Annotated in this window: 53 protein-coding genes and 1 riboswitch (1 of these 54 cut by a window edge); of the genes, 12 read left to right on the top strand and 41 right to left on the bottom strand. The window is 46.0% G+C overall.

What is annotated here, in order from left to right; all coding sequences use genetic code 11:
• The 9 genes from AC787_RS20615 to AC787_RS20575 all read right to left on the bottom strand — a co-directional run.
• Positions 1-191, bottom strand: partial view of a biotin-dependent carboxyltransferase family protein gene (locus AC787_RS20615; protein ID WP_054026502.1) — the start only. 823 nt of this gene lie to the left of the window's left edge; the window shows 191 of its 1,014 coding nt (coding positions 1-191); the start codon lies at positions 189-191; its stop codon lies beyond the left edge, outside the window.
• Positions 188-949, bottom strand: coding sequence for a 5-oxoprolinase subunit PxpB (gene pxpB, locus AC787_RS20610; RefSeq protein ID WP_054026501.1), 762 nt, complete (start codon positions 947-949; stop codon positions 188-190). Before pxpB ends, AC787_RS20615 begins: the two co-directional genes overlap by 4 nt.
• Positions 946-1,707, bottom strand: coding sequence for a 5-oxoprolinase subunit PxpA (locus AC787_RS20605; RefSeq protein ID WP_082360887.1), 762 nt, complete (start codon positions 1,705-1,707; stop codon positions 946-948). The genes pxpB and AC787_RS20605 overlap by 4 nt, the downstream gene beginning before the upstream one ends.
• Before the next feature lie 167 nt (positions 1,708-1,874).
• The gene (locus tag AC787_RS20600; protein ID WP_054026500.1) at positions 1,875-3,260 is read right to left on the bottom strand and encodes an NCS2 family permease; all 1,386 of its coding nucleotides are present in this window, start codon (positions 3,258-3,260) and stop codon (positions 1,875-1,877) included.
• 121 nt (positions 3,261-3,381) lie between these two features.
• A riboswitch (purine riboswitch) is annotated at positions 3,382-3,482 on the bottom strand.
• Between the two features lie 132 nt (positions 3,483-3,614).
• Positions 3,615-5,669 (bottom strand): iron ABC transporter permease, encoded by a 2,055-nt coding sequence (locus AC787_RS20595; protein WP_054026499.1) that lies wholly within the window; start codon positions 5,667-5,669, stop codon positions 3,615-3,617.
• A gap of 8 nt (positions 5,670-5,677) precedes the next feature.
• Positions 5,678-6,700 (bottom strand): ABC transporter substrate-binding protein, encoded by a 1,023-nt coding sequence (locus AC787_RS20590; RefSeq protein ID WP_054026498.1) that lies wholly within the window; start codon positions 6,698-6,700, stop codon positions 5,678-5,680.
• A gap of 246 nt (positions 6,701-6,946) precedes the next feature.
• Positions 6,947-8,257, bottom strand: a complete 1,311-nt coding sequence (locus tag AC787_RS20585; protein WP_054026497.1) for a 6-phospho-beta-glucosidase — start codon at positions 8,255-8,257, stop codon at positions 6,947-6,949.
• 36 nt (positions 8,258-8,293) lie between these two features.
• Entirely contained in the window at positions 8,294-9,265 is a 972-nt protein-coding gene (locus AC787_RS20580; RefSeq protein ID WP_235561026.1) for an N-acetylglucosamine kinase, read from the bottom strand.
• Positions 9,266-9,356: 91 nt separating this feature from the next.
• The gene (locus AC787_RS20575; RefSeq protein WP_054026496.1) at positions 9,357-10,208 is read right to left on the bottom strand and encodes an AraC family transcriptional regulator; all 852 of its coding nucleotides are present in this window, start codon (positions 10,206-10,208) and stop codon (positions 9,357-9,359) included.
• 398 nt (positions 10,209-10,606) lie between these two features.
• On the opposite strand from AC787_RS20575, the gene AC787_RS20570 reads away from it, so the two are divergent.
• The 3 genes from AC787_RS20570 to AC787_RS20560 all read left to right on the top strand — a co-directional run bounded on the left by AC787_RS20570 (position 10,607) and on the right by AC787_RS20560 (position 12,484).
• Positions 10,607-11,131 carry a PadR family transcriptional regulator gene (locus tag AC787_RS20570; RefSeq protein WP_054026495.1) on the top strand — a complete coding sequence of 175 codons (525 nt, stop codon included), beginning with the start codon at positions 10,607-10,609 and terminating at the stop codon, positions 11,129-11,131.
• Positions 11,132-11,884, top strand: coding sequence for a CPBP family intramembrane glutamic endopeptidase (locus AC787_RS33810; RefSeq protein ID WP_054026494.1), 753 nt, complete (start codon positions 11,132-11,134; stop codon positions 11,882-11,884).
• A 186-nt stretch (positions 11,885-12,070) separates the two neighbouring features.
• Positions 12,071-12,484 (top strand): hypothetical protein, encoded by a 414-nt coding sequence (locus AC787_RS20560; RefSeq protein ID WP_054026493.1) that lies wholly within the window; start codon positions 12,071-12,073, stop codon positions 12,482-12,484.
• A gap of 53 nt (positions 12,485-12,537) precedes the next feature.
• On the opposite strand, the gene AC787_RS34385 is transcribed toward AC787_RS20560, so the two are convergent.
• Positions 12,538-12,828: a hypothetical protein gene (locus AC787_RS34385; RefSeq protein ID WP_054026492.1), complete on the bottom strand. Its 291-nt coding sequence runs from the start codon at positions 12,826-12,828 to the stop codon at positions 12,538-12,540.
• A gap of 168 nt (positions 12,829-12,996) precedes the next feature.
• On the opposite strand from AC787_RS34385, the gene AC787_RS20550 reads away from it, so the two are divergent.
• Positions 12,997-13,326: a DUF1904 family protein gene (locus AC787_RS20550; protein WP_054026491.1), complete on the top strand. Its 330-nt coding sequence runs from the start codon at positions 12,997-12,999 to the stop codon at positions 13,324-13,326.
• Positions 13,327-13,400: 74 nt separating this feature from the next.
• On the opposite strand, the gene AC787_RS20545 is transcribed toward AC787_RS20550, so the two are convergent.
• The 13 genes from AC787_RS20545 to AC787_RS20485 form a co-directional block, all read right to left on the bottom strand.
• On the bottom strand, positions 13,401-14,660 hold the full coding sequence (locus AC787_RS20545) for an ATP-binding protein (RefSeq protein WP_054026490.1): 1,260 nt from the start codon (positions 14,658-14,660) through the stop codon (positions 13,401-13,403).
• 304 nt (positions 14,661-14,964) lie between these two features.
• On the bottom strand, positions 14,965-16,503 hold the full coding sequence (gene guaA / locus AC787_RS20540; RefSeq protein WP_054026489.1) for a glutamine-hydrolyzing GMP synthase: 1,539 nt from the start codon (positions 16,501-16,503) through the stop codon (positions 14,965-14,967).
• Between the two features lie 404 nt (positions 16,504-16,907).
• On the bottom strand, positions 16,908-19,658 hold the full coding sequence (locus AC787_RS20535; protein WP_054026488.1) for a transglutaminase domain-containing protein: 2,751 nt from the start codon (positions 19,656-19,658) through the stop codon (positions 16,908-16,910).
• Positions 19,645-21,138, bottom strand: coding sequence for a DUF58 domain-containing protein (locus AC787_RS20530; RefSeq protein ID WP_054026487.1), 1,494 nt, complete (start codon positions 21,136-21,138; stop codon positions 19,645-19,647). The genes AC787_RS20535 and AC787_RS20530 overlap by 14 nt, the downstream gene beginning before the upstream one ends.
• Positions 21,135-22,154, bottom strand: a complete 1,020-nt coding sequence (locus tag AC787_RS20525) for an AAA family ATPase (protein WP_054026486.1) — start codon at positions 22,152-22,154, stop codon at positions 21,135-21,137. Before AC787_RS20525 ends, AC787_RS20530 begins: the two co-directional genes overlap by 4 nt.
• An 88-nt stretch (positions 22,155-22,242) precedes the next feature.
• Positions 22,243-23,562, bottom strand: a complete 1,320-nt coding sequence (locus AC787_RS20520; RefSeq protein WP_054026485.1) for a polysaccharide deacetylase family protein — start codon at positions 23,560-23,562, stop codon at positions 22,243-22,245.
• A gap of 269 nt (positions 23,563-23,831) precedes the next feature.
• Positions 23,832-24,680: a MetQ/NlpA family ABC transporter substrate-binding protein gene (locus AC787_RS20515; protein ID WP_054026484.1), complete on the bottom strand. Its 849-nt coding sequence runs from the start codon at positions 24,678-24,680 to the stop codon at positions 23,832-23,834.
• A 54-nt stretch (positions 24,681-24,734) separates the two neighbouring features.
• Positions 24,735-25,397: a methionine ABC transporter permease gene (locus tag AC787_RS20510; RefSeq protein ID WP_054026483.1), complete on the bottom strand. Its 663-nt coding sequence runs from the start codon at positions 25,395-25,397 to the stop codon at positions 24,735-24,737.
• Complete coding sequence (locus tag AC787_RS20505; protein ID WP_054026482.1) at positions 25,394-26,395, bottom strand: methionine ABC transporter ATP-binding protein; 1,002 nt, start codon at positions 26,393-26,395, stop codon at positions 25,394-25,396. Before AC787_RS20505 ends, AC787_RS20510 begins: the two co-directional genes overlap by 4 nt.
• Positions 26,396-26,708: 313 nt before the next feature.
• Positions 26,709-27,197 carry a thioredoxin-dependent thiol peroxidase gene (gene bcp / locus AC787_RS20500; protein WP_054026481.1) on the bottom strand — a complete coding sequence of 163 codons (489 nt, stop codon included), beginning with the start codon at positions 27,195-27,197 and terminating at the stop codon, positions 26,709-26,711.
• 53 nt (positions 27,198-27,250) lie between these two features.
• Positions 27,251-28,042 carry an ABC transporter permease gene (locus AC787_RS20495; RefSeq protein ID WP_054026480.1) on the bottom strand — a complete coding sequence of 264 codons (792 nt, stop codon included), beginning with the start codon at positions 28,040-28,042 and terminating at the stop codon, positions 27,251-27,253.
• A 5-nt stretch (positions 28,043-28,047) separates the two neighbouring features.
• Positions 28,048-28,842, bottom strand: coding sequence for an ABC transporter permease (locus AC787_RS20490; RefSeq protein ID WP_054026479.1), 795 nt, complete (start codon positions 28,840-28,842; stop codon positions 28,048-28,050).
• Complete coding sequence (locus AC787_RS20485) at positions 28,839-29,864, bottom strand: ATP-binding cassette domain-containing protein (protein ID WP_054026478.1); 1,026 nt, start codon at positions 29,862-29,864, stop codon at positions 28,839-28,841. Before AC787_RS20485 ends, AC787_RS20490 begins: the two co-directional genes overlap by 4 nt.
• Before the next feature lie 372 nt (positions 29,865-30,236).
• Here AC787_RS20485 and AC787_RS20480 point away from each other — a divergent pair, with 372 nt between their 5' ends.
• Entirely contained in the window at positions 30,237-31,322 is a 1,086-nt protein-coding gene (locus AC787_RS20480) for an LCP family protein (protein WP_414730956.1), read from the top strand.
• Between the two features lie 138 nt (positions 31,323-31,460).
• On the top strand, positions 31,461-32,771 hold the full coding sequence (locus AC787_RS20475) for a glutamate-1-semialdehyde 2,1-aminomutase (RefSeq protein ID WP_054026477.1): 1,311 nt from the start codon (positions 31,461-31,463) through the stop codon (positions 32,769-32,771).
• A gap of 85 nt (positions 32,772-32,856) precedes the next feature.
• Here the strand turns inward: AC787_RS20475 and AC787_RS20470 are convergent, their stop codons facing one another.
• On the bottom strand, positions 32,857-34,014 hold the full coding sequence (locus tag AC787_RS20470) for a PQQ-dependent sugar dehydrogenase (protein ID WP_235561025.1): 1,158 nt from the start codon (positions 34,012-34,014) through the stop codon (positions 32,857-32,859).
• A gap of 193 nt (positions 34,015-34,207) precedes the next feature.
• On the opposite strand from AC787_RS20470, the gene AC787_RS20465 reads away from it, so the two are divergent.
• Both AC787_RS20465 and AC787_RS20460 read left to right on the top strand, forming a co-directional pair.
• Entirely contained in the window at positions 34,208-34,693 is a 486-nt protein-coding gene (locus tag AC787_RS20465) for an RrF2 family transcriptional regulator (RefSeq protein ID WP_054026476.1), read from the top strand.
• Between the two features lie 60 nt (positions 34,694-34,753).
• The gene (locus AC787_RS20460; RefSeq protein WP_054026475.1) at positions 34,754-35,668 is read left to right on the top strand and encodes an NAD(P)/FAD-dependent oxidoreductase; all 915 of its coding nucleotides are present in this window, start codon (positions 34,754-34,756) and stop codon (positions 35,666-35,668) included.
• A gap of 132 nt (positions 35,669-35,800) precedes the next feature.
• Here the strand turns inward: AC787_RS20460 and AC787_RS20455 are convergent, their stop codons facing one another.
• The 6 genes from AC787_RS20455 to AC787_RS20430 form a co-directional block, all read right to left on the bottom strand.
• Positions 35,801-36,655, bottom strand: coding sequence for an inositol monophosphatase family protein (locus AC787_RS20455; RefSeq protein ID WP_054026474.1), 855 nt, complete (start codon positions 36,653-36,655; stop codon positions 35,801-35,803).
• Positions 36,656-36,763: 108 nt separating this feature from the next.
• Positions 36,764-37,582, bottom strand: a complete 819-nt coding sequence (locus AC787_RS20450; RefSeq protein ID WP_054026473.1) for a sulfite exporter TauE/SafE family protein — start codon at positions 37,580-37,582, stop codon at positions 36,764-36,766.
• A 103-nt stretch (positions 37,583-37,685) separates the two neighbouring features.
• The gene (gene uvsE, locus AC787_RS20445) at positions 37,686-38,711 is read right to left on the bottom strand and encodes a UV DNA damage repair endonuclease UvsE (protein WP_054026472.1); all 1,026 of its coding nucleotides are present in this window, start codon (positions 38,709-38,711) and stop codon (positions 37,686-37,688) included.
• 3 nt (positions 38,712-38,714) lie between these two features.
• A complete protein-coding gene (locus AC787_RS20440) occupies positions 38,715-39,032 on the bottom strand; it encodes a hypothetical protein (RefSeq protein ID WP_054026471.1) in 318 nt (105 codons plus the stop codon).
• A 392-nt stretch (positions 39,033-39,424) separates the two neighbouring features.
• Positions 39,425-40,546: a D-alanine--D-alanine ligase gene (locus AC787_RS20435; RefSeq protein WP_054026470.1), complete on the bottom strand. Its 1,122-nt coding sequence runs from the start codon at positions 40,544-40,546 to the stop codon at positions 39,425-39,427.
• Between the two features lie 23 nt (positions 40,547-40,569).
• The gene (locus AC787_RS20430) at positions 40,570-41,889 is read right to left on the bottom strand and encodes an amidase domain-containing protein (protein WP_235561024.1); all 1,320 of its coding nucleotides are present in this window, start codon (positions 41,887-41,889) and stop codon (positions 40,570-40,572) included.
• Positions 41,890-42,212: 323 nt separating this feature from the next.
• On the opposite strand from AC787_RS20430, the gene acnA reads away from it, so the two are divergent.
• Entirely contained in the window at positions 42,213-44,927 is a 2,715-nt protein-coding gene (gene acnA, locus AC787_RS20425) for an aconitate hydratase AcnA (protein WP_054026469.1), read from the top strand.
• 1,082 nt (positions 44,928-46,009) lie between these two features.
• On the opposite strand, the gene AC787_RS20420 is transcribed toward acnA, so the two are convergent.
• Positions 46,010-46,753, bottom strand: a complete 744-nt coding sequence (locus AC787_RS20420) for an IclR family transcriptional regulator (RefSeq protein ID WP_054026468.1) — start codon at positions 46,751-46,753, stop codon at positions 46,010-46,012.
• A gap of 254 nt (positions 46,754-47,007) precedes the next feature.
• Here AC787_RS20420 and AC787_RS20415 point away from each other — a divergent pair, with 254 nt between their 5' ends.
• Both AC787_RS20415 and AC787_RS20410 read left to right on the top strand, forming a co-directional pair.
• A complete protein-coding gene (locus tag AC787_RS20415; protein WP_054026467.1) occupies positions 47,008-48,063 on the top strand; it encodes an alpha/beta hydrolase in 1,056 nt (351 codons plus the stop codon).
• Positions 48,064-48,145: 82 nt separating this feature from the next.
• The gene (locus tag AC787_RS20410) at positions 48,146-49,237 is read left to right on the top strand and encodes a Fe-Mn family superoxide dismutase (protein WP_054026466.1); all 1,092 of its coding nucleotides are present in this window, start codon (positions 48,146-48,148) and stop codon (positions 49,235-49,237) included.
• Positions 49,238-49,302: 65 nt separating this feature from the next.
• Here AC787_RS20410 and folE read toward each other — a convergent pair whose 3' ends face one another.
• The 8 genes from folE to AC787_RS20370 all read right to left on the bottom strand — a co-directional run bounded on the left by folE (position 49,303) and on the right by AC787_RS20370 (position 54,241).
• Positions 49,303-49,896: a GTP cyclohydrolase I FolE gene (gene folE, locus AC787_RS20405; protein WP_054026465.1), complete on the bottom strand. Its 594-nt coding sequence runs from the start codon at positions 49,894-49,896 to the stop codon at positions 49,303-49,305.
• 36 nt (positions 49,897-49,932) lie between these two features.
• On the bottom strand, positions 49,933-50,154 hold the full coding sequence (locus AC787_RS20400) for a YneF family protein (protein WP_053372732.1): 222 nt from the start codon (positions 50,152-50,154) through the stop codon (positions 49,933-49,935).
• A 127-nt stretch (positions 50,155-50,281) separates the two neighbouring features.
• Positions 50,282-50,815, bottom strand: coding sequence for a methylated-DNA--[protein]-cysteine S-methyltransferase (locus AC787_RS20395; RefSeq protein WP_235561022.1), 534 nt, complete (start codon positions 50,813-50,815; stop codon positions 50,282-50,284).
• Entirely contained in the window at positions 50,808-51,986 is a 1,179-nt protein-coding gene (queG, locus tag AC787_RS20390) for a tRNA epoxyqueuosine(34) reductase QueG (protein WP_054027170.1), read from the bottom strand. The genes AC787_RS20395 and queG overlap by 8 nt, the downstream gene beginning before the upstream one ends.
• Before the next feature lie 3 nt (positions 51,987-51,989).
• The gene (rnhA, locus tag AC787_RS20385; RefSeq protein ID WP_054026464.1) at positions 51,990-52,424 is read right to left on the bottom strand and encodes a ribonuclease HI; all 435 of its coding nucleotides are present in this window, start codon (positions 52,422-52,424) and stop codon (positions 51,990-51,992) included.
• 106 nt (positions 52,425-52,530) lie between these two features.
• On the bottom strand, positions 52,531-53,154 hold the full coding sequence (gene lepB / locus AC787_RS20380; protein ID WP_082360884.1) for a signal peptidase I: 624 nt from the start codon (positions 53,152-53,154) through the stop codon (positions 52,531-52,533).
• Complete coding sequence (locus tag AC787_RS20375) at positions 53,151-53,708, bottom strand: DUF402 domain-containing protein (RefSeq protein ID WP_054026463.1); 558 nt, start codon at positions 53,706-53,708, stop codon at positions 53,151-53,153. The genes lepB and AC787_RS20375 overlap by 4 nt, the downstream gene beginning before the upstream one ends.
• A gap of 110 nt (positions 53,709-53,818) precedes the next feature.
• Positions 53,819-54,241 carry a GNAT family N-acetyltransferase gene (locus tag AC787_RS20370; protein WP_054026462.1) on the bottom strand — a complete coding sequence of 141 codons (423 nt, stop codon included), beginning with the start codon at positions 54,239-54,241 and terminating at the stop codon, positions 53,819-53,821.
• A 355-nt stretch (positions 54,242-54,596) separates the two neighbouring features.
• On the opposite strand from AC787_RS20370, the gene AC787_RS20365 reads away from it, so the two are divergent.
• The gene (locus tag AC787_RS20365) at positions 54,597-55,208 is read left to right on the top strand and encodes a superoxide dismutase (RefSeq protein WP_054026461.1); all 612 of its coding nucleotides are present in this window, start codon (positions 54,597-54,599) and stop codon (positions 55,206-55,208) included.
• A 144-nt stretch (positions 55,209-55,352) separates the two neighbouring features.
• On the opposite strand, the gene AC787_RS20360 is transcribed toward AC787_RS20365, so the two are convergent.
• Both AC787_RS20360 and AC787_RS20355 read right to left on the bottom strand, forming a co-directional pair.
• Complete coding sequence (locus tag AC787_RS20360; protein WP_054026460.1) at positions 55,353-55,982, bottom strand: hypothetical protein; 630 nt, start codon at positions 55,980-55,982, stop codon at positions 55,353-55,355.
• Between the two features lie 432 nt (positions 55,983-56,414).
• On the bottom strand, positions 56,415-57,329 hold the full coding sequence (locus tag AC787_RS20355; protein ID WP_054026459.1) for an MORN repeat-containing protein: 915 nt from the start codon (positions 57,327-57,329) through the stop codon (positions 56,415-56,417).
• Positions 57,330-57,671: the final 342 nt, after the last annotated feature.

Genomic DNA, 57,671 nt, shown 5'->3' with positions numbered 1-57,671 from the left:
ACGAGCTCCGTTCCGGTAAGTGTAATTTCCAGCACCGCATCACTATCCTCGTTGCCGACTAACAGATTGGCCGCTCGGGCCGCTCCCGTATCCATAGCCCCGCCGGCGACTACGCCATATTTTTGATACCCATGCCTTCCGAGATCTTGTACAGTAACGAGCAAGCCGGGACGAACCACTTTTATAGTCATAATTCACCTTCTAAATAAAGCTTGTACTGCCGCTCCGTTATCGGCTTAAATCTAACCAAGTCCCCCGGTCTAAGCAAGCTTGGAATCTCGTCCTGCGGACGAAATAGAGCAAGCGGCGTTCTGCCGATCAACCGCCAGCCGCCCGGCGTTGCAACCGAATATATGCCCGTCTGCTTGCCAGCTATGCCAACGCTGCCCTGAGGAATGATCGTCCGAGGCGTCTGATCTCTTGGCGCGGCAATCCGCTCAGACATTCCTCCCAAATAAGGAAAGCCTGGCGCAAAGCCGAGCATATGGACCAAGTAGCTGCCACCAGCATGTATAGCGATCACTTCCTCCTCCGGAAGTCCGTTAAGCTCAGCAACTAGGCTAAGGTCAGGACCGTACTCTCCGCCATAGCAAACCGGAATTTCAATCGTTCTATCCGCCTGATCGGAAGCCTGCAGTTGCTCTTTAGACAGGTAAGTCTGCACTCTAGCGCATACAGTTTCAAAGATTGTAGCATGCTGAAGCTCGGCTGCAGTGCGGCTTCTCTTCACCAGCAGCGGGTCATAGTGGATCGCCACCGAGACAAAGGATGGGACGCATTCAATGAACCCAGCAAATGGTTTCCACTCCAAATGGCGGCTTAAGTTCATGACCGTTCGGTTCGTTTCTTCGTCAATGGAGCTGCCTAAACGAATAATAACGGCAGAGTCACCAAGCGGCAGCATTTCAATAGGAGCCTGAGGTTCCGTTGCAGCCTTCTCCAAGCTCATACACCCGCCTTCTGAACAGATATGCTCGCTGCCTCTAATGCCGCCCGCAGTCTTATGACATGCTCTACTGCGCCTGGCGTATCCCCATGCACGCATACCGTACCTGCCTTCAAAATAACGCTATGATGTTGCCTCGACTTGACCTCGCCATCTCTGATCATGCTTATCGCTTGCTCTGCGGCGCGTACAGGATCAACAATGACTGCGCCTTCCGTCCCTCGCGGCGTTAGTGAGCCGTCCGACTCGTAGGTTCGATCTGCGAATACTTCATGAATTGTACGCAAGCCTATAGCATCCCCTGCGTGAATAAGCTTACTGCCCGCTAAACCGAACAGCATCAGACTCGGATCAACCTTATATATTGCCTCTGCTATCGCGTCGGCTAACGGTCTGCTCTTCGCAGCCATATTATACAAAGCGCCATGCGGCTTCACATGGGCGACGCTTCCACCCTCTGATTTGGCAAAAGCATACACCGCGCCTAGCTGATAAACCGTCAGCTCATATGCCTCCTCCGGCGTTATGGCCATCACCCTTCGACCGAAGCCTGCCAAATCCGGCAGCCCCGGATGCGCTCCAATGGCTACATCATTCTCTAGCGCCAGCTTAACCGTGCGCCGTATTGTCGCTGCATCTCCAGCGTGAAAACCGCAAGCAATATTCGCTGAAGTAATATATTTCATTAACTCGTTATCGAGGCCAGCCGTGTAAACCCCAAAACCTTCTCCCATATCACAATTCAGATCTACACAAAACAAATGCTTCCCCTCCTATCCACCTAAACTCCGATGCCAAAATTATATCAAATTTCAACTTGAAAATAAGTAGCTTTCCCCTATCCAAATTTCCATAAAGAGAGCTAGCTCCACAAAAAAAAGAAGCAGCGCCGGTCCAGCGCTGCTTCTTTGATATAAATAATAGTCGTTTATTCCCCGCCCATAAAGACGTAACGGCCAATGATCAGCACCGCTAGAATCCACATGAGCCAGTGAACCTTATACTTGCCTTTGCCCGTTACATTAGCAACCGTTGCAAGCAAGACGTACGATACGATACCGAACGAAATACCATTAGCAATGTTGTAAGTAAGCGGCATAAGCGCAAGTGTCAAGAACGATGGAATAGCATATACCATATCTGAAAAATCGATATCTTTAACGGATTGCATCATCAGTACGCCTACAATAATTAGCGCAGCAGCTGTAGCCGCACCTGGAACGAGCGCAACGATTGGGGACAAGAAGATAGCAAGCAGGAAGCAAATACCCGTCGTTACTGCCGTTAGGCCAGTACGTCCGCCTTGCGCAATACCTGCAGAGCTTTCTACGAATGCGGTAACTGTACTCGTACCGAGTACCGCGCCGCCGCTGACGCCGATTGCATCTACGAACATCGCTTTACCTACACGTTTTTTGCCCTTTTCAGCATCCTTCATGTAACCGGCACGGTTCGCTGTACCAACGAGTGTACCGAACGTGTCAAACATTTCGACGAAGGTAAATGTCAGAATAACCGTAACAAGTCCGACTTCAAACACGCCTGCGAAATCAAAATGCCAGAAGTTCATTTTTGAGAAATCAGGCACCCATGTTTGACCCGTAAATGCTGCTTTCACATCAACATGACCCATTAGAATAGCGATTACTGTTGTACCTAGAATACCGAACAAAAGTGCTCCCGGTACACGCAATACCATCAGCACGCCAATAAGGAGCAAAGCGATAACGGTAAGCACAACCGTTTCATTATGGAAGCTTCCCAGTTGAATAACGGTTTCGGAGCCGCTAACTGGTGTAAATTGACCTGCTTTAATGTCTGTGAAGCTTGATACAGCGATTGTCATAATACCGCTGTTTTTCAAGCCGATAATGGTAATGAATAATCCAATACCGACTGTAATCGCATGCTTCAAGCTGTCTGGAACAGCTGTGATAAGCATTTGGCGAATTTGTGTAAGCGTCAATATGATAAAGATAATACCTGAAATAAATACCGCGGTTAGTCCCATTGCTGGTGAGATTGGAGCGTCCGTTGACGCCGATGCGATAACGACGGATGCAAAATACGCATTAAGACCCATACCTGGAGCTAACGCTACAGGGAAGTTAACGAACAAGCCCATCGCGATTGTAAAGATACCTGCTGCTAGTGCCGTAGCTAGAAACACTGCAGTCCAATCTAAACCAGCTGGCGTTAGTATGATTGGATTGACGGCTAATATGTAAGCCATCGTCATGAAAGTCGTCAGCCCCGCCATAATCTCTGTTCTGACATTTGTTCCGTGTTCCTTTAAGCGAAAGAAACGTTCCATTTTGATTACAAACCTCCCAAAAATGTGGTGGAACAAACAAAGAAGCCTAGTTAAAATGCAATAAATCGCATTTCTCCTAGGCTCTGCAAAAAGGGGAAAAGTATACCCGCTGGACCGCTGCGAGCTTTTCCGCCAATTTCGTAGCCTGATCATTTACGGTGACCGAGTAGAGACTCTCAAGCCGATTCTTGAGATTATACGAAAAGATATGCTGTTGTTGTTTTCCGTTTTCAATTTTAATGAGAAATCGTCCACTTTGTCAACAACTTTTACGAACGTTAATAGAATTAAACATCTATATCATTCGTTTATTCAACAATATTCACCGTTTTTAATGGATTTCCAATTTATTCTTCACGCTTTTTTGACGAGTGAACGATACATCAAGAACAGGAAGTATGGAGCTCCTATTAACATAATGATAAGTCCGGACGGGATTTCCTTAGGCGCCATTACCGTTCTTCCTACCGTATCCGCTATGACAAGCAATAATCCGCCAAGTAGCCCAGATAATATAATCGAGCGCCTAGTATGATGCCCAACCATCATTCGCACCGCATGCGGCGCCATTAATCCAAGGAATCCAATTGTACCTACGCTCGCAACGGCGCCAGCTGCAAGCAATACTCCAATGATCATAGCGAAAAGCCGCGTTCCTTTCACCGGCAAGCCGAATCCGGTCGAGCTTTCATCACCGAAGGCGAGCAGATCAAATCTTCTGCCCAGATAATAAGCAATAGGCACTAAGATGATTAGAAAAATAAAGATGCTGTAAAACTGATTCCAACCTCGACCATAAGTCGTGCCGGTTAGCCATACAAAAGCCGTACTGCTCCATAAGCTCGCTTTTACGATCATTGCCTGTATGCCTGCCGACCCGATTGCTGAGACTGCTATCCCTAATAAAATAAGAACCGATGGATTAAGTGTTTTACGCCATGCTAAGGAAAACACAAATGCGGCAGCAACGATTCCGCCTGCAATCGCGGCAATTGGAAGAGCAAAAATCGGCAAAGTCGGCCATGCGACAAGCACTACTAATGCTCCGAAGCCTGCACCAGAGGTTACCCCGATGATAGAGGCATCTGCTAGCGGGTTTCGAACCGCGCTCTGAATTAGCACACCACTGATAGCAAGAGCAATTCCTCCTCCTGCAGCAACTAATGTACGAGGAAGCCGTAAATTCAGCAAGACAGAGTAAGAGGAATCTCCTGCTCCAAAGAGACTTTTAACCAAATCGATGATTGGAATTTTGGTTCCACCTAGCGATAAGCTGACAAGGATAATTGCGACTAATAATACGGTCATGATCGTAGCAGTCGGTGCGAAGCGCATGCGCAGCGCCACTCCACCGACGCTCATCGACGACTGTCCCGTACCTGATCCGGAAATATTTTTCATTTTTTTGAGTACCAGCCAAATGAGCCAAGGTGCCCCGATGATCGCCATAACCGCGCCAACCGGCATTTCACCTAGACTGCTGCGCACCATGCGCGCGAGCAGATCTGCCGTTGTAATAAGCAGCGCTCCCCAAAGCGCGCTCGCAGGAATGAGCAGCCGATGCTTACGAATGCCCGCAAGGCGAACGAGATGCGGAGCTACAAGCCCGACGAAGCCAATTGGCCCAACCACGCTCACCACAATAGCCGCCATAAAAACAGATAACGCAAGTCCTGCTGCGCGTGTTAATCCAACCCGCTGACCTAACGAGCGTGCAGTAGATTCATCTAGTTCAAGCGCATCGAATTGCCTGCCCCCGATTATAGAAATGACGAGCAAAGCGGCCACAAAAGGCCAAGCATACTCCACTCCGCTCCAATCGAGCTGAATCAATGTGCCAGAGCCCCATAAAAACAAAGATTGTGTTTCTGTCTGTTTGAAAATATGAATCGCCGACGTAAAAGCGCCTAGCACCATCGAGATGATCATTCCAGATAAGGCTAGCCGAACCGGTGTTGCTGTACGTCCGCCACCAAGAAAATATGCGGCCAAGGCTGCTAGGAAGCCGCCTGCAGCTGCCAGTAAAAATGGAAATTGATCTTGCAGTGCAGGGAAAGCGACCATGCCCAGAACGACCATAAAATAAGCACCAGCATTAATGCCCAGCGTATCAGAGGCAGCAAGCGGATTTTTCGTTATCGTCTGCAATAACGCACCAGCTGCCGCAAGCGCGGCACCCGCAATGATACCAATTACGGTTCTCGGCATGCGGATATCCCATAGCAAATTATGCTCCATCACGTCTTGGCGATGCCACAAGCCGTTAAATACAGTTGCTGCGGGAATGCGAGCCTCACCAAAGCACAGGCTCAGTACAGAAAGAACGAAAAGGGCGGCAAGGCCGCCCCCGAATATACCGATCAATCGCCAAGTGATGAGCGAAGAGCCTTCTTTATTATTGTTTGTCATCAAGTTGCTCATTTCGTTAATGCATTTACGACTTGGTCAACGATCACTTTAGAGGAGATCGGACCGCCGAACACCCAAGTTGTACCGTCTAACCCGAAGTAACGTTTTTCCTTCACAAAGTTTAGCCCGTTCCAAACGGAGTTATCCTTTAGACCATTTGAAAAAATATCATCATTACTTTGGACGATGTAGATGAGATTTGTATCCTGTACCGCTGGCAATGCTTCAACTGTCGAGGTTGTAAATCCGTAAAGCTCAAATTTTTCTGGTTTCCAATCGTTTTTCAATCCGATGCGATCCAATGTTTGAACCGCCAAAGAATTGTCAGTGAACAAACGCAACGTTGCTGCATTCTGATAACTGAATGCTTGCGTCAGTACATAGTTTAAGCCTTCCTTCCCTGCCGCTGCCAGCTTCGCCTTCGCATCCTCATAGTGCTGATCCAAATCGGCAAGTACCTTCTCTGCTTCCGTCGTTTTACCTACGGCTGCTGCAATCGTGTTAAACATGTCTGTCATTTGGCTGTATTGTTCGCCTTGACCTTCGAGTGGGTATAGACTAAATATCAGTGTTGGCGCAATGCCTTTCAACTGATCATAAATCGCTTCGTGGCTATCTGTATTCGCAATAATCAGATCCGGCTTCAGTGCTGCGATTGTTTCTAGATTCGGTTCATGACGGAAACCAACGTCCGTCACATCTGCGTCCAGAGGAACCTCGGAGCTCACCCAAAGCTTATAGTTTTCATTGTCCGCGTTACCGATAGGCTGCATGCCTAGTGCAATAATATCCTCCGTAAATGTCCATTCCAGTACGACAACCTTTTGTGCTGGCTTATCCAGCTTCACTTCCCCTTTAGCATCCTTTAGCACGATTGGACCGCTTGGTGCTTCAGTGCTTGCATTTGCCTCATTCTTATTGCTGTTTTTCTCGTTTCCTGCTGCTGAGTTTGTTTTACTATTTCCTCCGCATCCTGCCACTGCCAACATTACCGCAATAATCACCAACATACTCATTACACGTTTATTCATTTCCTCATACCCCCTATTTTTATGGAACCTATGTATCGATTAAAATAAATGATAATCTTTCTTCAATAATTGATAATGATTATCATAGTCAGGAACAAAGATTATCTTATATTCGTTTTGGGATATTGTCAAACTGTTTTTTATTGGAAAATCATTGTTCGATATGTATCGTGCATTTTTTATAAAATAAAAAAGAACGGGAGTATTTCTCCCGTCCTTCCTAAATGCTGCATATGCAGAGCACTTTTATTCGTTTTTGAAGAAATTAGGTAAATAAGCTTTGTTCGCCTCCAGCATTTCTTCAAGCAGAGCCTTAGCAACCGCTACACTCGGAACGAGCGGATGATGAACTAGCGCTTGCAGCGCGATGCCTTTATCTCCGCTAATAGCCGCTTCGATCGTAAGCGACTCATAGGTTTTTACAGCATGCATAAGACCTTTAATCTGCTCTGGAACACGTTGAAGAGGCAGTGGAATTGGGCCTTGAGCCGTAACGACACAGTTAACCTCGATGCTAGCATCCTCAGGCAGAAAATCAATGATGTTGCCGTTTCTAACGTTCAACGTCTGAATATCACGCTTGTCAGTATAAAGAGCATGCATCAAGTTAACGGCTGCTTCAGAATAATAAGCGCCGCCGCGCTGCTCAAGCTGCTTCGGCTTCTCGTTCAAGTTAACATCCTTGTACAGTTCGAATAATTCCGTTTCGACCCGGCTTACAACTTCCGCGCGCGTTCCGTTTTTTTCAAGCGAGCCTTTCATATCTGCAAACATCGAATCCGTCATATAGAAATAACGAAGATAATAAGTCGGGATCGCACCAAGCGAACGAAGGAAATCCGCATCCCAGTCAAAAGCTGTTACGTTCGTAGCCGAATAATCACGGCCGCTGCCGATCATCTCATGCAGTTTATCTTCTCCGTTTACATAAGCAGCTGTAACCCAGTGCAGGTGATTGATCCCTACGAATTCAGGCAATACCTCGCTCTCGCTAACGCCATACTCTTTAGCCAGAAACTTTTGAAAGTTAATTGGCGAATTGCATAGACCAACCGTTTTTACTTTGCTGTATTTTTGAACCGCTTCGGTTACAATACCCGCTGGATTCGTGAAATTAAGCATCCATGCATTAGGCGCAAGTTCTTCGATGTCTTTACAAATATCAAGGATGACAGGCACAGTGCGCAAAGCTTTAAACATACCGCCTGGTCCAGTCGTCTCTTGTCCAATTACACCGTGTGAAATCGGGATATGCTCATCGCGACGTCTAGCTTCCAGTAAACCTACCCGCATTTGTGTCGTTACAAAATCAGCACCAGCAATCGCTTCTCGGCGGTTAAGCGTTAATTTCACTTCGATTGGCAGGCCAGCCTTCTCGACCATCCGCTTCGCAAGCTCGCCAACGATCGCCAGCTTATGGCGTCCTTCTTCGATATCAACAAGCCAAAGCTCACGAATCGGCATTTCGTCATACTTTTTAATAAAGCCTTCTACGATTTCTGGCGTATATGAGGAACCGCCGCCAATGACGGCGACCTTAAGTGGTTTTTTGGACATGTGGATGAGCCCTCCCTTAAATGATTAAGATGTTCGTTAAAATGTAATTTTTCTAAGTGCTGCATCTACCGCTTCTTCAATCACAATGCCGCTGCTGTCCATCGCACTCATGACTGCTCCAACAACCGGATCGACCGTCAATCTGACCGTCCGTGCCTGCGGCGAAACAACGACAACCGCTTCACTAATCGCATCGACCATATGAGTAGAGCCGCCTCGCGATAGAACACTTCCCGTTAGTACAACATCGAACTTTTCTTGCTCCATGTGCAGGCGTTTAATCAGCGCATTGACAGAGTTCGCATGCTCACGACCAGCTTCCTCCAAAAGTCGGATCGCTACAGCATCGCCGAGAGCCGCAGCCTCAAACATGACCTTGGCAAGCTCATGTGACGGACGTTTGCCGTTATCCAGCGCATCATCATACATTTCTTGAATGGAATGGTATCCAAGTCGCTGTGGAACTAATTCGCTAAGCAGCGTCGCTTGCTCTCTGCCTTCCCAAGCACGAATAGCACTGCGGAAAGCGTGAATGGCTAGATCCGTGCCCGAGCCATGTCCATCTCCAAATAAATAACCGAAGCCGCCATATTGCAGCTCATCGCCCTGTGGATTGCGTGCCGCAGCATTAAATCCAGTACCGCTAATGATGACCGCTCCGTATGATCGGTTGGTCCCCGCACGCATACCAATCATCGTATCGCAAGCAATAGCGTGATTTTTATAGTCAAGTGAAGCAATCATCGGACGTAAAATTGCATAGTCAGGCTCACGATCTGCTCCCGCGAGTCCGAAATAGGCAAATGTCACCTGCTCCTTCGTCACGCCAGCATCCTGCAGTGCTTGCTGACAAGCATGATCAATACTGATCTTTGCTGCTTCAAAGGCCGTTTGGTGATTACCGTTTCCGCCGAGGCCTCTGCCAAGTACACGTCCTGTCTCATCAACGAGCAGAGCATGTGTCTTGCTGCCTCCTGCATCTATACCAAGGAAAATTATATCGCTCACACTCCTTATTTGTACTTTCTTCTATTCTAAAATAAAAAACATCGTTCTTCTAATGAAAAAGAACGATGTTATAATACTATCTTACTGTCTTTTATGCTCGCAGCTCAGATGGGAGTCTGCCCACATGCTGCTTGAATAACCGATTGAAATTAGATAAATTGCGGAAGCCGCATTCGGCCGCCACTTCTATAATCTTTTTGTCTGTGGATTCCAGAAGATAAGCCGCCTGTGACAGTCGCAGCTGTATTAAATAATCCATCGGCGAAGTTCCAACGACCTGAACAAACAGCGTGCTGAAGCGTGAGGGACTCAAATGAGCGGCTTCAGCCAGCTCGCCTAACGTCCATGGGTATGTAATATCTGTCTCTATATCATGCAGTACGCCTCGAATCGTTTCCATGCCCCGTACATGCTGCGCTCCGGTTTCGTTATTTTTCGCAAAATAACGATTGACGAATGCAAGCAATTGAATAAGTTTCGCCCGTACCACTACTTCAAAATGCGGTTCTTTAAGTTCAAACTCAGCAGACATATCCTTAATAATGTCGCCAAGCTCTCCGAGCTTCGGATTCTCTCGATCAAGCACATTATCAAATCTTAGCCCAATATCCCGAAATGGAATAAGCAGCTCCGCATCATAGCGCTGCTCTAAAGCAAGGTAGGATGAATCAAACATAATAATGCTCATGACCAGCTCCTCTGATTCAAATGCACGGTGCAAATCATTGGAATGAATAAGTACGATGTCTCCTTGTTGGAAGTCAAAACGGCTTCCGTTGATCAGATAGTAGCCGCTCCCCTTCTGTATATAATTTATTTCGAGCGCTTTATGCCAATGCAGCCTTTGAAAGGTTGGGGAAACCCCCACAGATTGCGAAATCGTAATCGGAAAAGCTTGCGGCAGCACAATCCGGTCTTCGCTGATGGAAGGATATAGGTTCATTTTATTCTCCTTAAAGGTTTTCGTAGAAAACCTACTTCGTAAGCATGGGCTAAGGTTTGCGAATGCAAACCTACTTCGTAAGCATTAACAATGATTTACACTTGTTATTATCAAAGATTATAGCAGAAAGCAGTGTCTTGACGACATTGTAAGCATTTGGTATTGCGGGTACATGCTTGTATTTCAGATCCATAAAGAAACGAATAATGCTGGCTCATATAAAGCCCAAAAACAGAGCGAACCTGCCAGTAGGCCGAGGCGAGGTTTTTGGGCTTTTTTTGTTCATTCATATGCATCTCATTTTGCGCTCCAGTTTTTTTCTTGACAAAGTATTCCATTCGAGTTACATTTCATATATCAAATAGATATATCAAGTTGATATATGAAGGAGATCATATATGATTGAGCTAGTTACTTTAGGAATGCTGATGCAAGGAAAAATGAGCGGCTATGATATAAAAAAAATAACGGAGCAATCAGTCGGAATCTTTTACAAAATGAGCTATGGAAGCTTGTACCCTGCACTGAAACGTCTTGTAGAAAGTGCGTACGTAACCGAGGAAGAAACCAATGACAGCAAAAACAAAAAAATGTACAGCATCACAAATGAAGGCCAGCAGCACTTTATGCAGTGGCTAAAAGAACCCCTTCAAGCGAATAAACGCGAGTATCTCATCAAAATCTTTTTTTATGATTACCTTGATGAACCTACGAAAAAACAAAACTTAATGGCGTATCAACAAAACATCGCGCACAACATTGCTCAGATGGAGGCTGTCCAGTCCATTGTTTCCAAGGAGCTAGAGCAGCTCGAAGATAAAAATGCTTACTATTACCGCGTATCCGTCATGCATTACGGCTTGCATTTTTTTAATATGGAAAATGAATGGCTTAAAAAAATAATCGAAAAAGAGGAACTTTAAATGAAAACAACGGACGGCTTTACAGTGAAGAGACCTATCGTTGCCCTTATTTTAATCGAGCTCATGATTATGATTTTTGTAGCCGGCGGCAGCGCCTACGTTTCGATCGCTGAAATTACGCATCCACTCGCTCCATTCCTTGGCTTTATTCCGATAGCTCTATTTCTGGTGATTTATTTAACTGTAAAAAAACGGTGGAGCACCTTTTATTTCAGCAGTGTTTCCAAACTAACGAAGCAGCAATGGCTCGAATACCTTCCTCTGCTGCTCGTCCTAATCGTATTATTGATCGCTAATAAAGGCTTTCAACCCGCTTCCTTCTCGTTTTTCGCTTATATGCTTCTGTCTCAGCTGTTCTTAGTAGGATTTGTAGAGGAAACGTTATTCCGGGGAATGATGCTGCGGATTCTTATGCCAAAAGGAAAAACGACTGCAATCATCATCTCGAGTGCATTGTTTGGCATCACGCATGCTTTGCAGGCACTTAGCGGCCAATCGCTAGACGACACCATTTTGCAAATTGTGTATGCATTTATTTTAGGCTTTGTACTAACGATGCTGGTTGTGAGAAACCGTGCTATTCTGCTAACTATCCTCTTCCATGGCTTGCATAACTTTCTTAACTTTACCGGCAATGATCCAGGCACACATCTATACGATTATCTCATTTTCGCTATTCTTGCCGTACAATTGATCTGGCTGCTGTCCTCCTCCAAAAAAACGTCTATTCACTCAAATACCATCTACTCCTAGTATTAAGCGTAAACGGCTGTCCCGTCTTAGATGAAAAACTTATTTATAAAAAAGTCTGGCCCAGCGGATTACCGACGGTCCAGTCTTTATTATGTTAGCCTATTCCCACTCGATTGTTGCTGGTCGGGTGACTGTTTACTTGCTTTGTGACTAGTTGGGTATGTTACTTTCTGAGGTGAAAATCACATGACTAAATTAATGACCGTTCTTGTTACGATTTCAGTTTTGTCTTTGATATTAAGTGGCACAATTTATGCAAAGGAACAACCGCCTTTAATGAGCATCATCAATACCATTCCTGCTCCTGAAGGTAATTGGGTATATATTCCTGAGGGTGATGGAGAAATGATAATTAATGTATCTACTGCATATGCAAATACTTTTAAAGTATGGATAGTTCCAACTGGAACACAGCAATGGGAAAATCGAACCCTGATTTGTGAAGAAAAAGGAAACGAAGATAACTGGACTTGCATCTGGAGATATACCAAAGACGATAATATTCATGACCATTTCGTTGTTGAGGTGTCAGGAGAAGGTGGGAGTGCTACGGATAGTATCAATGTGACTCGTATGCACGCAATAGACCATCCTCAATAGTTATTATGTGGGGAAAAAAAGCAATAACCAAACTAATGGTGGTGCTTGAACTTTCATCTTATTGAATTAGCAATCTCCACTAAAACATCAACTGTTACCTTGCCCTCTACACGTTTATCAATCGACAATATATATTGCCAACCATCTTTTTCAAAACTCAATACATTAAAGGCTGGGGGTCTATCACCTAATGCATCTTCAACTGATTTATAGCCACCATATTCAAAGTATATCTTTTCAAAAGGCACATGCTCGTCACTTGATAGCTTTTCGTTATAGGCATATGTAGTTGAGCCAATCATGAAAGTGAAAGCGATGATAGCCAAACCAACTATCTTTATCATCGTATACCTCCTTGTATTCTATTTTTTTATGTAGCCTTCCCCAAGATCACATGAACTATATCGTTCCTCCGTTAGCGGAATGACGCCCTTGACAAGCCATTTTGAGCTGTGGAGAAACTGTATTATACTGTACTTATATCTTACAACTAACATGAAGAAGGAACTAATATGCCATACCTTAGATTTAAAGGATTCGAGAATGATTTCTTAAAATTTATATCTCCGACGATCATTGATGAATTTTCGAACATTGCCTCTGTCCCTAAAGAAATAGTGAAAATTGAACTCCTTAATGTAGAACGTATAGCAAACAGTCCATTGTCAGTAGAAATTCTCATGTTTCAAAGAAAGAATGAAATACACGACGAAATTGCAAAAAAGATTTATAAAATTCTGAGTGAGTATGGATTTAAACAGACTCATATTTTTTTTGTTATGCTCACTCCTTCTTTTTATTACAAAGAAGGACTTCCGTTAATGAACTCACCTGCCCGTTAGTTTAATAGTAAAGAGGAGCTTCCACATAGGAAACTCCTCAGCTATTGTTTATAGAAAGCTAATCCCTAACTTGGTTATATTTTCGATAAGGGAAAAGAAATATCAAACACAGTTCCTTTTCCCACTTCACTTTTCACATTGATATTTCCCAACATACCTTTTATAAAGCTGAATGAGACCATCATGCCAAGACCAGTACCTTTATCTTTGTTCGAATAATATGGCATTCCTAGACGACTAATTTGGTCATTTGTCATTCCAATTCCAGTATCGCTAATGGAGAGGATCACCTCATTATTTTTCCTATAAGCTTCAATTTTAAGTACACCTCTCTTATCTCCCATCGCTTCTAAACCATTTTTTGCAATGTTAATGATGCTTTGCCTTAGCTTTTTCCGATCACCTAATACCAGCAAATTATTGTCATATTTCATTTCTACTTCTGCACCTACAAGATTTCCAACGGATGTTAGCACATTACATATGTATTGAATTTCCTCTCCGATATCCAATTTTTCTACTACCTCTGGGTAAGGCTTTGCTAATGATAGGTATTCATTAATAATTTGCTCCGCACGATCAATTTCTTCTAAACAAACTTCTCCGTACATCTGCTTTTTGTCAGCGTTTAGTTCTCTTTGAGTAAGTAGTTGAATGAATCCTCTAACTGCGGTCAGCGGATTTCTAATTTCATGCGCAACGGAAGCTGAAATCACACTTGCGATGTTCATTTTTTCTGAAAATATTAATTCTTTTTTTAGTTCAGCGTTTCTTCTAATAGATTCAATTATGTATACAGTTAAGCCCATGAATAAACTTTGAACACTATAAAATATAAAAGCAGATAGGAGATCATAATCAGAATCAATAAATAGCATAGTTGATATGCCAATCACTTTAAAAACAAAAGAAAATATAGAGGATGTGAGAATTTTATTAGTTAAGCTATAGGAATGATATTTTTTTGATAAAGATGTAATTACAATGAACGATAGAGTAGCGGAAATTACATTTATGTAAGCGCCCGTGCCGCCCATCATAAAACGAATACTAATAAGAGAGAAAAATAACATGATAGAAGTTTTGAAGTTTCCATATAAACAACCCAATATCAAAGGAATAATTCTAAGATCAAACATTATACCTTTGTCTTCTACAGGAGGAAAGTACATACATAAAATCATTGGGGTGGCAAATAAAAAAAAGATGACTACGTTTTTTAATGCTTTTTTCTCATTCATCTTTTCATGGATTGTAAATTGATAAAAAATTAATGGAAACAATATAAAGAAAATATTAAGTAGATACTTGCTTAATTCGTAGTCAAATCCCATAAATTTGCTCCTCTTTTAGCAATATAGCCTATTTCCTAACATTTGCGAATTCAAGTGTGATTGGTAGCATTTATTACAAAACTTTACAGAAATATTATACCATGTACTTTCAATTTTGCATCCATATTGATACACCCACGTAATAATGTCGATAAATACAAAACCAGATGTAGGAAAAAATCCTCATCTGGTTTTTGCATGTTCGCTTATCTCATTGATTTTCGTCATAAAAAAAACTCCCTTCTATTTGCAAAACAACGCAAATAAAAGAGAGTAATTTTTGACACAATTAATTATTTACAGCCTATTCCCACTCGATCGTTGCAGGCGGTTTCGATGTTACGTCGTAGACGATACGGTTTACGTTGTCTACTTCATTAACGATACGAACCGAAATTTTCTCAAGCACATCCCAAGGGATACGTGCCCAGTCTGCTGTCATTCCGTCAATTGAAGTTACGGCGCGGATACCAACCGTATACGAGTACGTACGAGCATCGCCCATAACGCCTACGCTCTTCATGTTTGGAAGCGCAGTAAAGTACTGCCAGATTTCACGGTCAAGACCGGCTTTTGCAATTTCATCACGAAGAATCGCATCTGACTCACGAACGATCAGAAGCTTGTCCTCTGTTACTTCGCCTAGGACACGAATCGCAAGACCCGGACCTGGGAATGGCTGACGCCATACGATTGCTTCTGGAAGTCCGCATTCTTCTCCGACTTTACGAACCTCATCCTTGAATAGCGCTTTAAGAGGCTCGATAAGTTTAAACTTAATGTCCTCAGGCAAACCGCCAACATTGTGGTGAGATTTGATTGTTTGCGCTGTAGCCGTACCGCTTTCCACGATGTCCGTGTAAAGTGTGCCTTGTGCCAAAAATTCAAAGTCATCCAGTTTGTCCGACTCTTCTTGGAATACATAAATAAACTCGTTGCCGATAATTTTACGTTTTTGCTCTGGATCTTCTACGCCCTTCAACTTGCCAAGGAAACGCTCTTGCGCATCGATTTTGAGCACCTTCATATCGAATTTGCCTACGAATGTATCCATAACGCCCTCAGCTTCACCTTTACGGAGCATGCCGTGGTCAATAAACATACAAGTAAGCTGATCGCCGATCGCTTTATGAAGAAGGATAGCTACAACAGAGGAATCTACTCCGCCGGAAAGCGCACATAGTACTTTTTTGTCGCCAACTTCATTACGAATATCACGAATAGCATCTTCAATGAACGATTCCATCGTCCAAGTTCCATCACAATCACAAACATTGTAAAGGAAGTTACGAATCATCTCATTACCGAATTCGGAGTGACGAACCTCTGGGTGGAATTGAACTGCAAAGAACTTACGATCTGGATTGCTCATCGCTGCAACAGGAGCATGATCCGTGCTTGCGTCTACTTTAAAGCCTTCTGGCAGCTCAACAACATGGTCGCCGTGGCTCATCCAAACGGTTTGAACTTTATCTAGGCCAAAGCCAATTTGCGAACCTTCCACAAATTCAACTTCTGCTTTACCGTACTCACGTTTGCCAGCGCGCTCAACCTTACCATTAAGCTGATGCGACATAAGCTGCATACCGTAGCAAATACCGAAAATTGGAATGTTCAAATCATAAATCGCTGGGTCAACCATTGGTGAATTTTCTTCATAAACGCTTGCCGGTCCTCCCGAGAATACGATACCTTTCGGTTGTAATTCACGGATCCGTTCTACCGACGTGTTATACGGCAAAAGCTCGCTATAAACGCCTAAATCACGAATACGGCGTGCAATAAGTTGGTTATATTGTCCTCCAAAATCGAGTACAACGATGATTTCATTTTGCTTAGTCATTACCGAGCCTCCCTCAAATTATGTAGTAATTATATATAAGGCTGTTTAAGCGAGTCAAGGCAAACCGGAGTGACAATTCATTGAAGTAGGAATGAAACCCCTTCAGTGAGTGATTTTAGGCATACAAATAGAATGTTATTTTATGAGCAAAGTCATACGGAATAGATGAAAATAAAGCGGAAATTAAATTAAAATTTAAGGCGTTGCATATAAAATGCGATTGTTTTAACTGGCGTTTGAGAAAATAACTGGAAGATCTCCATCTAATTTAGCCTCATAAGTTATCAACACAGCTAACTAAATGGAAAAACTCCCGTTAATTCGTGAAAAATGGCCGTCATCGGCTCATTTTTCAATAATTAACGGGAGAAATTCCTTCTAGCACAGACACACAAGCATATGAATCATTTTGGCGCCTTCATAGCAATGTCAGTTCTCTTCCGCTCATTTTTCTTATCAGCGGAAGTTTTATTCGATTTCTGGATGGGCTGCTTGTCCAGTACTCGTAGAACGGTCCGTAAAGCAGACGGAGTAGGCGCACCCGGCCAAGGCCCTGGCGCAGCAAAATGTGCTTCTTCCAACCAGCTTGTAAGCTGGCGCAGTGCGTCCTGCTGCTCGGCAGCAAGCGTCGGCTCCGTTGCGCTTGCATATTCACGCGCAGTTTGCCCCGGCGATTGCGCGCCGAAACGACGTTGCAGCAGCGGCGATAACGCGCTGCTCACAGCAATGAAGCTCGCGCGAATCCGCCCATCGGCGTCGCGCGGTGCTTTTCCACTGCGCGGCGCCATTTCGGCCGCGCCACTAGCGCTGCGGCGCAAGCGTGCTATCGCCGCTGGCGCTGCATCCCTGTCCGTCACCATTTCATGTGACGGATAGGGCTCGGCTGCGCCGGCGAGCTTCGCGACGTCCGCGTGAGCCGCGCCATAACGGCGCAGCGCCAGCGAGAGGCGGAGCCGCTGGTGCTGTGCCGCAGCAATGGCCGCGGCCGCAAGCGCTAGCGCGGCCGCGCCTGTGGTAACTACAGCGGCGGGCGATGCCGCCGCTGCGCTCTTGGCGGCGCTTTGCGCCGCTTGCACGAGGGAGTCTGCTCCTCGTGCAATGGCTGAGGCGGCTTGCTCTGCCGCCGTCTCGACCGAAGCTGCGAGGTGCGATAAGCTTGCCTCGCTAAGACCCCCGCTTGCAGCTGCGGTTCCCGCTGCACCCATCGCTGGAGCAGCAAGTTGTCCGCCCGCAGAACTGGCGGATGCGACATTCAAGACGCCGCTGAATCCCGGCGTCGGATCAAAGGGCACCCAGCCTGCGCCTGGGAAATAAACCTCAACCCAAGCATGCGCATCTGAGCTTTTAACTTCATAATCCACCAGCTCACCTGTCCCGAAAGTGTCACTTGCCGTGCTCTCCCCAACCGGAGTACCCGGAGTAAATCCTTTGACCCATCTAGCAGGTATCCCTTGCGAACGAAGCAATACGACCATAGCCGTTGAGAAATGCACACAATACCCTTGGCGCTGCTCGAAGAGGAAATGATCAACGAAGTCGCTGCCTTCCGGTGGGAGCGCGCTGTCCTCTAGCGTGTACGTATAACTCACTTTCAAAAAATCTTCTATCGCCTTAACCTGATCATAGCGGCTCGTCACTCCACCGCCCGCAATCTCAGCAGCTAATGCTGTTACGCGGCTTGGCAAATTCGAGGGCAGCTGCAAATAAGGCTCCAGCTCCGCAGCACTTTCTTCTGCAGCAGCATTTGCTCCGTTTCCTGTAGACAAATTACTGTCCGAAGTACTGCTCAAAGCGCGTAATTGTGCTTCATCCGTTACTGCAAGCACGCTCTCTACCGTATACTTCTCAATCTTCGCCGTATCCGACTGCGCGTACAAAGAACTTTTATCCGCATTGTATACATAACTTCCCAGCTTCCTGCGTGGATCAGCTGCAACAAGCTCAGTCACATTGCCAAATTGGCCTGACGCAAAGAGCGGCATACCCGCTGTCGGCTTTGACCAAACAACCGTTTGCCGAATGAGCGGGCCAAGCTGCTTATTCCCTGCTTCCATTGCAGCCTCAGTTGAGGCTGCTACATCTGAACCTCGTATAGGAAGCAAAACAGAGCTGCCCGCGGTATCGATCCAGCCGCGGCCGTCATACACCTGCTTTGATTCACCGCGCCAGTATGCTCTTTCAGTTGAGCTGCCTATAAATAACACGCTGTCGTCCTTTTGTACGGACGCCCCCAGCATGCTGTCGTCAAAGCCATACCCGGTAAACGCACGGCCTAATCGTTCAAATCCGGTTTGCCCCATCACATGGATTGAGCCTTGCTGATTGCCTAGCGATTGAATTGTCTTCTCCAATCGATCGTTGAAGGAAGCAGTCCAGTTTGCCGGAGGCATTGTGGCACCGCGTCCGCCCGCAAACAAAAGACCGCAGCCAAGTATCATAAGTACGACAAACACCGAACTTGATATCCAGCGCATATCCAGTCCGCTAAGCTTGCCGGCACCTGTATTAATAATTCGCTTAACACGTGGTACAGAGACAATTGCGCCGAGCAAAAGACCTTCTACTACGGTGCGCATTAAGCCTCCCATCACATCAATCCCAAGCCAGACATGCAGCGTGATTAAATAAACAAGCGTGATACATGCGATGCCAAGCGCTGTCTGCCGCATCCATAATAGAGCCTGCAAAGCAGGAGCCAGCATCGCCCAGCCTATAAACAGCAGCAGAGTCCGAAGCTCTCCCGACATCGACCACAGCCCATTTTCTAAAATGAGTACCACATCGTCTTTCAACAGGCCTGGGAATGCAAGCAGCCATTGCAAACTGCTTTGATCAGCACCTTTGTAAATCCACATAAGACTAAATATGCACAACAACGCATTCAAAACCAAAGTAAAAACAATTGGCAAACGAAACAGGCCTGCCAGCAGTACCACTCCGATAACAACAATCAGTGGAGCGGGGTTATAAATAACTGACCATTCTCCTGCGTTCACCCAAGGCAACAGCCATTCCGCGAGCAGACCAAACAGAAGTAACGTCGTAATAAAGCGGTAGCCTAATGATTCCTCCGCAGCATCACCGCGCAATAGATTAGGATCAGATTGCAGCCCTTTTCCTGTTCTCTCTGCTATGTCACTTTTATGCAAACTCATGATTGTCGCCTCCTTCCTCGGCGTAAGGGAGCGTGTTCATGCTCGCAGGGACATGCAGCCACGTCACTTTGACGCCGCCGCTTTCCAACCATTTCTGTTGTTCACGCATAGCGAAGGTAGGCACATTGCTGCGCGTAATGATAAATAACTCTAATCTGCAGCCTTGCTCGCCAGCGAATCCAGCCAGCTCACCCCAGCTCCTTCCGCCTCTCCAGTCAGCAGTAAACACAAGAATCGTGCTGCCGCGATTTTGCAAATTCGACTCCTCAGCAAGAATTCCAGCAAGAGAGCCCTTTCCATCCGCGCGAAGCAAAGCCATTTGATGCAGCATCTCAGGTAGACCCGTTTGAGTTCCTCCACCCGTAGACGACTGCAGCACTGCACCGCCTTGTCCAAGCAGCAATGTCACAGCATGACCTAGCGAAGAAGCCTGTGCTAGTGCAAGCGCCGCCCAGCCTACACAAGCATCGAACAACCGATCATCCTGACCATAAGCAGATGATAGTGTGTCAACGGCAATAACTGTTTTAGCCGGCCGCTCTAAGGGGTGGATTTTGGTCTGCAAACCGCGTCCTTTGGCTGCACTGCGCCAATCCAGATGGCGCAGCGAATCACCTTCCCGATATGGACGGCTGTCTGGTCCTAGTCCCGAAGCTCTCACAGCTGCTTTAATCTCTTCGCGCCCCACATCTCCAAGATGATCCTGAGCTTTTGCAGCAACCAAAGAATGTACAGCATATAATGCTGAGCCTCCCGCACGTTCCGCTTTATGTATCTCTTCGGCATGAGGCAGCCCAGGCAGCACAACAAATTGTCCATTGGCAGCTATTCGCTTATGAATGGCTGTTAAGCCTAGCCAGTCGCCAACGGAGACCGATACATACTCGAAGGGATGCCTTCCGCGCCGCAGATTATGCAGTGTATAGCGGTAGGTCATTTCTTGGCCGAACATTGGCATGAGCACCGTGCGAACATTGATTTTGTTATTAGCTGGCGAGCTGACATTGCTCGTTTCGTCATAAATGGCTATCCATACAAAAGGAACGCGGAAGGAACGCCTAAACGTCAGGCGTATTTCAAGCTGTCCTCCTTCTCTCGTCTCTTCTTGCGATAACACTCTTATAGCATTTAAACCAGCTGCAGCCAGCATAGGCGCAAGCCCGCTAACAACAACAATCATGCTGAATACGGACAGCATGAACCACTCCACGGCACCGCCCCTCATCATTACAGCTGCCAAGCTGCTTGCCCAGCCCGCCGTAATGATACACCAAGCCATCCATCTCGTACGATAAGAAGAAGCTGGCTCGCCTTGCTCCTCGTTCACTAGATTGGTTTCTTTTACTTGTACCGCAGCTGCTCTTTGCCCGCTGATATCAGACGGTGCTGCGCTGTTACCATTTTGTGAATAACTAGTATCGGCAGCTTCGCTCTCCTGCGTTCCGCCTTGCAACAATTCATCCTGAGAAGGTGCATTCATCGGCGCTTCCCGCTTCCCACGGCAGCAGGCATAGGACATTCGCGTATCGTCCGCCTCATAACCGCAGCTGCATCAGCACCTGAAGCGGCCGCGTTAAAACGCAGCGATAAACGATGCGGAAGTACAGCATCAGCTGTAGCGAGCAGGTCATCTGGTATCGCATATCCGCGTCCTTCCATGTAGGCATTCGCCTGCGATGCCCGCAGCCAATCGCGCAGTGCGCGCGGACTTAAGCCAAGCACCACCTCTGGAGCACGGCGCGTCGCATCGGCTACTTGCACCATATATTCAAGCAGTGCCGGATGCATATGAGTTTGCCTTGCCTCGGCCTGCATTTGCAGCCATTCTTCCGTAGCGATGACAGGACGCAGTCGTTCGGGTTCAATCCGATTACCATTCGCGTATTGTTCGAGCATGCGCTTCTCTTCTGCTGAGCCAGGATAACCAATCGTCAACCGCATCATAAAACGATCCAATTGTGCTTCCGGCAGCGTATTAGTCCCCTCGAAGCTAAGCGGATTTTGTGTAGCTATCAGCATAAAAGGTACCGGCAGCTTGCGCGTTTTACCCTCTACCGTTACTCGTCTTTCCTCCATTGCCTCTAAAAGCGCAGATTGCGTGCGCGGCGATGTCCTGTTAATCTCATCAGCAAGCACCACATTGCCCATAATGGGCCCAGGCCGATAGACTAGCTCACTCGTCCGAGCATCAAGCACGACGCCGCCAACGATATCAGCTGGGAGCATGTCAGACGTAAACTGAATTCTTTTAAAATCTCCGCCCACCGCTCTTGCAAACGCCTGAGCAAGCAGTGTCTTGCCGACACCTGGCACATCCTCTAGCAAAACATGACCACCTGCCAGAAGTGCGGTTAACGTATTTCGAATGACCTGCTGCTTGCCTAGCAATACACTCTCTACCTTTACTAGCAATCGATGCAGCAGCACCTGCGGTGCTTCCGGCCAATGACTATAACGATCCTCTTTTGCATCCTCAGAAAATTGGGGAGAAATCATCGTATAAATCGCCTCCTGAAAAATAAATCTATCTATTTTTCAGTGTCCCCAGCTTTCTCTCACTTTAGACCTGCTAGAAACCTTTCTATTACTCCGTTACCCAAATTTCCCGTTCTGTTTCGTTGTACACATATTTTGTTATCGCAATTCCGAATTTTTGCAGCGTCTCACGCACTGGGACAAGAATCTGGTCCTTCCGCTCATTAATGGATTGGTCCTCCTTGCCAGATTTCGGCAGTTCACGGATTGCGCTTGCGTCCTCTTCTATAACTTCTTGGTTCAGCTCTAATTCTATGCTGTCCTCGATCCACTCCGTTAGCTTTTGCAGCGACACCACAATAAAGCCATTTTTTATTCCGTATTCGCTCGACTCAAGTACCAGACTTTTCTCGCCACGGTGCAAAATAAGGGTAGGTACCTGCTTTTCCGTTTGGACGGACAGACTGCTTTGGCTAAGCTTCTCCGAAAATAAAGTCAGTTCAGTCACTTGCTGCTTCGTGACCTGCTTACGGTTCCACTTCAGTTTACTAGCGACCTTGAACTGGATAGGTTCAACCTGATCCGTCAGCTTGGCAAATGTATAACCTTTTTCTTTGTAATATTTAATAATGGATGGCAATGCCTTAACAGATTCTGCATGCCCCGCACTGTCATGAAGCAATACATTTAACTTGCTTGCAATCTTTGAGCCTTTAATAGTCGTCAAAATCTCCGAGGCTGGCACGCCTTGCCGTTTCGAATCCCCACTGTCTACATTCCAGTCATGCACCTGATAACCTGCCGCTTTCATCGCATCAAAGTATCCCTGATCAAAGTTGCTGTACGTGCCGCCTGGCGCGCGAACTAGCGTTGTTCTAACCCCAGTCGTACGATAGATAGCCTCATCCGTTTTCATCACCTGATCAGCAAACTCAGCAAAACTTCCGTATAAACGTTTATATTTATGGTCAAAAGTATGATTGCCAATCGCATGACCTTCCTTCACGATCCGTTTAACTAATTCTGGCTGCTTCAGCACCTGCTCACCGAGTACAAAAAAAGTCGCCGTTATCCCTTCCCGCTTCAAAATATCCAGCACCTGATCGGTATTTTTACTAGGACCGTCGTCGAATGTTAAATACAAAAGTTTTTGATTAGACACTAGTGAATCTGCTTGGACTCTATCATTTTTTGGTACCGCAGCAGAAGCCGCCGATTTGCCTTGTTCCAGCTGTTTCTCTGTATCGTAAGATGCCTGCGCCGTTAGATGCGGCATCGCTTCATAATTAGTAACCGCAGCAGCGGCTCTTGCCTGTATGATCTCTTGATCATTTACAGCCTCTCCTTTGTGCACCCCAAAACCGCCAAGCTCAATCAAGCCAAAACAAACGACGATCATACAAATCACAATCCGCCACATACGCTGCATTCACGCTGCCACCCTTCTCTACCTATGAATAGAAAACTCATTCATTCTGATAGATTATATGAGTTCTTTCTCTCGTAAATGACTAAGCTATTTATATTCTTAGGAAGCTCGATGAGCAATACACAGCCAATCACTGCTGCTTGGGTATCCGAGACAACGACGTAGGTTAAATCATGTGTCTCTTTAAAAAATGCAAACAAAAAAACAGCTGAGCAGCGATTACTCGCATGCTCAGCTGTTTTTGCAATGATGATTATAAAACGACCCGCTTAAAACGCAGCAACAATCGCGCCTTTATAGGTTTCCTCAATAAATTTCTTTACTTCAGGCGAACGAAGTGCCGCAACGAGCTTTTGTATAGCTTCGGAATCCTTATTGTCCGGACGTGCGACTAGGATGTTCACATATGGTGAGTCGTTTCCTTCAATGAAAAGCGCATCTTCCGTTGGAACAAGATCAGCTTCAAGCGCGTAATTCGTGTTGATCATAGCCAGATCAACTTCACCTAATACACGCGGAAGCGTCGCTGCTTCCACTTCTCTAATATCGAGCTTCTTCGGGTTATCGATAATGTCTGCAACGGTTCCGCTCACACCTACGCCATCCTTCAGCGTCAGCAGACCATTCGAAGCCATAAGGGCAAGCGCACGTCCACCATTCGAAGGATCATTCGGAATAACCACTTTCGCGCCTTCCTTCAGCTCCTCGATTGTTTTAATTTTTTTGGAATAAGCGCCAAAAGGCTCGATATGAACGCCAGCTACATTAACAAGATCATAACCTTTGTCTTTGTTAAACTGGTCTAAATATGGTGTATGCTGAAAAAAGTTAGCATCAATATTTTTTTCATGAAGCTGTGTATTCGGTTGGATATAGTCGTTGAACTCGATAATTTCGAGGTCTACGCCCTGCTCCTTCAGCATCGGCTTTACAAATTCAAGCAGCTTCGCATGCGGTACAGGAGAAGCTCCTACCTTCAGCTTAACCGCTCCTGGCGTTTCCGTTCCTTGATTGACATCTGATCCGGCCGAGTTTCCATCGGCATTTTTGTTTTGTCCGCAAGCTGCTAGTGCAAACATTAGCAGTAAAGTCACAATCATATAACTTGTCTTTTTCATGTTCATTCCTCCAAGGTTGTCATTTCATTCTAAGCTGCATGAGCTGCTGTTTACTTATTTTCTACTGTAACGACGTACTAAAGCATCCCCGATCGTTTGCAGCACCTGAACAAGCACGATGAGCAGTGCAACAGTTACTAGCATCACATCTGTTTGAAAACGCTGATAGCCATAGCGCAGCGCCAAGTCACCAAGTCCGCCCCCGCCGATCACACCCGACATCGCCGTATAGGAGACGAGCGTAACCGCTGTTATCGTAACCGCAGCAAGTAAGCTAGGACTGGATTCGCGAAGCAGGACGCGGCGAACGATGTCCCACTTTGATGCGCCCATGGCTTGCGCCGCTTCAATGACGCCGCGATCCACCTCACGCAGCGACGTTTCCACCAGCCTTGCGAAGAAAGGTGTTGCTGCTACAACGAGCGGTGGAATAGACCCTTCTACACCAAGCGTCGTTCCCGTTATGATCTTCGTAAGCGGCATAATCATAATCATTAATATAACGAACGGAACCGAGCGCAGCACGTTGACGATAAATGAAAGTACGCCATAGACGAGAGGCTGCTGCAGCAGTTGCCGTTTAGAAGTTAAAAACAGGACAACGCCCATTATTAATCCGAAAATAATTGTAAATACGAGCGAGGCCGACAACATATAGAGCGTATCCTTCGTAGCATCCCAGATTTCAGGAATACGAACGTTTTCGAAGCTCATCATATCGCATCCACCTCCAGCCCATCTTTACGCAAAACATCAATCACTTGATCAATCTCCGCATCGCTGCCGATCAATTCCACGATGAGCTGACCGTAAGGCGTGTGTTTCATACGCGATACGGTACCTTGCAAAATCGCAAATTGAACAGATGTCGGCTTCACGGCATTATACAAAATAGGCTCATAAGTCAGCTCGCCAATGTATGTCATACGCAGTAGTCGCCCAGTGCGGCCGCGCAGCAATTGCCCATTTGCAACACTGTCCGAAACTTGATCAACAAAGTCGCGGGTAACGGGATGCTCCGGCTTTAGAAACACATGCAGAACGTCACCCAACTCAACAATTTCACCATCATCAATGACGGCCACACGATCACATATCGAACGTATAACGTTCATTTCATGTGTAATAAGTAAAATAGTAATACCTAGCTTTTCATTAATATCGAGCAACAATGATAATATTGAATTCGTTGTCTGCGGATCCAATGCCGATGTCGCTTCATCGCAGAGCAATACATCCGGATTGTTCGCGAGCGCCCTCGCAATACCAACACGCTGCTTCTGACCGCCTGAAAGCTGAGAAGGATATTTATCCGCATGCCCTTCGAGTTGAACGAGCTTCAGCAGCTCATTCACGCGCTTATCCATCTCTGCCTTTGAAAGCTTAGCGAGAACAAGCGGAAATGCGATATTATCTCGAACCGTAGACATCGACAATAGGTTAAAATGCTGAAAAATCATTCCTATACGTCTGCGATGTGCTTGCAGCTGCCTCTCAGGCAAGCCAGTAAGCTCCACATCCCCAACATTTACCGTGCCCGATGTTGGTTTTTCCAGCAAATTGACGCAGCGGAGCAGCGTGCTCTTACCCGCTCCAGAATGACCGATGATGCCGAAGATTTCACCTTTTTCAACCGTCAAGCTAACGCCACGAACCGCTTCTACTGAAACCGCCCCTACTCGATACGATTTTCTGATGTTGTTTAGCCTGATCAACTACATAGCCCCCTATCTAACAAGCAAGTCAATATTATAAATGTGACAGCGTGCTGTCAATGTCAAATTTAACTAATTAACAGGATTTTATAATTTCACATCTCTATAAAAAAATGAGAAAGCTTCCTCTATTGTTTCCCTGCTCCATCTTTTTACTCTTTCACTTGCAGTGAAACAGCAGCAAAGGGATGTCCGCAAGCAGATAAATCTACTTGTGACATCCCCCTGCAAACTCCATCATTTTAAACGAACAAGCTGGTCCCAGGACGGAGCAGATATTACCTGCGCCGTCCTGTTTTCATTTACCGCATCGCTATTCATAAGAAGCAGCTGGCTGCAATTGCCTCACTGCATCAAGCACCTGCTCTGCATGTCCCTTCACCCTTACCTTGCGCCACTCCTGTACAAGCTTGCCCGCTGCATCGATCAGGAAAGTCGATCTGACGAGACCCATGTACTCCCTGCCGTAAAGCTTCTTTAATTGCCATACACCGTACAGCTCGCATACCTCATGCTCAACATCAGCTAACAACAGAAAAGGAAGTTCCTTCTTCTCAATAAAACGCTGATGCGACTTTACCGTATCGATGCTGATCCCCAAAATAACCGTGTTTCGTTTCAGCATTTCAGCGTTTGCATCTCGAAAATCACATGATTCCTGTATGCATGCTGTTGTCATATCCTTAGGATAAAAGTAGAGGACCACATTTTTTCCGCGATAATCGCTAAGCGAAACATTCTCTCCATTTGACGCCGGCAATACAAATTCCGGCGCTATATCTCCCATTTGAAGCTGTGTCATGAATAGTCCCCCATCATTTTTGCTGCACACGTACAATCTTAGAACCGAACAGCTTATGATCCAGCTCCTCGATATCGCTTTACGCCATGATTCCACAACAACAGTCCTAATGAGAACACGATAATTCCCATCACTGGAGTTAGGAGCGCAAGCTGTGAGAGATCATCCGCCTTTTTCTCAAGAAAATAAGAGGCTGGAATGACGCCTACGAAAGCAAACGGCAGCAGCCATGTTAGTACGAACCGAATCATTTTGTTATAAATGTTAACAGGATACCGTCCATAATTTTGAATGTTGTACATCAACGGCACGATTCCTGTTGGTGCGTCGGAATAAAAGGAAATAGCACTCAGCGCCGTGTAAAGACCCGCATAAATGAGTACCGCGCCTAATATTAGGAGCATAAGCACAACAATATCGAGAATCTGGAAAGGCAAATCGAGCTGCGTCCAACAGAGCGCCATAATTATAGCCCCGACGAAGGAACCAATCAAAGACGGCGGGTCTACATTTTCGAGGAGCACCTGATATAGACTATGTGCTGGGCGTGTAAGAACGCGGTCCATTTCGCCCTTCACAATATAACGCTCGCTGAAATTCCATATACTGAAGAAGGTGCTGAACACGCCATATGGAATCATGAAGAAACCATAAACGAATACGACCTCTGCCTCTGACCAGCCGCCGAGCGACGGCGTATGCTGGAACACGATCAAAATAAAGATGAGGTTCATTCCTTGGAACAATAAGTCGGAAAGCACCTCGATCCAAAAGTCTGCACGATAAGTAAGACGCGTTTTCGCGTAGTTTTTAATGTACTCCAAAAATAATGATGCATATCTCATGTTTATTATCCCCCTTGCACGAACAACCGCTTGCGAGCGGCGCGCCACGTTAACCAGATTGGCACCAGCAGCCCTACAAACCAAAGCACTTGAATGCCAAACACCTGCAATATTTCATCGCTAGGTGTCCGCCCTGTGAAGACGGAGCTTGGCAAATACGTAATGGCTTGGAACGGCAGCCACTGCATAATAGCCGACAACCATCCTGGGAAAAAAGCAATCGGCACAACTACGCCTGAGAACAAATCGACCATAACACGTTTCATTCGCATCATACCTTCGTTATTCTCAACGAAAAAAGCGAATAGGCCGGTCAAAATATTTATTTGCGAGTTGATTAGAAAGCTAAAGAACAGCATGACTAAATAAATGAGCCAGGTCGTCGGATCTGTTGGCAATTTAACTGGGAATAGGAAACAAACGATAATCATCCCCGGCACCATAAAGAGCAGCATTCGGAACAGTCCCTCGCCGAAGCCTTGCATCATTTTTACGACTAAATAGGAATATGGTCTAATAAGCTGAACAGCTACGCTCCCATCCCTTATTTCATTCGCAATCTCTCGGTCAAGGTTATTGAAGTAAAAGGCACGGGCCATCCATGATACCGCAACGTAGGTTGTCATTTGGGTAACAGTGAATCCAGCCAGCGTCTCCTTGTCTCCATAAATCGCCTGCCACAGAAAGTAATAAGCACCAATATTAATCGCATAAATAATGATACCGCTATAATAATTAACGCGGTAGGCAAGCATCATGATAAACCGTATTCGAATAAAATCGATATAAGCGCTCATCATGATTGAACCGTCTCCTTGGTCGTTGTCGCAGAGCCGGAGGAATAAATGCTTCGAACGATGTCATCGGTGTTTGTTTCGATAATTTTGATATCGCGGATTTCTACACCGCCAACAACACATGCCAATGCATCGGACACATTAACTGCATGCGGCAGCCACATTTTCGCGGACACTTCATTCTCCATCGTCCATGTTACATCGAGTGTGCTGGTCAACTGCTGCAGCTTGGTAAGCGGAGTATGTCCTGCAAATTGGAACTGTATTTCGCGGCCCTTGCTCCATCTGCTCTTCAGATCATCCAGTCCGCCATCATAAATAATGCGTCCATCATCAAGCATAATGACGCGAGAGCAAAGCGCCTCAATATCTTGCAGATCATGTGTCGTTAACAAAATTGTCGTACCCTGCTCTTTATTCATTTGCATCAAAAAATCACGAATTTCTGTCTTTACGACAATATCGAGACCAATTGTAGGCTCATCGAGAAAAAGAATGGATGGATTGTGCAGGAGCGAAGCAACAAGCTCGCATCGCATCCGCTGCCCTAGGCTCAGCTTGCGTACAGGACGATTCAATAAATCGCCAAGTTGAAGCCGCTCAACCAGCTCGTTAAGCCGTTTGCGGAAATCCGCCTCAGACACCCGGTATACTTTGCGCAGCAATTGGAACGATTCAATGACGCCAATATCCCACCACAGCTGGGATCGCTGTCCGAACACAACGCCAATCCCGTTAACGAACTTCTCTCGATCCTTAAACGGAACGTATCCGTTCACTTTGAGCTCACCTGAGGTAGGCACCAAAATACCGGTAAGCATTTTTATTGTTGTCGATTTCCCGGCTCCATTCTCGCCAATATACCCGCAAATTTCTCCCTGCGGGATTTGAAATGTAATATCTTTAACCGCCGTTACCTCGTTGTACTCGCGTTTAAACAAGTCCTTGAGGGCGCCGGATAAGCCTTCACGGTTTTTTTGCACACTAAATTGCTTGCGTAAATCCTTTACATCGATTGCTAGCATCTGGTTGTTATTGCCCCTTCCACTTCGACATTTCCTAGGAAATACCGATCTTTATTTACTTAAAACGATAAAACTTGCTTCTGCATGTCGTTCAGCTTTATAATTTTATGATATGTAATCATACATTAGTTCACGCTTAGCGTAAACGACTGTCTTTGCCTTGTGCAGCGAAGCTTTTGTTGGCTGATGAAATATAAGCGGTGATTAAGGCTCATACTTATGCGTTCTTATATTTCTAACGTATGCTGCTCTGCTAACTTTTTTTTGGAAGCGGATCATTCGCTATGCCATCTTTGCTCATGCTTACATTGAAATCTACCCTCATTGGATCAAAACGATTCCGCAACAGCTGAAAGGAGCACGTCTAACGAAATGCCTAAAGAGACGAATAAAGAGACGACTGAAGAATCGAAAAATGAGACTGCTAAAATGGCGAAGAAAAAAAGATGGAAGCGGATTTATATCAGCCTCTCTGTCGTTCTTGGTGTAGTAGCAGCGTTTGTCATTTATTGGAGCGTAGGGGTATATAGTGCGCTTGATAAATTCAGTGATCCAGAGCCAACAAAGACGCCCACAGAAGATGCTGAAGCAACGCCTGTACCAATTCCCGAATGGGAAGGCAAAGAGCGCGTTAATATATTGCTGCTCGGCGGTGACGCTCGTGGGGTAGACGAGGGGCAAGTAGCTCGTTCGGACTCCATATTGGTTGCTTCCTTCGATCCCGTAACCAAGAAAGCACATCTATTCTCCGTTCTTCGCGACACATACGTCAACATTGAAGGACATGGAAGAGGCCGTATTAATACAGCACTTACTTTAGGAGAATATCCACTTGCTATGAAAACTGTTGGAGATCTGCTTGGTCTCGACATTCAATATTATGTCTATACCGACTTTGAAGGTTTTAAGAGCCTGATTGATGCGATGGGCGGCATTTACTTCGATGTCGAAAAAGATATGCATTACACCGATAATGCTGACCGCAATCGTTACGATATCGATCTCAAAAAAGGCTACCAGCTGCTTGATGGCGATAAAGCCCTTCAATACGTTCGTTTCCGCCACGATGCGATGAGTGATTTCACGCGAACCGAGCGTCAAAGAAATTTCTTGCAGGCGGTGTCCAAAGAGCTTCAATCGACTTGGAACATTATCCAAATGAAAAAGATTCTTGAGAGCGTACAGCCTTACGTGAAAACGAACATCAGTGTGCCGGATATGCTGAAGCTCGGTCAGCTTGGCGTAAAAAGCCATGTGGCCAGCACAACGCAAATACCGCCGATGGATCTCATTGCGGAGGACCGGGTTGGCGGCGCGTCAGTTATTGGAATTAGCGATGAAGACGATCTGCGCTCCTTCGTACAAATGACACTGGAGCAAGACAACACCGTACCAGAACCTACTGAATCGCCAAGCAGTACAACAAGTAGTAACGAGAGCAGCAATAAACAACAGTAAACGACACGTACACGCAACGGCGCTTCAAGTTGCGTGTATTTTGTTTCTATGTGCGCGACAGCTGCGGATAATACGACACTCGATCTCAACTTGTGCAAGTTTACTTACAACTATGAATCCAATTGGAGGCTCCATTCCATGACAACTCAACGACCTAATTCCGAAAAACTATATGAAGAAGCGCTGCAGCATATTGTCGGCGGCGTCAACAGCCCGTCCCGTTCTTACAAAGCGGTAGGCGGCGGTGCACCTGTGTTCATGAAACGCGGCGAAGGCGCTTATTTCTGGGATGTCGATGATAACCGTTATATCGACTATTTAGCAGCTTATGGCCCAATTATTACTGGACATGCTCACCCCCATATTACAGAAGCGATCGTTCGTGCAGCTCAGAATGGTACGCTATACGGCACACCTACGGAGCTTGAAATTAAGCTTGCTCGCATGCTGAAAGAAGCGATTCCATCACTCGACAAGGTACGGTTCGTCAATTCCGGTACAGAAGCAGTCATGACTACCATTCGTGTCGCTCGTGCCTATACAAAGAAATCGAAAATCATTAAATTCGCTGGCTGCTATCACGGCCATTCAGATCTCGTGCTCGTCGCAGCTGGCTCTGGTCCATCTACGCTTGGCATTCCAGACAGCGCAGGCGTTCCTGCAAGTATCGCAAGCGAGGTCATTACCGTACCATTTAACGACTTGCCTGCATTGAAAGCTGCTTTAGATCGTTGGGGTCACGAGACTGCCGCTGTCATGGTAGAGCCTATTGTCGGCAACTTCGGTATGGTTATGCCTCATGATGGCTTCCTTGAAGGGCTTTGCAAGCTCACTCGTGATGCTGGTGCGCTTGTTATATACGATGAGGTCATCAGCGCATTCCGCTTCCATTACGGCGCGGCACAGACCTATGTTGCGTTCCCAGATCATCAAGCCATCGAACCGGATTTAACCGCATTAGGCAAAATCATCGGCGGGGGCCTTCCGATCGGTGCTTACGGCGGACGCCGCGAAATTATGGAGCAAGTCGCACCACTCGGCCCTGCTTATCAGGCTGGTACGATGGCCGGCAATCCTGCCTCCATTTCAGCTGGCATTGCGTGCTTGGAGCTGCTGCAAGAGCCTGGCATTTACGATACAATGAATGCACTGGCTACGAAGCTTGCAACGGGCCTACACGCCGCTGCCCAGCAGCATGGCATCCCGCTCACAATCAACCAAATTCGCGGTTCCTTCTCCGCTCATTTCTGCGATCATCCGATTACGAATTATGATGAAGCGCAGGATACTGACGGCGAGCTGTTCGGCAGATTTTTCAAGCTCATGCTGGATCAAGGCATTAATCTTGCACCATCCAAATATGAAGCTTGGTTCTTCACGACAGCCCATACCGAAGCCGACATTGATGAAACGATTAAAGCCATTAACTATGCTTTCGCTAACTTGTAATAGATAAGCTATACTGCGTTTATACTTAAAATGAAGATACCCCAGAGGCTGTATAACCTCTGGGGTATCTTCGTTTACTGCATAATTATTTTATCTGCTTTAATACCAGCAATCGATCATCAGATGGTGACGGCATACCGCGACCATCGGTATTGTTGGTAATTACATAAATAAGCCCATCCTTTATTTTCACATCGCGGAGTCTTCCTTCACCTTCGAATATAATAGACATGTTTTTGGACGCAGGATCATATCGATAAAGCACCTCGCCTACTAAAGTAGCAATCCACAATCGATTATTCTCATCAATTGTTGCTCCAGAGGGCGCAATTGCCTCTTTACCAGTATGATAAATAGGCGTTATCATCCCCTTTTGCGCAGCGTCACCAAAAATCGTTGGCCAGCCGTAATTCCCACCCGCTACAATTTTATTAATCTCATCATGTCCTCCAGGGTCACCCGAAGGACCATGCTCCGTATTAAATAGGATGCCTTCACTATTCCAAACAAGTCCTTGAGGATTACGATGTCCATAAGTATATACATAGGAGCCGGGAAACGGATTATCTTCAGGTACATTTCCATCTAACGTCATTCGCAAGATTTTGCCCGCAAGGCTGTTACGATCCTGTGCCAGCTCCGGCTGCTGCGCATCTCCCGTCGTTACATAAAGCAGCTTGTCAGGTCCAATGGCCATCCGTCCGCCATCGTGGTTCGCCGCTCCAGGAATGCCTTCGAGCAGCGCCCGCACCTCATCCCATTGCCCGGCATTGTGCTTAATAAGCACTACTCTGTTCATGACACGACCATTTTCTTCGTAAGTATGATAAGCGTACGCCTCTCTAGACTTAGCAAAATCCGGCGCAAGCAGGAAACCCAAAAATCCACCTTCTCCGCGGTCATGTACACTTTTGAGCAAATGAACGGCTTGACGTGTCGTTGAATCACCATCGACCTTCACTACATTGCCTTCGCGCTCGCTAATATAAACAATATCCTCGTCAAAAGCAATGACCCATGGCACTCGAAGCTCCTTAGCCAGCACGGTGAATGAACCGTCTTGGTCATCTGGTTCTAACGGCTCTGTGGTTTCATCAATCGCCATCGTTTTCTCAGGCCTATCGGTCGTTTCATTTACTTTTGTATTTGTTGATGATGTTTCATTCGACTCACAAGCAATCAGCATGCCCAAACATAATGTAGTCATCATCATCGCAGCTATTCGTTTTTTTACTGTCATCATTGTTCACTCCTTCTGGCTCATCTCCAGTACTTCCTTGCCACTGAATAATGAATTCGACTAAAGGACGTGTAAATCCTTGCTCATATAAGTATACAGACATTATACATCACTTGAATTATGGATTGTAATTGTCTATAATGGACATTATAGATCCATAATGATTTTCAACTTATGTTAAAGGAGGGTCTTCCCTATGCAATTTTCAAAAAGTAGCGGTTATGCACTGCATGCATTAATTCACCTAGCCTATGCGGAGCGCGGTCAAAACATAGGAATTAAAGACTTATCTTCTTCTCTCGGAGTCTCCGAGAGCTACTTGTCCAAGATTATGTCGAAACTGCGGCAGGATGGAATCGTACGCGCTGTAACAGGAGCAAGCGGCGGTTATGAGCTTGCCAGAGCTGCCGATCAAATTACCTTCCTAGATGTCATTCAGGTTGTAGAAGGCCGTCAACCTCTGTATGAATGCTTTAATATTGACGAGCAGCATCATCATTTATTTTTTGAAGCGGAAGATTTAGAGCCTGAAACTTCGAACCCTCTAAACAATAAGGGATGTTTGGTAAAAAAGGTGATGGACGGTGCTGAACGTCATATGTATCAATACCTGCAACGCCATACGATCCAGTGGGTGATAGACTCTGCTTCCTTTAACCCTTTAATACAAACGATTAAATAAACATGAAGCAATAATATTTCTTCACAAGGATAGCATTATGAATTTGGGAGGATGATTAAGATGGAGCAGCTTATTGATGTAGTGATTATTGGCGGCGGACCAGCAGGATTGAATGCAGCTCTTGTGCTGGGAAGGGCAAGAAAAAGCGTTGTTGTTATTGACGAAGGGCGTCCACGCAACCGAATTACTCGTGAGACCCACGGTTTTCTAACCAGAGACGGCATTAGTCCAGGCGAATTTCGGCGAATTGCAAAGGAGCAGATTAATGCATATCCTTCTGTTCATTTTGTGGAGGATGCTGCGGTAACGATCATTGGAACCGATGGGAATTTTCAAATTACGACTGCTCAAGGAACGATGTATCGGAGTAAAAAGCTTCTTTTTGCAGCGGGAATGAAGGACCTCCCTCTTGCTATTAATGGACTGGATGAAGTATATGGCAAAAGCGCCTTTGTCTGCCCTTATTGTGATGGTTGGGAATTAAGAGACCAACCGCTCGTCTTGATTGTCAAAGGCGATAGAGCGCTGCACTTCACCAAAACGATATCTGGATGGACAAACCAAATTATAATCTGCACCGATGGACCTGATGAATGGACCGATGAGCAACGCGAAGAGCTTAAGAAGCACAACGTTCCTACCTTTGACTCACCGATTCTGCGTATCGAATCTAGCGACGGTATAGTGAAGCAAATTGTGCTGGAGGACGGAACAATCGTTCCATGCACAGGAATTTTCTTTGCACCGAAGCTTGCTGCCGGCTCAGATTTGCCGAAAGCTTTAGGCTGCCAGGTTAATGAAGCAGGAACTGTTGTCGTCGATCGTTTTGGTAAAACAAACGTCCCAGGTATCTATAGCGCTGGTGATGCAGCAACAGAGCTGTATCAGGCGATTACTGCTGCTTCTATGGGATCAATGGCAGCTGTAGGCATAAACAGCGAGCTGCTTGCAGAGGCTTGGAATAATAAGGCTTAATACGATACTCACTTGCCGATTATAAGTCTAATTGCAACGTGATTCCACACATATAAGTTCATAAAAAAGCAGCCTCGGCAATGAAGCCAGGCTGCTTTTTCTTGGAGATTGTGTATACGCTGTTCATTCCGTTTATTCGCTTGCTTTCGCTTCCGCAAGCGCTGAGATAAGCTCCTCTTGAATGAATCCGTTTGATGCTACCACATTGCGCACGCCCAAGTCGTAGGCCTTGCCTACTGTACTCGTCACGACACCGCCCGATTCCTGCACGAGCAGCGAACCGGCAGCCAAATCCCAGCTATGAAGTCCAATCTCCCAAAATCCGCTCAAGCGTCCTGCCGCTACATAAGCCATATGCATGGCAGCAGAGCCGGCAATACGCAGGTTGCGAACCTGCGGGGCAACCGCTTGAATGCCTTTCAAATTCAAAGGCAGCGCATAGTGATGATCGGCAGGCAGCCCTGTTGCAACTAGACTTCCTCGCAGCGTATCCTCCTTGGATACCTGCATCCGTTTACCATGGACGTAAGCTCCCTTGCCTTTCTCGGCGACAAACAGTTCATCCTTCATCGGGTCATAGACAACGCCGACGATAACCTCACCGTTATGCGCTAGGGCAATGGACACGCAAAAAAATGGAAACCCGTGTACAAAGTTCGTCGTACCATCGATAGGGTCAACGATCCATAAATATTCAGCGTCACGGATGTTCTCCAGCGCGCGAGTTGAAGCTTCCGGTCCAGGCTCCACGCCTTCCTCTCCCAAAAACGAGTGATGAGGAAAATGAGTCATGACTAAATTTTTTATTAAACGCTCGGAACCTTTATCGATTTCCGTAACAAGATCATGCGAGGAATACTTTATATCAAGGCTTGCGAAATTGCCAAGCTTCGTCTTAATCCATTCTCCTGCTTTCGACGCACAATTAATTGCGACTGCAGTAAAGCTTTTACCGCCAACGACGGAAGTATTGTTCTGATCATTCACGATCCATCACTCTTCCCTCTATGTAAATTCACGAACATTTCTATCCATGTTAAGGTCTACTACGTATGATGCTTCAACCAAGTTTCGCATATGATTACTCCAACCATATCAAAATGAACGCAAGCCTTCAATGATTAATTGACAAGCAAGCAGAAGAAGCGTTACTCTAAGCAGCCAGAGCAAGCCCTTTCCACTCATTTTCACAGCAATTGCCGCTCCCAGCTTTCCACCGATCCAAGCTCCAGGCACTAATGCAAGCACGAGCATCCAATCTGTCTCACCTAGATAAATGTGCATGCCGCTCCCTAGTATAGATGATAAGAAAATAACGAACATTGATGTTGCCGTCGCCATATGAGGCGGAAAGCGAAATAACAGAACCATAAGGGGAACAAACAGCGAACCGCCTCCGATTCCGAATAAGCCAGACATGAGACCCACTCCAAATCCGATAGCCAGAGCAGGAACAATACCATAGCTGTACGTATGCACCTCGCCTGATGCGTCAGTCATCGTCCTTACGATTGGCCATTGCTTCGAAAACGGTTTCATGTAGTCACGAGCAATTAACAGCGATGCCATTAACAGCATGAAAACGCCAAAAACGAGCTGAAACACGCCCGCAGGAAGCTTTCCCGTAAGCGCGGAGCCAATTATTGCAGCTGGCCCGCTTGTCATAAAAAATATCCAACCACTGCGGAAATCAACGATTTTACGTTTGGCATAGCTTAGCGTTGATGCAAGAGCCGTAACGACTAGTACCGTTAACGATATACCAACTGCTGTTGCATGTCCAATTGCGTCGCCCGTTAGCGTTGGTCCGATTAGCATTAGGACAGGAACAATAATAATCCCGCCGCCAAGCCCTACGATGCTGCCGAACATAGCGGCTACAACGCCAAGCAATACAAGAAGTATCCACTCCATGATGAAATCACCTTTTCAGTCAGATAATGATGCGGCTAAAAGGAAGCAGCTGGTATATAATAACACCGCCAAGGCGAGCCTTGGCGGTGTTATTATGCTGCTATTAATGCTCAGCAGTAACTTCTACGCGGCCGCCATCTAACACCTTGATGCCTTCTACGCTTGCTTCCAGTTGCCTTAAGTCTTCTATCAGCTTCATCAAAGCCTCATCCTTACTTTTGGCTTCAAGCATGCAATCTAAATTTTCGGTACTTCTAGCCGCATGACGCAAAAACTGCAGGAGTGGCTCTGCTTCCACATAGTCTGCATGACCACGGGGGTCAGATAAGCTTTTTGGGCTGGAAGCGTGAATTTTGGGAGGGAGCTGGCTTGTATTTGAAAAACCCAGCCGCTCTCGCTCTTTGTCCCAGGTTCTAACTATTCGCGGCCATAAGTGATTATACAATTCATCATCTGTGACATCGCCCGAATTCACGGCATGATGATGGATATCGAGCACCATTGGAACCTCGACTTGCTCCGCCGCTTCTAGCGTTTCCCTGACATTGAATGTTTTATCATCATTTTCAAGCGTAATCCGATGTTTAAAGCGAGGCGACAAGGCACTAAACTGACGAACGAACCGTTCTCCAGCTACAACCTTGTCGCCATATGCTCCACCGATATGTATATTGCACTTCGTCGCTTCGTCCAGTCCCATAGCCTCTAACATAAGAATATGATTGAGCAAATCAAGCTCTGATTTCGCGAGCACCTCAGGTCTCGGCGTACTGAACACGCAGAAATGATCCGGATGAAAGGACACTCTTATTCCATGCTTCTGAACAAAGTCTCCAACCTCTTGAAATGCAGTCGCAAGCGCATCAAAGGGATTCCAATCCATTAAATCCTCGTGTGTCGCAAGTGGAATGAGCTTGGACGAAAATCGATACATTTGAATGTCGCTAGCTTTGCAATGTTTCAAAATACGCAACGTGCTGCGCAGGTTTTCCTCCGCTATTCTTTCCAGCTTCCGAATCCCTGCCTCGCGGTCATTCAGCTTCGTAAAGTTCGTAAACGTCATTGTTCTTGAAGGCGAAGCATTCTCTACCTGCAAGCTCATTGCGACAAAGCCAAATCTGACAATCATCGATTAAGCCCTCTCTCCAAAAAACATTTCAAAGGCAAGCGCCGTTTGAACTTTTGATTCTTCCTCAGTCAACTTTCTCACGAGCTCCATCTCCACTTGTGTCACTTCTTCGCCTTGAAAATTAATTTCTGCGATGGAAGCTAAAATGCGGACAATCGCAATCGCTTCGTTGGCTGGTGTATAAGCAATCACCTTCTGGCCAGTTGGAAATACGCGAAAGCCGCTCTTGACCATTTTACCCCGACCGTACTCCAACAATTCATACAACTCTTGTTCCGACTTAAATTTGCAGACAGAATTAAACTCAGTTGCAAAACCCATATGTTTTCCCTCCTTTCAGTGAAATTTCATTTCTATCGTGCCTTCAAAGGACTATGCTACCAACCTTAAAAAATTTTCGAACCCACCCAAACCCTCCCTTCCAAGGAAGGGCCCCAAGGGTTGCACCCTCTGGACTCCTGCAATTGGACTAACCTAGGAGATACACTGACGCGCGCATTCTACTTCTGCGGTGGATCGCTTTCGTCCCTGCAGGACACGCTTAACTTTTGGGGCGTAGCTCGTCCATTTTATGAAGGAAAAAGATCTTTTACTTGTTCACCTTGGTCTCAACAAGATAGGGATTCATTCCCCTACCTCATATATGCCCTTAACCAAAGTAAATAATAAAAGAAATTTTTCCATTTGCTGATAAGCAGCTTTATCTTATTACCCTATGATTGCAACGCTTCACCTGTAAAATCTATCCGTTGCTTCTCCGCGTGACGCGAAAGAGCTAAAGAGATTAAGGTGTCTAGTAATTCTTTATATGGAATGCCGGTTTCTTTCCACATGAGTGGATACATACTAAATGGTGTGAAACCAGGCAATGTGTTGACTTCGTTGATAAAAAGCTGATTATCGCTTTTGCGAAGGAAGAAATCAACGCGCGATAGTCCTGAACCATCAATAGATTGGAATGCGCGAACTGCCATTTCGCGGACGGATTCTGTCATTTCAGGCGACAAATGTGCTGGAATTTGCATTGTCGATTTTCCATCGATGTATTTGGCTTTGTAATCGTAGAATTCGTTAGAAGGTGCAATTTCTCCAGGTAAGGATGCTTTGGCATCATCGTTGCCAAGTACACTTACTTCGATCTCGCGGGCATCAACGAACTCTTCTACGATGACCTTCCGGTCAAAACGGAATGCATAGTTAACGGCATCAATGAGTTCTTCACGGTTTTTGGCTTTAGATACGCCTACACTGGAACCAAGGTTGGCTGGCTTTATAAAGCATGGATAGCCGAGTGAGACCTCACATTCCATAATGAAGAAAGATGCGTCTCTCTCCCACTGCGTACGGTTGAAGAAGCGGAATACACATTGCGGCAAGCCTTCTTGTGCAAACACTTTTTTCATTAGAATCTTGTCCATCCCAACGGCAGAAGCGAGAACACCCGCTCCGACGTAAGGAATGTTCGCCATTTCGAACAGACCTTGAATCGTGCCATCCTCACCGAATGTACCGTGTAGCAACGGGAAAATAACATCAATGCGCGGCTCTTCGCCAGCTGCTTTCTTACTTTTGTTTAAGCCTTCAAATAATGGAGCGAGAGCGAAGCCGGTTTGCTCAGCCTCGCCTGTTGCATTGCGCAGATCTTCGACACTTCTTGGACGGCCATGCAAAACAGCTCCCGTTTTCCATTCACCTTGCTTTGTAATATAAAAAGGTTTGATTTCATATTTGTTGTAGTCAAATTCACCCATTACTGCGTAAGCCGTTTGCAAAGAGACCTCATGCTCTCCCGATTTCCCCCCGTAAACTAAACCTACTCTAACCTTGCTCCCCATGGCATATCCTCCGGTACAATAATTTATAATTGATCTGCAATATGAAAAAAACGATATTTCGTTTGTTCCGTCCATGCATAGGAATCACGATAATCCCAATAACGATGCCTGCTGGAAACGGTATTCGCATTCACGAGCGGCATACCGAACGAGTCAAAGGCAGTTACGATTGTGCTGTGCTGAAAGCGGTGATCGCCATTCCAGTCATACGTAATGACATCGCCAAGCTGCAGTTCATCGGCTGATTGCACGACCTCTGCACGCAAACCTGATGTCTTTGAGGCGGTTAAATAATTGGTTATCGCATTCGATACCGCCCAGCTATAGCTCCACCATTCACTACCCTTATTTCGGCCTTTATACCACCAGCCCGTTTCTCTCTTACCAGTATAGTTCATCGGAGCATTGCCTGCAAAGATGCATTGGGACACGTAATTCGTGCAATTCACCTCAAAAAGCTCATACGCTGGGTTCCCCTCATTCCACCAACGATCCGCATAAGCAGCAACCAAATCTCTCCTGTAACGAATACCCGATGGTCGGTGTTTGAATTGCTGTAATAGGTCATAATTTAAGTATGGTGTTGATGGCGACGATTGTTCGTCAAATAGCTCCGAGTAATCATCGACGGTCATCCAATTGTCTACTGCTGTGCCATAACGCGGTCTTCGTTCCGCAATAATCGGCTCAACACGAAGGACATTCCATGAATGGCCTGAAAACCCTAACCATAAGCGCTCGAATTCAGATCTTTCTTCCATGTAAAATCGTCCAGACTGCTCCATCCTTCTTTTAATGTGGAGACGTATTAGTACAGATACTTCACTGGATGATTCATTGACGCGTATGAGCTCCGCTTTTGTTTCGCTTCCAGCTGGAAGCGCACCTCTAAGCAAATCACGCTCACGAAGACGCTCAAGCCTACATCTTAGACGGTCGCAATGATCGCGGTCTGTAACGTAATCGGTTAGTACCGTCGCATGCTGATTCGCTTCGGCTTGATTGTACAAGCTAATATAGCGATGAACGGCTAATTTCCATTCTTGCAGCTTTCCTTGCTGTTCGTGTGGATCATAATCTGAAGATCGGAGCAGCGAGTTTAACTTTGACGGTTGTTGTCTGACAGACTTTTCTTCTATGTCCACTTTTTTCGTATTTTGCAACATTTGATCGCGCATTTCAGTATGTCGCTCCGCTTGCAATCCGGAAGGCGACGGCTGCTTCTGGATGGCATGCGTAACAGCTTTCTGCTGCGACTTGCGCTGAGAAGCTGGCGGTTTGGACGATGTATGGATATGCTTTTGGCCCTGAGTGCCTGGTCCTCGGTTGCCTGTTCGCGGCATAACAATCCCTCCTTAACCTTATCGTGAATGCAAGCGTAGACGGCGGCAGCATCTTTATTGGCGGCAGCTTGCCTTTATGGCATGTGAACGTCATCAAGCATTTTGGGTTTAAGCTTAACGCTGATTAACTGCTTCATTATATGAGGTACTCTGCCGTTTCATGTAACATTCGTTGAGGTTGGTTTTCAATGCCATTAACAGGCGCATAAAGACATAATTGGACTTTACGGAAGGACTATTTTAACGATATACTATAGATATAGTTATTATGAAATTGTGTTTCACAGAATGAAACTCAGACTACAGTTAAAAGGAGAATGACGATGTCTACACAAAATCATTATTCAGTTCGCACAACGCTGGACGCTGGCGGCAAATCTTACGCTTACTACCGTCTAAGCGGACTTGAAGAGCAAGGACTAGGCGATATTTCAAAACTTCCTTTTTCCATCAAAGTATTGCTTGAGGCTGCTGTTCGTCAATTTGACGGCCGCGCTATTACCCCAGAACATGTAAAGCAGCTTGCTACATGGGCTGACGGACGCGAAGATAAAGAAATTCCTTTCATCCCTGCTCGTATCGTATTGCAGGATTTCACAGGTGTACCGGTTGTCGTTGACCTTGCGGCAATGCGCGACACTGTGAAAAAAGCAGGCGGAGACCCAAAAAAAATCAACCCGCTTGTACCGGTTGATCTTGTAATTGACCACTCAATCATGGTTGATGCATTTGGTTCACCTGAAGCACTTGAATACAATACTAAAGTTGAATTTGAGCGTAACGAAGAGCGTTACCGTTTCCTTCGCTGGGCACAAACAGCATTTGATAACTTCCGTGCGGTGCCACCAGGAACAGGTATCGTTCACCAAGTTAACTTGGAGTACTTGGCTTCTGTTGCAGCTACAAAAACAATCGATGGCGAAACGGTCGTATTCCCTGATTCCCTCGTAGGTACGGATTCCCATACTACAATGATCAACGGTCTTGGCGTAGTTGGCTGGGGCGTTGGCGGTATCGAGGCTGAAGCTGGTATGCTTGGCCAACCGCTTTACTTCGTAATGCCAGAAGTTATCGGTTTCAAATTGACAGGCAAGCTGGCAGAAGGTTCTACAGCAACTGACCTTGCGCTTACTGTTACTCAAATTTTGCGTAAAAAAGGCGTAGTTGGTAAGTTTGTTGAGTTCTTCGGCCCTGGTCTATCGAACATCAGCCTTGCTGACCGTGCAACAGTTGCCAACATGGCACCAGAATACGGCGCTACAATCGGCTTCTTCCCTGTTGATAATGAGACGCTTAGCTACCTGCGTCAAACTGGCCGCAATGAGGATCTTATTGAGCTTGTTGGCTCTTACTACAAAGCTCAAGACATGTTCCGTACTGACGAGACTCCAGATCCAGTATTCACGGATGTTGTTGAGCTTGATCTTTCGACAATCGTTCCTTCCCTTGCAGGACCAAAACGTCCTCAAGACCGCGTAGAGCTTACTGCAATGAAGGAATCCTTCAATAGCATCATCCGCACACCGATTGACAAAGGCGGCTACGGGCTCACCGATGAGAAAATCGAGCAGTTCGTTACTGTTAACCATAATGATGGTCAAGTTAGCCAAATGGGTACAGGCGCAGTCGTTATTGCAGCTATTACAAGCTGCACGAACACTTCGAACCCAAGCGTAATGGTTGGCGCTGGTCTAGTTGCTAAGAAAGCAGTAGCACTTGGACTTAAGAAACCTGCTTATGTAAAAAGCTCCCTAACGCCGGGCTCGCTCGTTGTTACGGAATATTTGACAAAAGCAAACCTAATCGAGCCGCTTGAAGCACTTGGCTTCCACGTTGCTGGTTACGGCTGTGCGACTTGTATCGGTAACTCCGGTCCGCTTCCAGACGAAGTAAGCAAAGCGATCATCGACAATGACATGACCGTATCTGCTGTACTTTCTGGTAACCGTAACTTTGAAGGCCGTGTCCATGCACAAGTAAAAGCGAACTACCTGGCTTCTCCGCCGCTAGTTATCGCCTATGCGCTTGCTGGAACGACTAACATCGATTTGACAACAGAGCCAATCGGTTTCACTGAAGACAACAAGCCTGTATTCCTAAAAGATATCTGGCCAACGTCGCAAGAAATCAACGACGCGATGACAGCTGCGCTTAACCCGCAAATGTTCCGTGACAAATACGAAAATGTATTTACACAAAACGAGCGTTGGAACGCAATTTCCGTACCTAAGGGCGAAAGCTACGAGTGGGATGCAAAATCAACTTATATCCAAAACCCACCGTTCTTCGAAAACCTAAGCCCAGAGCTATCCGATATCAAAGATATCCATTCAGCAAACGTACTTGCTCTTATGGGCGATTCCGTAACTACGGACCATATCTCACCTGCTGGTAACATCACAGTTAACAGCCCAGGCGGTCAATACTTGATCGAAAACGGCGTAAAACGCGAAGACTTCAACTCATACGGCTCACGTCGTGGTAACCATGAAGTCATGATGCGCGGTACGTTTGCGAACATTCGTATTCGTAACCAAGTGGCTCCAGGCACAGAAGGCGGCGTAACGACTTACCTTCCAACAGATGAAGTAATGTCGATCTACGATGCATCGATGAAATACCAAAACGAAGGCAAAAACCTTGTCGTTCTTGCTGGTAAAGAGTACGGTACTGGTAGCTCGCGTGACTGGGCTGCAAAAGGTACATTCCTACTAGGTGTTAAAGCTGTTATCGCTGAAAGCTTCGAGCGTATTCACCGCTCCAATCTGGTTGGTATGGGCGTATTGCCACTCCAATTCCCAGAGGGCCAAGGGTGGAAGACGCTTAACATCACTGGCCGTGAAAAATTCGACATCGTTGGCTTGTCAAATAACGTTACACCAGGTTCGCAAGTTACCGTTACGGCTACTCGTGAAGACGGCACAACATTTGACTTCCCAGCCATTGTACGTCTTGACTCGGTAGTTGACGTTGATTACTATCGCAACGGCGGTATCCTTCAAACCGTGCTTCGTCAAATGATTGCTAACATGAAATAATCTGCGCACATCCTGCGCAACATCAAAAAGAGCTTTGCCGATCAGACGGCAAAGCTCTTTTTTCGTTTTCTACTGCTACATGTTACCTAGCTACTCACCCTTCAGGCGGGACAATGTGCCATGTCCACCCATAGTGTTAATTGAATGATTGATGTGTTAAGGCTACACCCTGAAAAACATAGAATCCGTCCCACCAACAGGGCTTAGTCTGTGCTTATGAGCTATGTCTGCGCCCTAACGGACATAGAAACCATGCCGTCATTAGTACTAATTCTGTGCTTATGAGTTATGTCTGCACCCTAACGGACATAGATTCCGTTATTTATCATAATTATGGCATTTCCTAATTCTAACGGACACAGCAGCCGTTATTTTCACAATATGGAGCCTAAACATGGCCTTTGAAGCGACATAACGGCCTGTATGTCCGTTAGCTCTTCAAAAAGGACGAAATCCGAGCAAATAAGCGCTCTGGTGTCCGTAATATCTGGTTTCAGTGGTTCCAGTACTTGTACTTGTACTTGTATTCCCATAACCCTACTCACTCGTATCACACCAATAGTAGTCTTCAACCAATACACAGTTTGTTACCTAGCTACTCACCCTTCAGGCGGGACAATGTGCCTTGTCCATCCATAGTGTTAATTGAATGATTGATGTGTTAAGGCTACGCCCTAAATGACATAGGATCCGTCTCGCCACTAGTACTAATTCTGTGCTTATGAGCTATGTCTGCGCCCTAACGGACATAGATTCCGTTATTCATCATAATTATGGCATTTCATAATTCTAACGGACACAGCAGCCGTTATTTTCACAATATGAAGCCAAAACATGGCCTTTGAAGCGACATAACGGCCTTTATGTCCGTTAGCTCTTCAAAAAGGCCGGAATCCGAGCAAATAAGCGCTCTGGTGTCCGTTATATCTGGTTTTAGTGATATCCTCTCTTACCGGTTCTAATTTTTCAACCAAATTACAGCTGCAAATAGCAACATAGCTGCGCTTCACTCCACCCCTCTAGAGAGGAAAACTAAAAACAGCAGGCCCGAGGATCACCTCAGGCCTGCTGTTTCTTTTTGACTATAAAATCATCGTACCCATCCGTTTAGCGGATTCCATCATGACGGGTGCGTATTCCCTCATCGTCTCCATCGTCATCCTGCTGGCAGGACCAGATACGGATAATGCAGCAGCAAGTTTACCCGTCCGGTTAAAAATAGGCGCAGACAGCGCTGCTGCTCCCGGCTCCCGTTCCTCGAAGCTTGTTGCATATCCCTGCAAGCAAATCTCTTCGAGCTGCTGCTTGTATTGATCCAAATCAAGAGAATACAACCAAGCTGGATCTCCAAAAATGCTTTCCTGTACAATCGGATCGGAATAAGCGATAAGGACCTTGCTCGATGCTCCTGCATAAAGCGGCAGCCTTACCCCTACAGGCGCTACCCGCCTAACAGGCTGATTGCTCTGTACGGCTTGCATGCGAATCCTCTCAGAGCCGTCTCTTACGTATATGCTAACAGTCTCACCTAGCTGGTCGCGTAACCGCTCCATCTCAGGCAGCCATATTGTTGCTTGATCATCTGAACGCGATAAATGAGCGGACAGCTCCCACATTTTTAAACCCAAATGATATCGGTCTGTCGAGCGATCCCTCTCGATGAAGCCTTTCTCTTCGAGTGTGGCGAGCATTCGGTGTACCGTGCTTTTGTGCAGGCCAACCTGTTCGGCAATCTCAGTCATTGCCCAATCCGTTTTTGAAATAAAGCACAGCAATATATCAAGCGCCCGATCCACTGCCCGAACCGTTGATTTTCCATCTTCCATGCAGCCACAGCTCCCTCTCCAAAAGTTTCATCCAATGAAACCGATTCTCATTCAGTATAACTCATTGCTTCCATTATCGTAAAGAAAAGTTGTTTACATTACAGTAATATTACAAATGATTAACATTACCTCGACATCAATTGACAGGCTTATAGGACCGGACTACGATGAAAGTACTAGAAAATAAAAAGCGCTTACAAATAGTAGAATATATGAGTCTAATGGACGGTAACTGACAGAGGGAGGACAACGACATGAGCACGACTATAATGACACCATTGCCACTTGAAGGCGGATTTCCGCAAAACCTTCATCCCTTCCCGCTGGGAGATTCCGATAACCTATCTCAGCTGCGCAAAACCAAAAGCCGTAGCAAGGACTTACTGGTCGCTTCCATTGCTTCCCTTACTGCAATGTGCCTGATTGCTGTCATTATTTTTCATGGCTATGTCGCATGGATGCTTGCTTATCCTTATGTAGCTCCGCTATCTTCCAATCCGCAAGCGGCTATCGGCCTAGACTACGAAGATGTTATTTTCCCTAGCAAAAGCGGAAATACGACGGTCAGCGGCTGGTTCATCCCAGCAGAGATTGAAGCAAGCGAACCTGCTCCCTCAGCGCGAACTGTCGTTTTCAGCCACGGATATGGCGCTAATCGCGAAGAAACATGGGTACCGATGTATGAGCTCTCTAAGCTGCTCCACGGCTTAAACTATAATATATTGTTGTTTGACTACGGCTATGCATCTAAGGAATATAAAGCTCCGGCCACTGGTGGCCTTGAGGAGTCGCAGCAGTTGCTCGCTGCAGTAGATTATGCTAAATCACGCGGAGCTGAGGACATCGTCGTCTGGGGCTTCTCAATGGGTGCAGGTACAGCTCTTCAAGCAGGACTTCAAACAGATGAAATTGATGCCATGATACTCGACAGCTTATTCATCCCAAGTCCAGAAGCATTATTTGATAATTTGAATCAATTCGTCTCATTGCCGCAGTTCTCATTGCCGCTTATTGAATCGATGATCCCCCTTTGGACGGGAACAAGTTTTGGATCTATTCCGGCAAGTGAAGTCATTTCGAACGTTTACGATATCCCGTTATTTATTATTCACGGCACTAACGACGTAAAAGCGCCTTACCAGACGGCTGAAGCCATTGCTGAAGGGCAAGGCAACGTTCTCTCTCGCTCATGGATCGTACAAGATGGTAAGCATGAATTGCTGTTTCAAGTGCATCCGAGTGAATATATTCAAAGAGCTGCCCTTTTTCTAAGCCAAGTCGATCAGCAGCTCCAAGCAGAACGAACATAATACTGAAGCACGACATAAGCCCGCTGGGCAACGAATACATCTAACATAGATGCACTTGTTGCGAAAAAGGGAGGCGATGGTCGTGCTTTTTGATAATGGAACGCTCATGCCCGTTCGCGTAATGGAATTAGTCCGTCATTGGAAGCAGCAAGAGAAAAAACATGTGGCCGCTATTTTGCAAGCAGCTCCCGAGATGGAGCGTCAGTACGTTCAGCTTCTCCAAGCTTGGGAGCCTGTTTTCTCAAATACCGCTCAATATACCAATCAGTGGCTGGATGAGTGGCTGCCCTCTCCGTCGCGGATACCTACATACATGGAACAAACGATTGAAGCGGTTGTCGAAGCTTCACTTGAGCAATCACGAACGTATGTGGATCAGCTCAGGCAGTTGACTGAGCGCACCGCTTCGACTTCTTCTGAAGTTACCAAATCCGTCATCTCACAAGCCATCCGTGAATCAAACTATTATATCGGCTTAATAAGCTCTTATCGGCAAGCTGTGACCAGCTCAGGTTCAGGCAATACTGAGCATCGCTCTATAGTCCAGCAAGTGCCAATCGGTGGACACACACTGCCCCCTCTTCCTTATGCTTACGGAGCTCTTGAACCTTACATCGATGAGCAGACGATGCGGATTCATCATGATATTCACCACCAGTCCTATGTCGAAGGTTTAAATGATGCCGAAATACAGCTCAAATTCGCACGCGAAACCAACCAATTCGAGCTCGTTAAGCATTGGGAGCGAGAGCTTGCTTTTAACGGTGCCGGCCACTATTTACATACTCTGTTCTGGAGCATCATGTCACCCTATGGTGGCGGTGAGCCGATTGGGTCTCTCAGTGAGCAGATTCGTAATGATTTTGGCAGCTTCACTGCCTTTAAGAACCAATTCAGCAAGGCAGCAGCGAAAGTGGAGGGCAGCGGCTGGGCTATTCTCGTTTGGAGTCCACGCAGCAGTCGTCTCGAAATATTAACCGCAGAGAAACATCAGAATCTATCACAATGGGATGTTGTTCCTTTACTCGCTTTGGATGTATGGGAGCACGCCTATTATTTAAAGCATCAAAACAAACGAGCTGAGTATATTCAAGATTGGTGGAATGTCGTTCATTGGCCCTTTGTGAACGAACGATTTGAAGAAGCTCGAAAGCTCGTATGGGTACCGTTCTGATCTATCCCGCAAAAAAAAAGTCCGACAGGAGCTCTTCTCTTGTCGGACTTTCTTATTTATATCGTTTATAGCTTTAATAATGTCAAAAACTCCGAGCGAAGTGCAGGATTGCTGCGGAAATCGCCTCTTACGGCAGAAGTTACCGTCATGCTGCCAGGCTTCTTCACGCCGCGAGAGCACATGCACAAATGCTCGCCTTCCACGACGACCATAACGCCATGCGGCTGCAGCTCTTCCGTAAGGATATCCGCAATTTGCGATGTAATCCGTTCTTGCACTTGCAGGCGACGAGTAATCGCCTCTACGAGTCTAGCAAGCTTGCTCAGCCCTGCGATTTTGCCGCTAGGGATGTAACCAATATGCGCTTTCCCGAAAAACGGCGCCATATGATGCTCGCACTGGCTGTAATAGACGATATCTTTTACAATGACAAGCTCTTCATGCTGCTCATTGAACGTAACGCCCAGTACCTCACGAGGATCAACCTCATATCCGGCAAAAATCTCCTCATACATTCGAGTCACACGAGCGGGTGTTTCCAGCAAGCCTTCACGCTCTACATCTTCACCGACTAGTTTCAATATTTCTCTTATGTGATGTTCAATTTGCTCCCGGTTGCTCGAAACACTCGAATTGACGTAATCTTTCTTTCCCGCCATTTCTGAACTCTCCTTCCGGTCCCCCCGCGCATTTCTTTATCTGCGAGGCATCTTTTGGTTTTTCATCATGTGCTGTGCTTTTTGCATTTGTTGTTTATTCAGATTGTAGCCCATTTGCTTAGCCATCTTCTGAATCATTTCTGGATCATTTTGCATTTTCTCAAGCTGCTTCCGCAGATAGAATACGCCTACAAAAAAGCCCCCAACAGCTCCTGCAATTAAAGTAACGATTGGTACAACAATGTTCACCCAAGACATACCTTTCACCTGACCCTTTCCAAATCTCCTGCTGTGTATAATGTTCCCATGATAGCATGTTCATCCCGTGATCGCAATGAACATGCTAGCGCTTCGCATAACCTTTTTGTGACAATTTTTATTGCTTTTATTTCGCACTCTTCTCTAAGTCAAGCAGCGCAATTTTGATAGGTAGACCTCCGCCATAACCGACCATTTGTCCGCTCGCCCCAATCACGCGGTGGCAAGGCACGATGATCGAGACTGGATTGCGATTGTTCGCTCCACCTACAGCACGCATGGCCCCAGGCTGGTCCAGCATTACAGCGATATCCTTATAGGTACGTGTCTCTCCATAAGGTATTTGCTGCAAAGCTGCCCATACTTTCTGCTGAAACGGTGTGCCATACATCTGAACAGGCAGATCGAATTGTTGAAGTTCTCCGGCAAAATAAAGCTCCAACTGACTTGCTGCTTCATCCAGCTGCGAATGGGAGGCTGCTTCGACCAGTGTGATATCCGCTCCATGCGGTCCAAAGCAGCGCGTCGCCCACTGCTGAAGTCTCTCAGAAGCTGCTTCATAGGGAGCAAAATCCAAGTGACAAATCCCTTTGTCCGTTGCCGTTAAAATCATCGCGCCGATTGGCGAATCGATTTCAGCTGCATAAAGCTGTTCACTCACCCGTGCCACCTGCTTCCGAGTTGTCTTCTGTGATCGTACTTAATTGAGCTAGCGCATTCGCAATGGCTTGCAGCGCTTCCTCATCTGTTTCTTTCATCGATGCTTCAAGCAAAGCCGATTTTGCCTGCTCTCCGCCAATTCGCGCAAGCGACCATGCTGCAGTTCCGCGAAGCACCGGCCGCGTATCTTGCTCGAGGACGCGGATCAAATCTGGTACAGCACTAGCCTCTTTGAAGTTGCCGAGTGCGATTACAGCATTTCGCTGGATCGGCTTCTTGCCCCGCCAAGCAGAAGAAGTGCGTCCATATCTGGCTTGAAACTCTTTGTTGCCTATCGTTAGGAGCGGAACCAGCAGTGGCTTCACTAACTCCATATCTGGCTGCAGCTCTGTTTGATGCGTCCAGTTTTTGCCGCGGTTAATCGGACAAACCGTCTGGCAAGTATCGCAGCCATAAAGCCGATTGCCGATTTTTCGCATGAACTCGTCCGACAGCATCCCTTTCGTTTGTGTTACGAAAGAAATGCAGCGACTTGAATTCAATTGACCTGGTCCGACCAAGGCATCCGTAGGACAAGCGTCAATACATTTTGTACAACTGCCGCAGCTATCTGTTATTGGTTCATCCGGTTCAAACGGTATGTTGGTAATCATCTCTCCGAGGTAAATCCACGAGCCGAGCTCCGGCGATATGATTGAGCAGTTTTTTGCGCTCCATCCAATGCCTGCACGCTCAGCAACCGCGCGATCCGACAATGCGCCGGTATCGACCATACTTTCTACGCGCAGATCAGGAATACGCTCTCTCAGCCATGCTTCCAACTTGGCAAGCCGATCACGCAAAACTCTGTGGTAATCTTCTCCCCATGCCGAACGTGACATAATGCCTCGCCTTGCTCCCGGCTCCGATTTTGGAGGATCCTTCAGCTTGGATGGATATGCAATCGCTATCGCAATAATGGACTGCGGATTCTCAAACAGCAGCGCTGGATTCGTTCTCTTCTCGATGTCAGGCTCCTCGAAACCAGACTCCCTTCCGAGCTCGCGGTGCCTAAGCAAAATTTGCTTCAATGATGTGAATGGATCCGCGGATGCGATCCCTATCTTGTCGATGCCGAGGCTTGGTGCCGCCGCAAGCATCTCTTCCTTCAGCTTTGCCCATCTATCAGTCATCATCTATAACCTTTTAATTGCTTCACGAGCCAGCTCGTCACAGCGATTATTCCACTCATTATCGCTATGGCCTTTTACCTTTACGTATTCTACTTTATGACGCTGCATAAGCTCCCATAGCGCTTTCCAAAGCTCTTGGTTCTCTACAGGCTCCTTCTTGCTATTCTTCCAGCCGTTACGCAGCCAACCGTTGATCCAGCCCTTCTGGAAGCAATTCACGACATACGCTGAATCACTATATACCTTCACCTGACAAGGCTCCTTCAGCAGCTTCAAACCTTCAATTACCGCTTGGATTTCCATACGATTATTCGTCGAATGTTTCTCGCCGCCCGAAATTTCCTTCTTATGAACGCCAAAAAACAGCACCGCTCCCCAGCCGCCCGGTCCCGGATTGCCAGAGCACGCACCGTCCGTATAGATCATAACGTCTTTCATAAGAATCCCTCCTCAAAGGTTTGCGAATGCAAACCTACTTCGTAAGCATCTACCTAAGGTTTGCGAATGCAAACCTACTTCGTAAGCATCTACTTTTCTAAAAAGATTAAAGCGCTCTTATCTTTTTGTAAGGCCATAAAATATAATCGGCTCTGCCGCGAATCAGTTCTTCCGGCACAGCGTGAAACGTCCTGCTGTCCAAGCTCGCTCTAGCATGACGATTATCGCCCATTACAAAATAGCTTCCTTCACTGATAACCTCAGGCCCGTAGCTCATATCCTCTATTAATGAATCCGTATAAGGCTCGTCCACCAGCTTGCCGTTACGGTACAAATGTTTATTGTGTATTTCAATGCGGTCGCCGGAAACCCCGACTATCCTTTTTACGAGATACTTGTCCTCGGCTTCCCCTATGTCAGGTTCCTTCAAAATAACGACCTCCCCAACCTTGGGTTTGCCGACCAGGTACACGAATTTATTAACGAATAACCACTCGTGCTCCGTTAACGTCGGCTCCATCGAATGACCTTCTACCTTCGAGAGGTTAAATACAAAAAAATGCAGAAGCAGCACCACGGCAAATGCAACCACCAATGTTTTTGACCAATCAAGCAGCTCCGCCATCCAGTGGGAACGATTGCTTGCAACAGTATGGGCAGATAATCCAGACTCTACACTGATTCCTGCTTTTTCATTGCTTGGCTTGCGATTCTGGTCCTCAAGGCTCATTGCTCCACCTCTTCACTTCGTTTCAGCCAATCCTCATAATACTTCATCACAAGCTGATCCTGGAAAGGCGATTGTCCTTGATCCATCCGCAGCAAAAGCGCTTCTAGACCCACTTGCACCTTGTCCTCGACCATTTTCGGATAGTGATAAGCCGTTTTGTGCATCTCATACTCATCTTGATCAACGACAGATCTTCCACCGTCTACCGTTCGAATAACGTCCAAGTCGTAATCGATATAGGTAAGCACATCACCCTGTAGAAAAAGCGGTGAGGCAATATTGCAATAATAGCGAACGCCTCCGTCCTCTAATAAAGCAACCACATTGAACCACTGTCCTGGTATAAAAAAGGAGACGGCTGGGACACGGCTGATCCATATCTTACCGTCAGACTCTTGAATCGGTGTTTGACGGTTAATGAGCACCTTAATTGATTCCTCTTTATGCCGATCAGCAAGCAACTCATCTGGCACAAGCCAATTCTGTTGCCATATACGGTGAATGTGACCGTTATGTTTGAAGCTTTTGATGACACAGTGCCGATATGGTTCCATCCCGTTCTCCTCATAAATGTATATAGTAATAAGAAAAGCATATCTGACCGCCAAAAGCAATGGCGATGCAGATATGCCCTGCGTACATCTTACATGCAGTAAAGTTCGCGTTAACCGGCTACAATGCTCAGTTTCTGAAATGATCTGATAAAATCGTTGGCAACATAACCCATCGACTCATACAGCGGTAAAACTGGCTCGTTGTGCTCGTCTGCGGTAATTAGTATCTTTGTGACACGGCGCTGTTCGAAGCGCTGGCGCAATGCCTGGATAAGCGTTTTACCGATTCCTTTCCTTTGATGGAGAGGAGATACAGCAATTCGATAGTAATAACCTTTGTTATTATCAATCGTACCGATAATCATGCCCACAATTTCGGAATTTTCGACAGCGACTAAAACCAAATCACTATCCCATGACAACTGGCGGGCAAAAGCTTCCATCGTTTGTTCGTAGCACTCTTCTGTAAGAACATCTTCAAGTAGTGCTGTAATTGGTCGGTAATCGGACAACTGGAAGGAACGAACATTCATTAAAATTACACCTTCTATACCATGTCATAGTATTGCATTTAAATTATATTACGACAAAATCAAACGAAATCCTGCTTCTATCTTTAATATTCCTTAAAAAAATTAAAGAAATCATCGATTATCTCGTGAAAGCGCTTAATATTAAACGCTTACATTGTTTTAACCCATTTATTTATATATAAATGCAGTTCTATCTTCCTAATCTGTATATTTTATCTAGGAGCGTGACACTCTAATTCAGGCTGCATTTGATCGTTTTGACCCATTCGACTTTTGAAACAATAATGTTGATTTATTCAATCGGATAAGGGATAATGGACTTGGATAACTACATATAATTAGGAGGCTGTAAAAAATGGCACATCAACTACCTGCTTTGCCGTACGCGCACAACGCACTTGAACCGCATATCGATGCGACTACAATGGAAATTCACCACGGCCGTCACCATAACGCTTACGTGACTAACCTTAACGCTGCTTTGGAGTCCGCTCCAGAATTGCAAAGCAAATCAATCGAAGAATTGATCTCCGATCTTGCTAGCGTTCCTGAAGCAATCCGTACTGCTGTTCGCAACAACGGTGGTGGACATGCTAACCACAGCTTGTTCTGGGAAACAATCGCTCCAAACGCTGGCGGAGCACCTACTGGCGCTCTTGCAGCAGCAATCGAAAGCGAGCTAGGCGGCTTTGACGCTTTCAAAGCTGACTTCGCAAAAGCAGCAACAACTCGTTTCGGCAGCGGCTGGGCATTCCTAGCAGTTGCAAACGGCAAATTGAAAGTATACAGCTTGCCAAACCAAGACAGCCCGATCATGGAAGGCGAAACGCCAATCCTTGGTCTTGATGTATGGGAGCACGCTTACTACCTGAACTACCAAAACAAACGCCCTGATTACATCGCAGCGTTCTGGAACGTAGTTAACTGGGATGAAGTTAGCAAACGTTTCGAAGCAGCTGTAAAATAATATTTTTTTCCCAAAGCGGCGCTTGCCTCATTTATGAGACGGCGTCGTTTTTTTATATCTTTTACAATGCCATCGGACCCGGGGAGAACAAAATATAAGGCTGCCAATGCGCCTATGAAACTCGTTATCTGTAGGCGTGTTTCACTAATCCAACAAACGTATGATCGCTTTGGCGTAAGCATCCCAGTCTTTGCTGTCTGTATTGATTTCTATCGTAGGAATGAGCGATTTTGTTACTTCCACTCGCAGCTCCGACTGGGTTGTCAGGAGCTCCTTTACTGCGGCTTTAATCTCTTCACTGCTTTTGTTCACCCATTCATGTGGCGTGCGGCTTTGTATTCTATGTTCAGCTACTTCTGGAGATATCGTCAATAAAGCGCATTTTGCTCCAAAGTTTAAGAGCTCATTTTCGATAGCTTCAATTTCATTGGTTGTTTTATCAGAATAGGCAGCTCTATGATTCAGATGAAACCTTTCTAGTATAAAAAAAACGCCTCGCGATCCACGAGAAGCACGCCCAAGCTTAGTTGACCATTCCTCTAATTGCCTAAGCATTGCAACTCTATCATTCAACAACTGCAGATGCTCTTCGTAACTTGATCTTTTCATTTGACCCTGCATGTTATGTAGAACCTGGGAGTAATGCTCGCTTAGAACGATGACACTTCGCTCTGCTGATTCGTCCTGTGCTTGCATTAGCTTTAACGACTTTAATACCGATGTTTTACCGGCATGCGAAAATCCTTCCAAAATAATGCCCCGCAGCTGATTCACTCAACGACCTCCGTATGTAATTATTTGCAATTCATGATATGAGAATAGCTTTGCTCTAGTAAAATGTATACCATTGATCATCGCAGACTGGAATAGAATCGTTATTCATTCTATCGAACGTTCACTGACTCTTCGGTTTCCAATTTCTACTGGTACAGTCGTGATTTGCGGACATAGGATCCTCTATTTTTACGAAATAACAGGATTTTGCTGAACATGCGGACATAGGATCCTTTATTTACCTAAATTCAGCGGAAATGGGGCATTTTGAGGGTAATAACGCATCCTATGTCCGTAAAAAACGAAACAGACGCTCTTATATCAAAATAGCGGAACTTATGTCCGACTAGCTAATGGGATGAATTCCCTCTCGTCAGAGCGATCGATGATAAGATACAACCTCGCCATAGCGTACTCCTATCCCATTCAAGTTTAATCATCGTTTCCTCCTGTTATAGTTTCTTTCCCTTCTCCCAACTGATCCTCCGTAAAAATCAATTCTCCGTATGTCCAAAAGCCCCTTTGCACAGTCCCGTCCGTATAGGTTCTGATACCAAATCCATGTTCCATATTGTCCTCCCATTTCCCTTCAAACCTTGTGCCATCATGCCATTCATACACTCCGTTCCCGTGGAAAAGCCCTTCTTTCCATTCCCCTTGATAACGGTCACCGTTCGCATACTCCTTTATCCCGAAACCATATTCGGTATCTAGATGCCATTGACCTGTATATTTGGTTCCATCCGACCAACGATAGACACCCTTGCCAGACTTAACCCCATTACAAACTTGTCCTTGAAAGCTCTCACTTCCTTCTAACTCCATATATTGCTCCCCTTCAATACCGTCTTCCCAGATTCCTTTGACAATCTTATTATCGATATGAATATTGGATTTTCTCTCAGAAGCTTGGTGTTCGTCATTAAGTATGATATTTAAGGCTGTATCTTGGGGTTTAAGAAGCATAGGAGGCGGGGTGAATTGGTCATCAATGTAGGTTTTAAAATACCATGAAGTTAAATCAAACATGTTATAAAAAAGCTTCTTTATTTCATCCGGCTTAATCAGCATGTCGCTCTCTCTTTTATCCAAATACTCGAGTTTTTTCAATGCAGCCAGAAATGGATCAGGTAAGATTTCAATATTCATTAACTCTTCAAGCAGTGATAACGGCTCTGTGCGCTTAACATTCGATTGCTCGTTCATGAGAATTTTATTAACCAACAACCGACCCATTTCCTGCAAATGTCCTAAAGCAATTACGTGGTCGAAATGCATAACTCGATCTGCATGAATAGCTAAGATGTATACATCCGGCAGCTCTTTTTCAAATGCTCTAAAGCTCATTTTTTCCTCCCCCTCGTAACTACCATCTATTCCAAAATTATTAACCCTATTTATATTCGCATCAAATATGGTTTACCCTTTATTACGACCTCACCTCCTAGGCATTTGCCGCATACGCTACAGAAGGATATATGCCTAATCTGTTACGTGAAGGAGTCTGAGTGCTCTCATGGAATATACTTATGCAAATAACGCAAATTCTCGGCCAGCCACAAGAAACTGCGGTTGTGGCGGACCTCGAATGATCACACCAACACCTCAGCAAGGCGGTTCTGGTCCCGGTGGGTTTGGCCCCGGTGGTCCCGGCGGATTTGGCCCCGGCGGTCCCGGCGGGTTTGGCCC

The organism is Bacillus sp. FJAT-28004 (genome assembly GCF_001280845.1).
Classification (GTDB): Bacteria; Bacillota; Bacilli; order Paenibacillales; family Paenibacillaceae; genus Pristimantibacillus.
The sequence above is the reverse complement of the archived record's forward strand: the minus strand, read 5'-3'. Positions and strand labels throughout refer to the sequence as shown.

Coding starts and splice junctions, on each gene's coding strand:
- pxpB (WP_054026501.1), bottom strand. CDS start 949: ATGAGCTTGGAGAAGGCTGCAACGGAACCTCAGGCTCCTATTGAAATG.
- AC787_RS20600 (WP_054026500.1), bottom strand. CDS start 3,260: ATGGAACGTTTCTTTCGCTTAAAGGAACACGGAACAAATGTCAGAACA.
- AC787_RS20595 (WP_054026499.1), bottom strand. CDS start 5,669: ATGACAAACAATAATAAAGAAGGCTCTTCGCTCATCACTTGGCGATTG.
- AC787_RS20590 (WP_054026498.1), bottom strand. CDS start 6,700: ATGAATAAACGTGTAATGAGTATGTTGGTGATTATTGCGGTAATGTTG.
- AC787_RS20585 (WP_054026497.1), bottom strand. CDS start 8,257: ATGTCCAAAAAACCACTTAAGGTCGCCGTCATTGGCGGCGGTTCCTCA.
- AC787_RS20575 (WP_054026496.1), bottom strand. CDS start 10,208: ATGAACCTATATCCTTCCATCAGCGAAGACCGGATTGTGCTGCCGCAA.
- AC787_RS20570 (WP_054026495.1), top strand. CDS start 10,607: ATGATTGAGCTAGTTACTTTAGGAATGCTGATGCAAGGAAAAATGAGC.
- AC787_RS33810 (WP_054026494.1), top strand. CDS start 11,132: ATGAAAACAACGGACGGCTTTACAGTGAAGAGACCTATCGTTGCCCTT.
- AC787_RS20560 (WP_054026493.1), top strand. CDS start 12,071: ATGACTAAATTAATGACCGTTCTTGTTACGATTTCAGTTTTGTCTTTG.
- AC787_RS34385 (WP_054026492.1), bottom strand. CDS start 12,828: ATGATAAAGATAGTTGGTTTGGCTATCATCGCTTTCACTTTCATGATT.
- AC787_RS20550 (WP_054026491.1), top strand. CDS start 12,997: ATGCCATACCTTAGATTTAAAGGATTCGAGAATGATTTCTTAAAATTT.
- AC787_RS20545 (WP_054026490.1), bottom strand. CDS start 14,660: ATGGGATTTGACTACGAATTAAGCAAGTATCTACTTAATATTTTCTTT.
- guaA (WP_054026489.1), bottom strand. CDS start 16,503: ATGACTAAGCAAAATGAAATCATCGTTGTACTCGATTTTGGAGGACAA.
- AC787_RS20535 (WP_054026488.1), bottom strand. CDS start 19,658: ATGAGTTTGCATAAAAGTGACATAGCAGAGAGAACAGGAAAAGGGCTG.
- AC787_RS20530 (WP_054026487.1), bottom strand. CDS start 21,138: ATGAATGCACCTTCTCAGGATGAATTGTTGCAAGGCGGAACGCAGGAG.
- AC787_RS20525 (WP_054026486.1), bottom strand. CDS start 22,154: ATGATTTCTCCCCAATTTTCTGAGGATGCAAAAGAGGATCGTTATAGT.
- AC787_RS20520 (WP_054026485.1), bottom strand. CDS start 23,562: ATGCAGCGTATGTGGCGGATTGTGATTTGTATGATCGTCGTTTGTTTT.
- AC787_RS20515 (WP_054026484.1), bottom strand. CDS start 24,680: ATGAAAAAGACAAGTTATATGATTGTGACTTTACTGCTAATGTTTGCA.
- AC787_RS20510 (WP_054026483.1), bottom strand. CDS start 25,397: ATGATGAGCTTCGAAAACGTTCGTATTCCTGAAATCTGGGATGCTACG.
- bcp (WP_054026481.1), bottom strand. CDS start 27,197: ATGACACAGCTTCAAATGGGAGATATAGCGCCGGAATTTGTATTGCCG.
- AC787_RS20495 (WP_054026480.1), bottom strand. CDS start 28,042: ATGAGATATGCATCATTATTTTTGGAGTACATTAAAAACTACGCGAAA.
- AC787_RS20490 (WP_054026479.1), bottom strand. CDS start 28,842: ATGATGAGCGCTTATATCGATTTTATTCGAATACGGTTTATCATGATG.
- AC787_RS20485 (WP_054026478.1), bottom strand. CDS start 29,864: ATGCTAGCAATCGATGTAAAGGATTTACGCAAGCAATTTAGTGTGCAA.
- AC787_RS20480 (WP_414730956.1), top strand. CDS start 30,237: ATGCCTAAAGAGACGAATAAAGAGACGACTGAAGAATCGAAAAATGAG.
- AC787_RS20475 (WP_054026477.1), top strand. CDS start 31,461: ATGACAACTCAACGACCTAATTCCGAAAAACTATATGAAGAAGCGCTG.
- AC787_RS20470 (WP_235561025.1), bottom strand. CDS start 34,014: ATGATGACAGTAAAAAAACGAATAGCTGCGATGATGATGACTACATTA.
- AC787_RS20465 (WP_054026476.1), top strand. CDS start 34,208: ATGCAATTTTCAAAAAGTAGCGGTTATGCACTGCATGCATTAATTCAC.
- AC787_RS20460 (WP_054026475.1), top strand. CDS start 34,754: ATGGAGCAGCTTATTGATGTAGTGATTATTGGCGGCGGACCAGCAGGA.
- AC787_RS20450 (WP_054026473.1), bottom strand. CDS start 37,582: ATGGAGTGGATACTTCTTGTATTGCTTGGCGTTGTAGCCGCTATGTTC.
- uvsE (WP_054026472.1), bottom strand. CDS start 38,711: ATGATTGTCAGATTTGGCTTTGTCGCAATGAGCTTGCAGGTAGAGAAT.
- AC787_RS20440 (WP_054026471.1), bottom strand. CDS start 39,032: ATGGGTTTTGCAACTGAGTTTAATTCTGTCTGCAAATTTAAGTCGGAA.
- AC787_RS20435 (WP_054026470.1), bottom strand. CDS start 40,546: ATGGGGAGCAAGGTTAGAGTAGGTTTAGTTTACGGGGGGAAATCGGGA.
- AC787_RS20430 (WP_235561024.1), bottom strand. CDS start 41,889: ATGCCGCGAACAGGCAACCGAGGACCAGGCACTCAGGGCCAAAAGCAT.
- acnA (WP_054026469.1), top strand. CDS start 42,213: ATGTCTACACAAAATCATTATTCAGTTCGCACAACGCTGGACGCTGGC.
- AC787_RS20420 (WP_054026468.1), bottom strand. CDS start 46,753: ATGGAAGATGGAAAATCAACGGTTCGGGCAGTGGATCGGGCGCTTGAT.
- AC787_RS20415 (WP_054026467.1), top strand. CDS start 47,008: ATGAGCACGACTATAATGACACCATTGCCACTTGAAGGCGGATTTCCG.
- folE (WP_054026465.1), bottom strand. CDS start 49,896: ATGGCGGGAAAGAAAGATTACGTCAATTCGAGTGTTTCGAGCAACCGG.
- AC787_RS20400 (WP_053372732.1), bottom strand. CDS start 50,154: ATGTCTTGGGTGAACATTGTTGTACCAATCGTTACTTTAATTGCAGGA.
- queG (WP_054027170.1), bottom strand. CDS start 51,986: ATGACTGATAGATGGGCAAAGCTGAAGGAAGAGATGCTTGCGGCGGCA.
- rnhA (WP_054026464.1), bottom strand. CDS start 52,424: ATGAAAGACGTTATGATCTATACGGACGGTGCGTGCTCTGGCAATCCG.
- lepB (WP_082360884.1), bottom strand. CDS start 53,154: ATGAGCCTTGAGGACCAGAATCGCAAGCCAAGCAATGAAAAAGCAGGA.
- AC787_RS20375 (WP_054026463.1), bottom strand. CDS start 53,708: ATGGAACCATATCGGCACTGTGTCATCAAAAGCTTCAAACATAACGGT.
- AC787_RS20370 (WP_054026462.1), bottom strand. CDS start 54,241: ATGAATGTTCGTTCCTTCCAGTTGTCCGATTACCGACCAATTACAGCA.
- AC787_RS20365 (WP_054026461.1), top strand. CDS start 54,597: ATGGCACATCAACTACCTGCTTTGCCGTACGCGCACAACGCACTTGAA.
- AC787_RS20355 (WP_054026459.1), bottom strand. CDS start 57,329: ATGAGCTTTAGAGCATTTGAAAAAGAGCTGCCGGATGTATACATCTTA.